The sequence below is a fragment of the Bradyrhizobium liaoningense genome (genome assembly GCF_018130785.1).
GTDB lineage: Bacteria > Pseudomonadota > Alphaproteobacteria > Rhizobiales > Xanthobacteraceae > Bradyrhizobium > Bradyrhizobium liaoningense_A.
Window position 1 is genome coordinate 513,639 of the sequence record NZ_JAFCJT010000001.1, and the last position, 57,671, is coordinate 571,309.

At 61.0% G+C, this 57,671-nt stretch carries 45 protein-coding genes and 1 pseudogene (2 of these 46 cut by a window edge); 30 read left to right on the forward strand and 16 right to left on the reverse strand.

Going from position 1 to position 57,671, the window contains the following annotated elements; all coding sequences use genetic code 11:
* On the reverse strand, positions 1-2,046 hold the 5' portion of the coding sequence (locus tag JQ627_RS02345) for a winged helix-turn-helix domain-containing protein (protein WP_212482534.1). The gene continues 816 nt to the left of window position 1, outside the view; 2,046 of the gene's 2,862 nt are visible here — the first part of the coding sequence; it begins with the start codon at positions 2,044-2,046; the stop codon falls past the left edge of the window.
* 118 nt (positions 2,047-2,164) lie between these two features.
* On the reverse strand, positions 2,165-2,446 hold the full coding sequence (locus JQ627_RS02350; protein WP_212482535.1) for a hypothetical protein: 282 nt from the start codon (positions 2,444-2,446) through the stop codon (positions 2,165-2,167).
* Positions 2,447-2,766: 320 nt separating this feature from the next.
* Here JQ627_RS02350 and JQ627_RS02355 point away from each other — a divergent pair, with 320 nt between their 5' ends.
* The 3 genes from JQ627_RS02355 to JQ627_RS02365 all read left to right on the forward strand — a co-directional run bounded on the left by JQ627_RS02355 (position 2,767) and on the right by JQ627_RS02365 (position 5,023).
* Positions 2,767-3,006: a hypothetical protein gene (locus JQ627_RS02355; protein WP_212482536.1), complete on the forward strand. Its 240-nt coding sequence runs from the start codon at positions 2,767-2,769 to the stop codon at positions 3,004-3,006.
* 358 nt (positions 3,007-3,364) lie between these two features.
* Positions 3,365-4,636, forward strand: a complete 1,272-nt coding sequence (locus JQ627_RS02360; protein WP_212482537.1) for an ABC transporter substrate-binding protein — start codon at positions 3,365-3,367, stop codon at positions 4,634-4,636.
* Positions 4,637-4,789: 153 nt separating this feature from the next.
* Entirely contained in the window at positions 4,790-5,023 is a 234-nt protein-coding gene (locus JQ627_RS02365) for a hypothetical protein (RefSeq protein ID WP_212482538.1), read from the forward strand.
* A 122-nt stretch (positions 5,024-5,145) separates the two neighbouring features.
* On the opposite strand, the gene JQ627_RS02370 is transcribed toward JQ627_RS02365, so the two are convergent.
* A complete protein-coding gene (locus JQ627_RS02370; RefSeq protein ID WP_212482539.1) occupies positions 5,146-5,319 on the reverse strand; it encodes a hypothetical protein in 174 nt (57 codons plus the stop codon).
* A 494-nt stretch (positions 5,320-5,813) separates the two neighbouring features.
* On the opposite strand from JQ627_RS02370, the gene JQ627_RS02375 reads away from it, so the two are divergent.
* Both JQ627_RS02375 and JQ627_RS02380 read left to right on the forward strand, forming a co-directional pair.
* On the forward strand, positions 5,814-8,714 hold the full coding sequence (locus tag JQ627_RS02375; protein ID WP_212482540.1) for a winged helix-turn-helix domain-containing protein: 2,901 nt from the start codon (positions 5,814-5,816) through the stop codon (positions 8,712-8,714).
* 79 nt (positions 8,715-8,793) lie between these two features.
* A pseudogene (locus JQ627_RS02380) lies at positions 8,794-10,002 on the forward strand (ABC transporter substrate-binding protein).
* A gap of 87 nt (positions 10,003-10,089) precedes the next feature.
* Here JQ627_RS02380 and JQ627_RS02385 read toward each other — a convergent pair.
* The 7 genes from JQ627_RS02385 to JQ627_RS02415 all read right to left on the reverse strand — a co-directional run bounded on the left by JQ627_RS02385 (position 10,090) and on the right by JQ627_RS02415 (position 18,912).
* Positions 10,090-10,791 carry a hypothetical protein gene (locus JQ627_RS02385; protein WP_212482541.1) on the reverse strand — a complete coding sequence of 234 codons (702 nt, stop codon included), beginning with the start codon at positions 10,789-10,791 and terminating at the stop codon, positions 10,090-10,092.
* A 10-nt stretch (positions 10,792-10,801) separates the two neighbouring features.
* A complete protein-coding gene (locus JQ627_RS02390) occupies positions 10,802-12,073 on the reverse strand; it encodes an efflux RND transporter periplasmic adaptor subunit (RefSeq protein WP_212482542.1) in 1,272 nt (423 codons plus the stop codon).
* The gene (locus JQ627_RS02395; RefSeq protein ID WP_212482543.1) at positions 12,070-15,252 is read right to left on the reverse strand and encodes an efflux RND transporter permease subunit; all 3,183 of its coding nucleotides are present in this window, start codon (positions 15,250-15,252) and stop codon (positions 12,070-12,072) included. Before JQ627_RS02395 ends, JQ627_RS02390 begins: the two co-directional genes overlap by 4 nt.
* A 139-nt stretch (positions 15,253-15,391) precedes the next feature.
* On the reverse strand, positions 15,392-16,348 hold the full coding sequence (gene rpoH, locus JQ627_RS02400; protein WP_409363794.1) for an RNA polymerase sigma factor RpoH: 957 nt from the start codon (positions 16,346-16,348) through the stop codon (positions 15,392-15,394).
* Positions 16,349-16,494: 146 nt separating this feature from the next.
* Positions 16,495-17,916 carry an ATP-binding protein gene (locus JQ627_RS02405; RefSeq protein WP_212482545.1) on the reverse strand — a complete coding sequence of 474 codons (1,422 nt, stop codon included), beginning with the start codon at positions 17,914-17,916 and terminating at the stop codon, positions 16,495-16,497.
* A gap of 58 nt (positions 17,917-17,974) precedes the next feature.
* Positions 17,975-18,655: a response regulator transcription factor gene (locus JQ627_RS02410; protein WP_212482546.1), complete on the reverse strand. Its 681-nt coding sequence runs from the start codon at positions 18,653-18,655 to the stop codon at positions 17,975-17,977.
* Between the two features lie 77 nt (positions 18,656-18,732).
* Positions 18,733-18,912 carry a hypothetical protein gene (locus JQ627_RS02415; protein WP_212482547.1) on the reverse strand — a complete coding sequence of 60 codons (180 nt, stop codon included), beginning with the start codon at positions 18,910-18,912 and terminating at the stop codon, positions 18,733-18,735.
* 231 nt (positions 18,913-19,143) lie between these two features.
* On the opposite strand from JQ627_RS02415, the gene JQ627_RS02420 reads away from it, so the two are divergent.
* Both JQ627_RS02420 and JQ627_RS02425 read left to right on the forward strand, forming a co-directional pair.
* Positions 19,144-19,392 (forward strand): hypothetical protein, encoded by a 249-nt coding sequence (locus JQ627_RS02420; protein ID WP_212482548.1) that lies wholly within the window; start codon positions 19,144-19,146, stop codon positions 19,390-19,392.
* A 289-nt stretch (positions 19,393-19,681) separates the two neighbouring features.
* Positions 19,682-20,071 (forward strand): hypothetical protein, encoded by a 390-nt coding sequence (locus JQ627_RS02425; RefSeq protein WP_212482549.1) that lies wholly within the window; start codon positions 19,682-19,684, stop codon positions 20,069-20,071.
* Between the two features lie 56 nt (positions 20,072-20,127).
* Here the strand turns inward: JQ627_RS02425 and JQ627_RS02430 are convergent, their stop codons facing one another.
* The 3 genes from JQ627_RS02430 to JQ627_RS02440 form a co-directional block, all read right to left on the reverse strand.
* Positions 20,128-20,328, reverse strand: coding sequence for a hypothetical protein (locus JQ627_RS02430; RefSeq protein ID WP_212482550.1), 201 nt, complete (start codon positions 20,326-20,328; stop codon positions 20,128-20,130).
* 429 nt (positions 20,329-20,757) lie between these two features.
* Positions 20,758-22,581 (reverse strand): glutamine--fructose-6-phosphate transaminase (isomerizing), encoded by a 1,824-nt coding sequence (gene glmS, locus JQ627_RS02435; RefSeq protein ID WP_212482551.1) that lies wholly within the window; start codon positions 22,579-22,581, stop codon positions 20,758-20,760.
* A gap of 345 nt (positions 22,582-22,926) precedes the next feature.
* On the reverse strand, positions 22,927-23,931 hold the full coding sequence (locus JQ627_RS02440) for an aldo/keto reductase (protein WP_212482552.1): 1,005 nt from the start codon (positions 23,929-23,931) through the stop codon (positions 22,927-22,929).
* A gap of 378 nt (positions 23,932-24,309) precedes the next feature.
* On the opposite strand from JQ627_RS02440, the gene JQ627_RS02445 reads away from it, so the two are divergent.
* Both JQ627_RS02445 and JQ627_RS02450 read left to right on the forward strand, forming a co-directional pair.
* Positions 24,310-25,317: an NAD-dependent epimerase gene (locus JQ627_RS02445; RefSeq protein ID WP_212482553.1), complete on the forward strand. Its 1,008-nt coding sequence runs from the start codon at positions 24,310-24,312 to the stop codon at positions 25,315-25,317.
* A gap of 403 nt (positions 25,318-25,720) precedes the next feature.
* Positions 25,721-25,957: a DUF6894 family protein gene (locus tag JQ627_RS02450; RefSeq protein ID WP_212482554.1), complete on the forward strand. Its 237-nt coding sequence runs from the start codon at positions 25,721-25,723 to the stop codon at positions 25,955-25,957.
* 105 nt (positions 25,958-26,062) lie between these two features.
* Here JQ627_RS02450 and JQ627_RS02455 read toward each other — a convergent pair whose 3' ends face one another.
* Positions 26,063-26,755 (reverse strand): response regulator transcription factor, encoded by a 693-nt coding sequence (locus tag JQ627_RS02455; protein WP_212482555.1) that lies wholly within the window; start codon positions 26,753-26,755, stop codon positions 26,063-26,065.
* Between the two features lie 579 nt (positions 26,756-27,334).
* On the opposite strand from JQ627_RS02455, the gene JQ627_RS02460 reads away from it, so the two are divergent.
* Together JQ627_RS02460 and JQ627_RS02465 are read left to right on the forward strand one after the other, a co-directional pair.
* Entirely contained in the window at positions 27,335-28,141 is an 807-nt protein-coding gene (locus JQ627_RS02460) for a response regulator transcription factor (protein ID WP_212482556.1), read from the forward strand.
* 307 nt (positions 28,142-28,448) lie between these two features.
* Positions 28,449-29,696, forward strand: a complete 1,248-nt coding sequence (locus tag JQ627_RS02465) for a hypothetical protein (RefSeq protein ID WP_212482557.1) — start codon at positions 28,449-28,451, stop codon at positions 29,694-29,696.
* Positions 29,697-29,714: 18 nt separating this feature from the next.
* Here the strand turns inward: JQ627_RS02465 and JQ627_RS02470 are convergent, their stop codons facing one another.
* Complete coding sequence (locus tag JQ627_RS02470; RefSeq protein ID WP_212482558.1) at positions 29,715-30,713, reverse strand: glycosyltransferase family 2 protein; 999 nt, start codon at positions 30,711-30,713, stop codon at positions 29,715-29,717.
* A 531-nt stretch (positions 30,714-31,244) separates the two neighbouring features.
* Between JQ627_RS02470 and JQ627_RS02475 the strand changes: the two genes are divergently transcribed.
* The 18 genes from JQ627_RS02475 (at position 31,245) to JQ627_RS02560 (ending at position 55,337) form a co-directional block, all read left to right on the forward strand.
* Positions 31,245-31,997, forward strand: a complete 753-nt coding sequence (locus JQ627_RS02475) for an FkbM family methyltransferase (protein ID WP_249142885.1) — start codon at positions 31,245-31,247, stop codon at positions 31,995-31,997.
* A 258-nt stretch (positions 31,998-32,255) separates the two neighbouring features.
* Positions 32,256-33,560, forward strand: a complete 1,305-nt coding sequence (locus tag JQ627_RS02480) for a lipopolysaccharide biosynthesis protein (RefSeq protein ID WP_212482560.1) — start codon at positions 32,256-32,258, stop codon at positions 33,558-33,560.
* Between the two features lie 192 nt (positions 33,561-33,752).
* A complete protein-coding gene (locus JQ627_RS02485; protein ID WP_283817067.1) occupies positions 33,753-34,670 on the forward strand; it encodes a thioesterase domain-containing protein in 918 nt (305 codons plus the stop codon).
* On the forward strand, positions 34,630-35,634 hold the full coding sequence (gene nadE / locus JQ627_RS02490; RefSeq protein WP_212483145.1) for an NAD(+) synthase: 1,005 nt from the start codon (positions 34,630-34,632) through the stop codon (positions 35,632-35,634). Before JQ627_RS02485 ends, nadE begins: the two co-directional genes overlap by 41 nt.
* A 5-nt stretch (positions 35,635-35,639) precedes the next feature.
* The gene (gene asnB, locus JQ627_RS02495; protein ID WP_212482562.1) at positions 35,640-37,667 is read left to right on the forward strand and encodes an asparagine synthase (glutamine-hydrolyzing); all 2,028 of its coding nucleotides are present in this window, start codon (positions 35,640-35,642) and stop codon (positions 37,665-37,667) included.
* On the forward strand, positions 37,664-39,226 hold the full coding sequence (locus JQ627_RS02500; protein WP_212482563.1) for a class I adenylate-forming enzyme family protein: 1,563 nt from the start codon (positions 37,664-37,666) through the stop codon (positions 39,224-39,226). The genes asnB (JQ627_RS02495) and JQ627_RS02500 overlap by 4 nt, the downstream gene beginning before the upstream one ends.
* 50 nt (positions 39,227-39,276) lie before the next feature.
* Complete coding sequence (locus tag JQ627_RS02505; RefSeq protein WP_212482564.1) at positions 39,277-39,555, forward strand: acyl carrier protein; 279 nt, start codon at positions 39,277-39,279, stop codon at positions 39,553-39,555.
* A 330-nt stretch (positions 39,556-39,885) separates the two neighbouring features.
* Positions 39,886-40,602 (forward strand): sugar phosphate nucleotidyltransferase, encoded by a 717-nt coding sequence (locus JQ627_RS02510; protein WP_212483146.1) that lies wholly within the window; start codon positions 39,886-39,888, stop codon positions 40,600-40,602.
* 45 nt (positions 40,603-40,647) lie between these two features.
* Positions 40,648-41,787 carry a DegT/DnrJ/EryC1/StrS aminotransferase family protein gene (locus JQ627_RS02515; protein ID WP_212482565.1) on the forward strand — a complete coding sequence of 380 codons (1,140 nt, stop codon included), beginning with the start codon at positions 40,648-40,650 and terminating at the stop codon, positions 41,785-41,787.
* Complete coding sequence (locus tag JQ627_RS02520; RefSeq protein WP_212482566.1) at positions 41,784-42,521, forward strand: sugar transferase; 738 nt, start codon at positions 41,784-41,786, stop codon at positions 42,519-42,521. The genes JQ627_RS02515 and JQ627_RS02520 overlap by 4 nt, the downstream gene beginning before the upstream one ends.
* Positions 42,522-42,533: 12 nt before the next feature.
* Positions 42,534-43,574 carry an NAD(P)-dependent oxidoreductase gene (locus tag JQ627_RS02525; RefSeq protein WP_212482567.1) on the forward strand — a complete coding sequence of 347 codons (1,041 nt, stop codon included), beginning with the start codon at positions 42,534-42,536 and terminating at the stop codon, positions 43,572-43,574.
* A gap of 67 nt (positions 43,575-43,641) precedes the next feature.
* Positions 43,642-44,913, forward strand: a complete 1,272-nt coding sequence (locus JQ627_RS02530) for a polysaccharide biosynthesis/export family protein (protein WP_212482568.1) — start codon at positions 43,642-43,644, stop codon at positions 44,911-44,913.
* A 289-nt stretch (positions 44,914-45,202) separates the two neighbouring features.
* A complete protein-coding gene (locus JQ627_RS02535) occupies positions 45,203-45,865 on the forward strand; it encodes a helix-turn-helix transcriptional regulator (RefSeq protein ID WP_212482569.1) in 663 nt (220 codons plus the stop codon).
* A 239-nt stretch (positions 45,866-46,104) separates the two neighbouring features.
* Positions 46,105-47,328, forward strand: a complete 1,224-nt coding sequence (locus JQ627_RS02540) for a glycosyltransferase (protein ID WP_249142836.1) — start codon at positions 46,105-46,107, stop codon at positions 47,326-47,328.
* Positions 47,325-48,581, forward strand: coding sequence for an O-antigen ligase (locus JQ627_RS02545; protein WP_212482570.1), 1,257 nt, complete (start codon positions 47,325-47,327; stop codon positions 48,579-48,581). The genes JQ627_RS02540 and JQ627_RS02545 overlap by 4 nt, the downstream gene beginning before the upstream one ends.
* A gap of 3 nt (positions 48,582-48,584) precedes the next feature.
* Entirely contained in the window at positions 48,585-50,573 is a 1,989-nt protein-coding gene (gene asnB, locus JQ627_RS02550; RefSeq protein WP_212482571.1) for an asparagine synthase (glutamine-hydrolyzing), read from the forward strand.
* A gap of 11 nt (positions 50,574-50,584) precedes the next feature.
* Positions 50,585-52,465 carry a hypothetical protein gene (locus tag JQ627_RS02555; RefSeq protein WP_212482572.1) on the forward strand — a complete coding sequence of 627 codons (1,881 nt, stop codon included), beginning with the start codon at positions 50,585-50,587 and terminating at the stop codon, positions 52,463-52,465.
* 139 nt (positions 52,466-52,604) lie between these two features.
* Positions 52,605-55,337: a non-ribosomal peptide synthetase gene (locus tag JQ627_RS02560; RefSeq protein ID WP_212482573.1), complete on the forward strand. Its 2,733-nt coding sequence runs from the start codon at positions 52,605-52,607 to the stop codon at positions 55,335-55,337.
* 128 nt (positions 55,338-55,465) lie between these two features.
* Here the strand turns inward: JQ627_RS02560 and JQ627_RS02565 are convergent, their stop codons facing one another.
* Positions 55,466-56,002 (reverse strand): DsrE family protein, encoded by a 537-nt coding sequence (locus JQ627_RS02565; protein ID WP_212482574.1) that lies wholly within the window; start codon positions 56,000-56,002, stop codon positions 55,466-55,468.
* 400 nt (positions 56,003-56,402) lie between these two features.
* Between JQ627_RS02565 and JQ627_RS02570 the strand changes: the two genes are divergently transcribed.
* Positions 56,403-57,671 carry the 5' portion of a hypothetical protein gene (locus JQ627_RS02570; protein ID WP_212482575.1) on the forward strand. Its footprint extends 495 nt past the window's final position, so 1,269 of the gene's 1,764 nt are visible here — the first part of the coding sequence; its start codon is at positions 56,403-56,405; its stop codon lies beyond the right edge, outside the window.

Genomic DNA, 57,671 nt, shown 5'->3' on the forward strand with positions numbered 1-57,671 from the left:
CAGATCGGAAAGGCGGGACAAGGTCCGCCCAATGTGATGATGCGCCAGCCGCTGGTCACCGAGGTAGTGCAGCGTGGTGGCGAGCAGCCGATCGCCCATCATCCGGTCGACCGAATTGTGGGAATCGGCCACGATATCCGCGAAGCGGTGCGCGAATTCCAACGCCTTGCGGAATTCGCCGTTGTTGAATTGATCGATGCACAGCCCCCACAGCGCGCGCAGGAGATAGTCGCTGTCGCCGAGCTGCTCGGCCAGCTGCAGGGTCGCAGCCCAGGCCGGACCGGCCTCCCGAGCCCTGCCGACGCCGTACATCAGCGACCAGCCAAGCGCCGCCGACAATTGCATGCGGAGCCGCAATGCGCCCGCGGCGCTGTCTTCGAGGCTGGCCAACGCCAGTTCGGTCCGCTCGCGGCACTCGGCGAGGAGCGACAATTGTACCCATAACGGAACGGCCCCGGCGGTCAGCGCCACTCCGATCTGCGCGTCTCCGCCGGGCGAGAAAGCCCAATCGAGGCTGGATCGTACGTTGTCGATGTGCTGGCCATAGAAGCCGAGCCACTCCGCCTGCGGCGTCACTTCGCTGTCAGCTTCCGCATTCGCAAAGAACCCGCAATAGTATCCGGCGTGGCGGCGCGCTACGCCCGGAAATTCGCCGCTGGCGTGAAGCTTTTCCAGCGCATAGGCGCGTGTGGTGTCCAGCAGGCGATAGTACGGGCGTTCGCCGCGAATATCCGCAAGGACGAGCGACTTTGCCACCAGATTGGCAAGCTCCGCGGTGACATCGCCCATCCCTTCGCTCGCGACCGCGATCACGGCATCGAGTAGAAACTCTCCGGCAAACACGCCGAGCCGCTGCAGGACTCGCGCCTCGGCGTCCGGCAATAGATCGTAACTCCAGTCGAGCGTCGCACGAAGCGTTTGCTGCCTGGGCAACGCGGTGCGCCGACCGGTCGTCAGAAATTTGAACCTGTCGTCGAGAAGTGCCGCGATCTTCGGCGGACTGAGCATCACAGCACGTGCCGCCGCGAACTCGATCGCGAGCGGGATGCCATCCAGCCGGCGGCAGATGGCTGCGACGGCATCGAGGTTCTCTTCGTCGAGCGCGAAGCTGGAGCCCAGCGCTTTCGCTCTGGTCGTGAACAATTCCACCGCCGTGTAGGCCGATGCGGCGTCAGACTCGAGCCGGGCTTCAGGCGGCACACCCAGGGGCGGAACGCGATAGACGTGTTCGCCATCAATGCGCAGCGCTTCGCGACTTGTCGCCAGGACGGTCGTTCCAGGACAGTGGCTGCCAATCGTCTCGGCCAGTTGGGCCACGGTATCAACGACGTGCTCGCAATTGTCGAGAATGAGCAACAACTGCCTGGCTCCAATCGCGCGCGCTATGGAATCCGGGGTGATCTCCTCCCCTTCGAGCTTGATGCCGAGCATGCTGGCGACGGCCGAGCACACGAGCTTGGGATCCGGCAGCGAGGCCAATTCGACCAGCAACCGGTCGGCCGCAAAACCGGCTGGCGGCGTCCTGGCGGCCTGTAGTGCAAGCGCCGTCTTGCCGATCCCGCCAGGCCCGACGAGGCTCACGACGCGATGAGCCGACAGAAGCTCCCACAAACGCGCGAGCGCGGTGGTGCGGCCGATGAGAACGAATGATGCATTCGGAATGTTGGTCGACGGCGGAGGCTGGGGTGCGGCAGATTGTAGCGGGGCATCCACCTGGCGGGTCCGCCATGAACCCAGCAGGCGATAGCCCCGGCCGATCGTGGTCGCCAGCATGTCGCGATCCGAACCAAAGGCCTTCCGGATCGCCGCGATATGGACTCGAAGTGCACTCTCCTCGACGAAGACGCCGCGCCAGACCCGCTCCGTCAGGTCATTCTTGGTGACCAGCCCGCCTTCGGCCTGAGCCAATTCCGCAAGAATCTCAAAGGCACGACCACCCAGAGGAACGGGTTCTCCCATCGAGCGCAGTTCGCGTCTGGCAAGATCGATCTCCCATTCCTCGCAGGCGTAGACAGGACGCTGGCTTGGCTCGGCCATCATCGGCATAGCCCCAGGCGGTTGCTCGATCCTGCGCCCAGCGTACCACCTACGCTATCAAAAGACACAGCTGGTCCGGCGACCAAGGTCGCCAGACACTCGCCGCAAGTATCGCAATGCTCGCGCGTCAGCAGCCGCGACAGATGGATCCTTCCAGCATCTTCTCGAGCCGTGCGTCCTCCTTGTCGATGGTCGCATCCGTGCCGAGCAGCGGTCCCTTCGTCGCATGACCACCCCCCTCCGATGACGGGAGCGCGGTGCCGAGCGAGTTCGTTCCCGGCGCAGCAGCGCTCGTACCGAGCGAGCCACCGCTCTCCATCGACATGTGGGATCCCATGCCGCCGCGGGCAGATGCGACGCCCGAGAGCGCAAGGCAGGCGACGACGCAGAGAAACGAGAGCAGTCTCATGGCTCACACTCCACATGTTTTATGACCTGCACCTAGAACTGGGCGTCGCACGCGGTTCGACCATGCACGATCGCGCGAGCGACTATGACAACCGTGACAGAATTCGGCTTTGAAGACGCATCAGACCTTCGTCGATAACCGCTGCACCCTGCCCGATATTCCCGTCATCTGCTCGCAAGAGTGATGCGCAGCAAGCGGGGTTTTCTGGCTAGGACTGCCTATATAGCGTTGGTATAGAAAACAACTCCGGAAACGCCAGCAGCCGAGCAGCGATCATCGCCAAGCGACTCTCCGCCCATCACGAGCAATGGAGAATCGCTATGAGTGCATTCAAAACCCTGATCGCTGCAGCGCTGCTCTCAACGGCAACGATATCGTCCGCCTTCGCGGCCTGGTCCTTTGCCGATCAGGAGCCCGCCACATTTGCATCAATGTATCCCGATCGCGACGTGCTGAATGGCGGCGCATTGACGCCGGCAGGACGAATGGGCCTCGAGCGGCCCGGTGGCGCCGCTCCGGTGTTCGGAACAAACCACGTCTACCACCACGGGCATCAGTGAGCGAGTGCAACACGCAAGGCAATTTGCCGCGTGACCATGCCTGTCTGTGACTCCGCACGGAGGTGCGACCGCGCCATGCGGCACACCTCCGCGGGTCCGAAGCCTCGATCAATATCGTCGGCTCCGAACGTTTGTTCGCGACGACGGGACGGCGTCAAGGTAGCGCAGATCGGGCGCTGGTGACGAGCCAATCCTACGCACGCGATTGCAAAACTTCACAGTTCTTCAGCATCTGTAACCCGGCTCGCGGCGAGTCCCGCGCTACACTCCGGATGTCACTGTTGGCGAGCGGGCCCTTCTTTGGCGCGATGCCGCCGCTCAGCATGCACGATAACCAGCAGCGCTATGGAGACATCACTTGATCACCGGTGGAAGTGGCCATCTGAGCCCGGGCCTTACGAGGCGCCTGCAAGAACTCGCGGTCGTCACCGTCATACTTGCGGCCGGCGCAGCCAGCGCCTCTGCGCAACAGCGATACGATCCCGGTGCAAGCGACACCGAGATCAGGATCGGCAACATCATGCCCTATAGCGGCCCGGCATCGGCTTACGGCATCATCGGCAGGACGATGAGTGCGTATTTTCGCATGGTCAACGACAATGGCGGCATCAACGGCCGGACAGTCGAGTTTATCTCCTACGACGATGGCTACAATCCGTCCCGAGCGGTCGAGCAGGCACGGCGGCTCGTCGAGGACGACGAAGTGCTCGCGATCTTCGCCCCCTTCGGTACCGCGAGCAACGCCGCCATTCAAAGGTACATGAACAATCGCCACGTGCCGCAATTGTTCGCAATATCGGGAGCATCTCGCTGGGCCGATCCCGTCCATTTTCCGTGGACGATCGGCTGGCTACCGAGCTACCGAACCGAGGCACGCATCTACGCGGACTATATCCTGACACATCACCCTGGCGCCAGGATCGGCGTCCTCTACCAGAACGACGACTTCGGACGCGATTATCTGGCTGGCCTGAAGGACGTGCTGCAAGACAGGTACCCGCAAATGGTGGTTGCGAGCCTGCCATATGAAATCAGCGAACCGACAATCGATTCGCAGATCGTGGCGATCAAGGCGGCCGCCCCCGACATTTTCATCAATGTCGCCACGCCAAAATTCGCGGCTCAGGCGACCAGGAAGCTCGCCGAGCTGGACTGGCATCCCGTCCACATCATGACGAACGTCTCGGTATCGGTCGGTTCTGTGCTGAAACTCGCAGGACTGGACAACGCGAAGGGAGTCCTAAGTGCCGGGTACCAGATGGACGTGACCGACCCGCAGTGGGACTCATACCCGGCCATGCAGCACTTTCACGCGTTCATGGCGAAATACTATCCGGACGCAGATCGATCCGAAAGCGGCCCGCTGGTGGCATTCAATATGTCGAGCGCGCTCGTTGAGGTGCTGAGGCGCTGTGGCGACGATCTCACGCGCGAGAGGATCATGCAGGTAGCGACGGACCTCGATATCGAGGGCGCAGCTTATATTCCCGGCGTCCGGGTCAAGACATCGCCGACGGACTTTCACCCGATCGAGCAACTCCAAATGATGCGCTTCACCGGCGAGAAGTGGGAATGGTTCGGTCCGCTCATGAATGGCCATGCGGACCAGATAACGCTTTCGCCCGACTAGCGAGCAATCGCTTTCGAGATGAAGCGCGGGCGACGACTTCGTGCAAAGGCGAAAATGATCGTTCAATTGATACTGCTCATCCGACACATGCGTACACATGTCTAGCAAGCGAGCCGAGGCGTTCCCGGCGTCGCTTTGTCAAGGAGACGTGCAATGACTACATTGAAGCTCTTGTCGGCCGGACTGATGGCCGCGGCCATGATTGCCTCCCCCGCGATGGCTCGCGAAGGCAGCAACCACGCGCGCCGGACCAATGCCGACGCCTATGCGTCGGTTCAGCGCGTTCCGGTGACGTCCAAGCGCAACTGTGTTCGCGCTCCCGACGTCGGTGCGTACGCGAGCGACCCGTGGCGTCGGCCTCCGTGCGAGCCCAATTCGGGCTATTGAGCACGCCAACCGGGACAAGCACCCTTGCCGCAGGGCAATCGTCAGCGCTGACCTGAAGAGCTTCATTTCAGTGTTTCAGGGGCTTCCGTCTCGCGGACGTGACTGGAGGAAGAATGGCGGCCCTATGAAGCCCCGTTCTTCCGACCGGTCACATCCGAGGAGCACTTTGCCAGCACCAACACCATGTCACCCGCGAAACGCCCGAACGTCGTCGCGAAGTGGGCCAGGTTCTGAAAGCACACTGTGAGCGCGATCTCAACAATCGGCATCTCGCAGTCCCGCAGCAGATGCTGCATCGTCAGACGCACCGGCGTGGAGACAAGCAGAGAAGTCTCTCAAATCCTCTTCCGCGATTTCCCATCCAGGCTCGGATAGAGTCGCCGGGCCCGAGCACGTCAGAGCAGCCGAGCAACTGTCAAAGCACCCTGCGGGGATCGGAATTGCGACGCTCCAAGACCCGTCGGCATTTCCGAGGCGGTTCGGACGAAATCATCAACCTGAATGTCATGAATGTCCTGCATCCCGGGAGGCATTGTCGTACGCGTATTGGACGCCAGACCTACATTCGTCCTCACGAGTTCGTGTAGCAAGCAACGAGCGTTTCGGACGCCTGCATCGCGCCATGGCGACCAGCCGGCTACTGAGAAGGTCTTCTTGACACTCCAACGGCCTCCCCTGTAGGACACCTGGGCACACTGACGCTTTCAGAATCTTGCCAGGGGCGGTGATCTTCGGGGGTCTCGTCACTCTCCCTAGATCGCGGCAGTGAAGCTGATCCACGGACCCCCTTATGTCGTCTTCGCCCGCTGCACGAACCTACTCTTTCGGTAACTGGCTCATCGATTGCCAGCGGAGAGAGCTGAGGTGCGACAACATCACAGTGCCGATCGGAAGCCGCGCATTCGAGATTCTCGAGAAACTGGCAAGTTGCGCCGGCCTCCTGGTCACCAAGGATGATTTGATCGGAAGTGTCTGGCCTGGCTTGGCCGTCGAGGACAACACGCTACAGGTCCATATCTCCGCCGTCCGCAAGGCGCTGGGCGAAGATCGCGATCTCCTCAAGACTATCTCGGGCCGTGGATATACGCTCGCCGGGACCTGGCGCAGCGGTCATTTGGATCAGCCTGCAGCGACATCGGTATCCGTCCCGGCCATCGAATCCTTTTCGAATAACCTGCCGAACACTCGCGCTCCTCTTATTGGGCGCGAGGATTGCCTGAGCGAAATGGCCGAATTGATGTCCGCATATCGGGCCGTGACTTTGGTCGGCCCGGGAGGTATCGGGAAAACAAAGCTGGCCATCGAACTTGCGCGCCGGGTCGCATCCTCATTCGATGGTTCTGTGGCGCTGGTCGAGCTCGCGACCTTGCAGGATCCGACACTTGCGACATCGACCACCGCCCGTGCGCTCAAGCTTGCCTTGAGTGACAAGGATGTTTCAGCCGCCAGCATCGCCCAGGCTATCGGGTCACGGCGTCTGCTTCTCGTCTTGGACAATTGCGAGCATGTCATCGACGTCGCTGCACAAATCGCGAGTGCTGCACTTCGCTATTGTCCGAATGTCACTATTCTTTCGACCAGTCGGGAAGGCCTCCGCATCGATGGCGAGTACATAGCGGCCATCCCGCCGCTGTCGGTTCCAGACTTTGAGTTGCGTGATCCCGATTTGCTGTTGCAGGCAAGCGCCGTGCAGCTCTTCGTCGCTCGCACCCAGGCGTTACGCGCGAACTTCGCTCCAGGCGCGGACGATCTGCTGAAAGTGGCTGCCATCTGTCGCCGGCTCGACGGAATTCCGCTCGCCTTGGAATTTGCCGCGGCTCAGGCCGCGAATCTTGGGGTGGACACCGTCTTGCTTCGCTTGGACAAGCGACTGGAGTTGCTGAGCGGCGGCCGTAGGGACCAACTGCCGCGGCACCAGACCCTGCGAGCGACACTGGACTGGAGCTACGATCTGTTGTCGCCGGACGAGCAAAGGCTGCTGTGCTGGCTCGCAGCGTTTCCGGCCGGCTTCACACTCGATGCGGCCATTGCAATGATGGACGACGCGTTGTCCCGGTCGGACGTCATCGAAACACTGTTCAATCTGGTCGGGAAATCGCTGGTCTCGCTCGACCCCTCCTTTGAAGGGCGGTGGCGCCTGCTGGAGACCACCCGCGCCTATGCCCTGCAGAAGCTGGCAGAAGCAGGGCTGTGCGAGCAGGCCAGCAGACGTCATGCGAGCTTTCTCAGGCAGCTCATCATGCCACTTGGCGATGCCTCCCCCGCCTCCGACGATCTCACCCGCCTTGCCCAGGAAATTGGAAACGTGCATGCGGCGCTCGATTGGGCCTTCGCACCCGGTGGCGAAGCCGCGATCGGCATAGAGCTTACGGCCGGCTTTGTGCCGGTATGGATGCAACTGCTGTCCTTCATGGAATGCTCGACCCGGATCGAGCATGCTCTCGCCCATCTCGACGGACAGCTGGCCTGCGACCCAAGGCTCAAGGCGCAGCTCTATGTCGCGCTAGGGTTCGCGCTTCTCAATACGACTGGCTCGGCGGACCGCATGAAAGCGGCCCTGAACATCGGCCTTGTGCTTGCCGAAGAACTGTCCGATCTCGAGCTTCAGCTCAAGGCTGTTTGGACGCTGTGGAGCTATAATCTCAACTCGGGCCAATACGACGCGGCCAGGAATGTCGGAGAGCGATATCTGGAGATCGCCCTCCGCACGGGAAATCCCGCCAACGAAACGGTAGGCCGCCGCCTGATCGGCGCCGCCACCCATTTTTACGGAGCGCAGGAGGAAGCTCGACGCGAACTGACCTTGTCCCTGGACCACTCGGCTCACGGATTGAAGGACGGCGCGAACCAGATGTGGTTCCTGCTCAACCAGAGTGTCCTGGCAAAGGCCATGTTAGCCCGCGTATTGCTGCTCCAGGGAAAGATCGCCCAGAGCAGATCCCTGGCCACGGAATGCCTCCAGGACGCGCAACGTGAGAAGGACAAGCTGGCGATCGCTTACGCGCTGCGGAACGCCGTGTGCCCCATTGCGCTGATGACGCATGATCTCGCCGCTGCCGATCAGGCGATATCGTCTCTCCTCGCGCTCGTCACGCGCGAGGGAATAGCTTTCTGGACGAGCTGGACGTCCTGCCTGAAGGGGCAGTTGCTCGTCCTGCAAGGCAGACATCACGATGGAATAGAGCTGCTGCGCAGCGGACTGAAAGCGCGGGCCGAGAACGGCTGGCTGATGCGCAATCCCGAATTTCTCGGATCGCTCGCCGAAGGACTGTTCGCGACCGGCGAGACTGCGCAGGCCCTGGCCGCCGTGGAAGATGCCTTAACTATCTCCCGGCAAGGCCAGCAATTGTGGTGCCTTGCTGATCTACTGCGGATAAAGGCCGAGATCCTGCTTGCCGATGGCTCGCCAGATCGGTCCCGCTCGGAAGTGCTGTTCTCCGAGGGCCTATCCGTTGCCAGAGAGCAGCAATGCCGCTTCTACGAGCTGAAGGTCGCGGCAGCCTGGGCAAGGATCATGGCGGGGTCGAACCGCCAGCAGACCGCGCTTGACCTCGTCGGTCCGGTCAGCGCCCTGTTCGATCGGGAGGTCGATCTTCCCGCGCTCGCCTTTGCGCGCGGTCTCGCTGCAAGTCCGGGCATCTCGATTTCGACATGTGCCGACGACCAGCCTGCATCCCGCACCTGCCACTAGGTTGCTGATCGCTCGACCGGGACGACATGTCCTACAGCGCTGGAGCAGCCCTCACACCCAATCCTCCGGACCGTACCAGATGAGCATCTCTCGACGACAGGTTTTAGGCGGTGTTGGCGCGTCGGTGTTTTCGCCCGGCATCATCCGCGCCCAGGGCACGAGACCGATCAGGATCGGCGAGATCAACTCCTATAGCAGCGCGCCTGCGTTTACCCTGCCCTATCGTCGCGGCTGGCAGTTGGCGGTCGAACAGCTGAATGCGAGCGGGGGCCTCCTTGGGCGAGAGCTGCAGGTCGTCAGCCGGGACGATGAAGGCAAGCCGAGCGTCGCGCTGCGTGCCGCCGAAGAACTCGTGCGCCGGAATGACGTCGATCTTCTGGCCGGCGCATATCTGTCGAATGTCGGACTGGCAATCAGCGACTTCGCCCGGCAAAATCGGATCCTCTTCGTGGCGAGCGAACCGCTCACCGACGCCCTCGTTTGGGAGCAAGGACATCGATATTGTTACCGGCTCCGCCCGTCGACATACATGCTGGCAGCCATGCTGGTGGAGGAGGCAGCTCAATTGAAGGCGACGCGGTGGGCGACGATTGCCCCGAACTACGAATACGGGTAGTCGGCCGTAAGATGGTTCACGCAGCTTCTAAGCCGCCGCCGTCCAGACGTCGAGTTCATCAACAGTCAGTGGCCGCCGCTGGGTGCCATTGATGCCGGCGTGGTCGTCAACGCCCTCACGCAGCAGCAGCCCGAAGCGATCCTCAACGTCACCTTCGGACCCGATCTCGCCAGATTTGTCCGGCAACGCAATGACCGCGGCCTGTTCGAAGGGCGACACGTCGTGTCGTTCACGACCGGCGAACCCGAATACCTTCTTCCCCTCGGGAAGGACGCACCGGAAGGATGGATCGTGACCGGCTATCCGGTGACCGAGGTCTTGGATCACGCCAACAACGCCTTCGTCTCGGCCTATTCCGCACGATATGGCGAGGCTCCCACGATGGGATCCGTGGTCGGTCACGCCTTGATCAGCTCCATCGTGGCGCCGATCGCGAAGCTCGGGAGATTCGATACCGAGGCGATGGCCGACGGCTTTGGCAACGTCGGCTTCGAAACGCCGTTTGGCCCGGCGATTTGGCGTTCCATCGACCATCAGAGCACCATGGGGACCTTCGTCGGCCGCACCACTGTACGGGGCAACAAGGGTGTGATGGTGGACTGGAAATACCGGGACGATGGAACAATGCTGCCGCCCGACGCCGAAGTCTTGAAGCTACGCCCGGCAACGTGAAGCGCTGGTACGGCCAAGGCTACGCGAGCCGACGTGTCATCCCCCGATCCGCACGCGGTGCGACGAGAGTCCTGTCGCTGCGTCGCCTCAGCATCCCGGCGGCAAGATCGGCGACACTCCCGGCGTTGGCGCCGCGCCTGAGGCGTTGGCCGGCAACACGGTCGCAGGCGCGGCGAGGTTCATCGAGACTCCTTCCGCGCAGGCCGTGCTGTTCGGGCTCGGCATGACGGCGGCATTTGGATCGATGCCGGTGCCGCCAGCGGCGCTGGTGTCCGCCAGGATCGTGCCGGGCGCGAGGCTGGACGGCACTTGCGGGATCGAGAGCGGCAGGGACGCAGCACTTGTCGCGAGCCCTCCCGGCGTCGAGCTGCATGCGACCGTCGTCCCCGTTCCCGCCGGTGCCGCTGCGGGAATCGTTCCGGTGGAGCTGCCGGTTTGCCCTGTGACCGGCAATAGCGGAGCGCCGATGCCTGATGCTGACGAGCCGATGCTCGATACGATCGGGGTCGCCGGCACCGGCATCGGGGACGTCGATGGCGTGGCGCAGACGACGACCGTACCCGGCGTCGTCGGATCCGAGGCGAGCGGAACAGGCGCCAGCGTCGTGTCGGGAACGCCAGGCTCGGTTGTTGCGGAAAACGGACCCGGACTGTTGAGCGGCGACGTCACGATCGCACCCGGTACGGTTGGAAGACCCATCGCCGTGGTGCCCATCGTTGAGACCTGCGCCTCACTCGAAGGACAGCCCAACAGCAGAACGATCGTTGTTGCGAGCACGATCCGGATCATCTCTATGCTCCTAACTGACCTCGACCTTGCGAATGGTGACCTTGCTGCCCTCCGCCAGGTTCACCGCCGGATTGAGCACGACCTGGTCGCCGGGCTGGAGGCCCTCGCGCACTTCCACCGTGGTGCCGAAATCCCGAGCGATCGAGACGTGCTGCAGATGAACGGTGCCGTTCCGCACGACCGCGACATGAAGACCGTTTTGATCGAAGACGAGCGCATCGGACGAGACTGTCACCGACGGCGTCTTTCGCGGGATCGACAGCTCGACCGTGCAGTAGATACCGGGACTTAAGGCACCGTCCGGATTGGGCACGTCGATCTCGGTCAGCAGAGTCCGGCTTCCCGGCTGCAATGCGCTTGCGATGCGTGTGACTTTCCCCGGAAACGTCCGCCCCGGAATCTCGGGGACGCGAATATCCGCGTCGACGCCCGGCGCGACTCCGAAGGCTTCGTCCTGCGGTACGAAGACCTGGGTTCGGATCACGTTGGAATGCATCAGCGTGAACATGAAGGTCGACCCGGCCTGCACCAGGCTGCCATTGTCCACGTTGCGCTGTGTGATCACGCCGTCGAACGGCGCCACCACCCGCTGATAGGCCTTCTCCTGCTGGAGGACTCGAATCTGGGCCTGCTGCGCCGTGATGTTCGACTGGGCGACACCCACGGCTGCTTGCTGTGCACGCAGCGTGAGACGATCGTTGTCCCCCTGCTGTGCCGTCAGCCAGCCTTGCTTGACCAGATTGCTGTCTCGCGCATTGGTGACGTCAGCAAGCTCCCGGCTCGCTTGCGCCTGCTGCAAGGCGGCTTGGTTTTGCGCCAGCGTCGCCTGGGCCTGGGCGATCTGCTGGTCGAGCTCCGGAGCCGTGATTTCCGCGAGAAGATCGCCTTTCTTGACCCGATCGCCGATATCCACATAGCGCTTTTCGATATAGCCGCTGGTCCGCGCGAAGATATTGGCTGCCTCGAACGCGGTCGTCGTCGCCGGCAAGGTAACCTTCATCAGGTCCCCGCTGGGCCGGACCGCCGCCACCCGCACCTCCGGAACGGCGGTTCGCACCTGCTCCGCCACTGCAGCGACCTCACGCGCCGCCTGATAGTGCCGCCAGCCGCCAATGCCGAGACCGCCCGCTAGCAGCAGAAGCATCCCTCCTCCGAGCAGTGCGCCGCCGTAACGGCGTCCGGACGGCGCGGCCTTGCCGGGGAGCTCGACGATGCGGCGGCTCTCCGCATCGGGCGGGTCCCGCGCCTCCTCGTCATTGGTCCGCACACGAACGTCGCTCATTCCGGTTGCTCCTCGAATACGCCGTGGTGAGGCTTGCCATCGTTACCTTTGCGCAGCATGGCAAAGAGGTACGGCACGATCAGCAATGTCGTCGGGGTCGCGAACAGCAGTCCGCCGATCACCGCCCGCGCGAGCGCGGCGTTCTGCTCCTCGCCCGGACCTCCGAGCGCCATCGGGATCATGCCCACGATCATCGCGGCAGCAGTCATCAGGACCGGCCGGATCCTGGTACGGCCCGCGCTCAGCGCCGCCTGGAATGCGGAATGTCCCTTCAATTGCTCATCACGCGCGAACGTTACAAGCAGGATCGAATTCGCGGAGGCGACACCGACCGCCATGATCGCCCCCATCAGCGAAGGCACGTTCAGTGTCGTTCCGGTAATGAACAGCATCGTCAGGATCCCGCACAAGGTCGCCGGCAGCGCCATGATGACGACGAAGGGATCGCCGAAGTTCTGGTAGTTCACGACCATCAGCAGGTAGACCAGGATGGCGGCAAACAGCAGGCCGATTCCGAGATTGCGGAACGACTGGTTCATGCTCTGGATCTGTCCCAGGACCTGGATCGAATTACCCGGCTGGAGCTGCTTCTGGAGTATGGAGGTGACCTTGTTGATATCGGCCGCGACGCCGCCGAGATCGCGACCCTGGACGCTCGCATAGACGTCAAACACCGGCTGGACGTTGGCCTGGTTCGAGTTGGTGGGGACACTACCCCGCTTGAACGTCGCGACATTGCTGAGGAGGCCGGGCACCGTCTGCCCGCTCGCGGCAAGCGAGGCCGACACCGGGGTGTTTCCCAGTGCGTTCAGCGAATTAGCCCTGTATTCGGGCGTCTGCACGGCCAGATAATACGGGATGCCCGACGTCGGATCGGTCCAGAAGTTCGGCGAGACCTGAGCCGACGAGCTGAGGCTGACATTGATATCGGTCGCCACCGTGCTGGCGTTGAGCCCCAGCTGCGCGGCCCGCGTGCGGTCAATGTCGGCATAGAACGCCGGAGCATCGACTTCCTGCTGCAGATGCGCATCGACGACACCGGGGATCGCCGCGAGGCTCTTCTGCAGCTCCTTGGCCACGGCCAGATTGTTGGCGCCATAGCCAACCGTGCGGACATCGATCTGCGCCGGAAGACCGAAGTTCAGGATCTGCGTCACGATGTCGGCCGCCTGGAAATAGAACGTATCCTCCGGGAATGTCGCCGGCAGCACCTGGCGCAGTTTCCTGACGTAGTCCGCAGTCGGTTTGTGTCCGTCCTTGAGCGACACGAGAATGGTGCCGTCGTTCACACCGATCGTCGAGCCGTCGGTGAATGCGAGATTGTAGGGACGCGCCGGAAGCCCGATATTGTCGACGATCAGCGCCCGGTCCCGCTCCGGAATGACCTCGCGGATCTTGTCTTCGACCGCCTGGAAGATCGCTTCCGTCTTCTCGATGCGGGTGCCCGCGGGCGCGCGAACGTGGAGCTGGATCTGGCCGCCGTCGATCAGGGGATAGAAATCCCTACCGACATAGACGAACATGGTGGCCCCGAGCGCCAGCACCAGGACCGCGACGACCGGCACGACAACGCGATGCCGAAGCAGCGTCGTCAGCAAATCGGAATATCCGTTGCGCAGGCGCTCGAACCCACGCTCGAACATCTCAGAGGCGCGGCCGAAGATGCCCGATGGGCCTCTGCCCTCGCCATGGCGCCGTTCGCCTTTCAGCAACAGGCCGATGGTGATCGGCGTCAGCGTTCGCGACAACGCATATGACGCCAGCATCGCGAATACCACCGCCAGACCCAGCGGCGTGAAGAGGTATTTGGCCGGCCCTTCCAGAAATACGACCGACGTAAACACACAACTGATCGCGAGCGTGGACACGAGCGTCGGCACCGCGATTTCGGCCGCCCCGTGGAGCGTCGCATCAGCCAACGGCATACCTTCCTCGGTCCAGAGCCGGTGCGTGTTCTCGATCGTCACCGTCGAATCGTCGACCAGGATGCCGACCGCGAGTGCAAGCCCACCGAGCGTCATCGTGTTCAAGGTCTCGCCGAGACAATACAGCACGACCAGAGAAGACAGCATCGCCAGCGGGATCGAGATCAAGACGACCAGTGTCGATCGCCACGATCCGAGAAACAGCAGAATCATCAGCGCCGTGAGGCCGGCCGCGATCGCGCCTTCGCGCAGCACGCCATCGACCGAGTGGGTGACGAAGACCGACTGGTCGAACAGCTCATTGATCTTCATCCCTGCAGGAGCAGCCGCACGAATCGACGTCAAGGCCTTCTTCACGCCGTTAACGACAGCGAGCGTCGATGCATTTCCGTTCTTGATCACGCTGAGCAAGACGGCGCGATGACCGTCCTCGCGCACGATGTTCTGCTGGACCTGGGAGCCGTCCCGGACCTGGGCCACATCCTTCAGGAAGATCGTGGCCCCGTTCACGAACTTGACCGGGATCATGTTGAGATCCTTGATCGAGGCCGGCGTGGCGTTGGTTCGAACGGTGTACTGGGTGTCGCCGATTTTCGCGGTGCCGGTGGGCAGCGTCAGATTTTGGGTGTTCACCGCATTGACGATGTCGAGCGGCGTCAATCCACGCGACAGGAGCTTGTTCGGATCGATGTCGACCATGATCTGGCGGTACTTGCCGCCGGCAGGCGTGGGCAGCGTCACGCCCGGAACAGGCGCCAATTGCTGCCGGATACGGTAGATGCCGAAATCGTACAATTGCTGCTCGTTCAGACTATTGGACTCGAGGCTGAGCTGCAGCACCGGTACGCTCGATGCATTGAACTGCACGATGATCGGCGGCTGAATGCCCGGCGGCATCAGGGCGCGGATCGCGTTGGTTGCCGAGACGATCTGCGAGATCGCGAGGTCGAGATTGACGTCCGGCTGGAAGTAGATCTTCTGAACCGACAGGCCGTTGAGGGTTTGCGCCTCGATGTTCTTGATGCCGCTGACATTGGCGCTGATCGAATACTGGCTGTAAGTGCTGACGCGCTGCTCCATCTCAGGCGTCGACAGGCCGGTGTAGCTCCACACCACCGTGACGACGGGAATGCGGATCTCCGGAAAAATATCCGTCGGCATCGACCAGATCGCGATGCCGCCGAGGAACAGAATCAGCGCCGCAAGCACATAGAACGTGTGCGGAAACCGCAGCGCGAAGCGAACAATTCCCATGGTAATTCTGCCTGAAGCAAGTTGCGCGGGATCATTGAGCAGATGAGGACGGGAGGGCATCCGTTCAAATGAAAACGAATTCAGATGCTCCGCGGCGGGACAGACATCATTCGTACCGGCATCACCGCTTCTCGATCGCTCATGGAGCGGTGAGTTCCCGTGGCCGTGAGCCCGAGGCGCCGTCGGGGCGCTTGCGTGCCGCATCCTGCACGGCAAGAATTGCGGCTCGCCTGACCTTGGCAAAAGCGCGGATCTCGATCTGCCGAACCCGCTCGCTGGAGATCGAAAGCTCGAATCCGAGCTGGTCCAGCGTCACCGGGCATTCCGCCAGCCGCCTCGCCTCCAGAACATGACGCTCGCGCGCCGTCAGCATGCCCAGCGCAGCGCGCAAGGCGTTGGTACGGCGCTCCGTCTGCTCATGATCGGCGAGCACCGTCTCTGCGTCGATCGCCTGATCGACCAGCAACGCTTCCCACTCGGTTCCTTGGTCGTCGTCGCCAACGCGCGCGTTCAGCGACATGTCACCGTTCAGGCGGGAATCCATCTCAATCACGTCTCGCGCCGTGACGTCGAGCCTTTCCGCGATCGTCTCGGCGACATCGGGCGTGAGCGCTGCCATCGCGCCGCCGGTGGCTTTCCTCATCTCGCTGCGAAGCCTGAAGAACAGCTTCTTCTGCGCTGCCGTCGTACCGATCCTGACCAGAGACCAGGAACGCAGGATGTATTCGTGAACCGAGGCCTTGATCCACCAAACTGCATAGGTGGAGAACCGCGCACCGCGGCCAGGTTCGAAGCGCGACGCCGCGATCACGAGGCCGAGATTTGCCTCCGCAATCACATCGGCCAGGGGAAGACCATATCCCTTGTAGCCGCGCGCCACCTTGGCTGCGAGCCGGAGGTGGCTCGTGACGAGCGCGTTCGCGGCACTGCGGTCCCGCGTCTCCTGCCAGCGGCGTGCAAGCTGCTGTTCGTGACCGGGTTCAAGCAGTTCATAGCGCCTGATGGCCGCGGAATAGGCGCTGAGGAAAGGGAGCGACGGGGCTCCAGCCGCTACAGTCATGGCATTATTCCTCGCGACTTCGTGGCGGATCTCCATCTATCACTCCCACATACGAAACCGGCGAGCGGACTCTAGGAGGCCTTCGAAGGTGGAGGCCACTGAATTGAACGTAACAAACCTGAATTCGCCTTCAGACATTCGGCATGTCCTGGCATCGAGAGCATCACGCATCATGAGGGGCATCACATCTGGTTGACGGTTGCGAGAGGTGAGGTCCGGGACCGGCATGCGGCGGCCTTGCTCGCCCTCCCGGTCCAGGCAAGGATCTCGACCTGCCCGCCGGGAGCCGGACCGATGATCAATCGAAAGCCGTGCAGCTTGACGATGGCAGCCACCAGGCTCAATCCCAGCCCTACCCCCGGCGTGTTGCGCATCTTGTCGGAACGATAGAATCGCCGCAGCACCGCTTCGCGCTCCTGCGTGCTGATGCCGGGTCCGGTGTCACTTACGCGCACGAGCGCGGTGTCGTCTTCCGACACCAGTTCGAGCCTCACCTGGCCGCCGGGCGGCGTAAACTTGACGGCATTGTCCACGAGATTGGCCATCGCTTCGAACAACAGGTCCCGATCGCCCCACACCTGCACATTGCGATCGATGACGACGCCAAGCCCGATGCCCTTGTCTTCGGCGATGGGCTCATAGACGTCGCACACCTCACGCAGGATCTCGTCGAGCGCAACATTACCGAAACCGGCGGTGCGGCGGCTGTTCTCGATCTCGGTGAGGCGCAGCAAGGCGGTGACGATCGCGAGCGACTGATCGATTCCGGCCATTGCCTTGTCCGTGACCTCCTGGAGCTGCTCCAGGGTGGTCGCATGCGTTCGGCCGCGCTCCAGCGCCAGGCGTGCGCGCGTGAGTGGTGTCCTGAGATCATGGGCGATATCGTTGCCCACACCAGCAAGCGCGTTGATCATGGTCTCCATCTCGGCGAGCATGCCGTTGACGATCCTGGCCAGTCGCGCGAACGGATCGTCGGAATTGTCCTCCGGAAGCCGCTCGCGCAACTCCCCGGCCACGATCCGCTGCACCCGCTGGTTCACCTCTTCCACGCGTCTCTGGGCGCGAACACTCAGCCACGCCCCGGCCAGCAGACAGAGACAGAACGCCGGCAACAGGCCGAGCGCGAGCGCCTGCCCCACCACACTCGAGATTTCGCGCGTCTCATCGACGTTCCGTCCCATCACCAGGACATCGCCGTTCTCGAGACGCCTGCCCACGACTCTGATGACCGGTCCGTGGACCGCCGATTTCTCAATGAGGTCGAGCCGCACACCCTGCGCCGCTCCGCCGAGATCGAGCGCGCGCGGCAAGCTGTCGATGTTGCCGGCAAGCCGGGTGCCTGCACTTTTGAAAAGTCCCGCGTACTGCACGCCTCTGGAATCCTGCTCGAGATGATCGGAGATCGCTCCGATGCGGCGCGCCGATGGCAAATCGGCGATGAAGTTGATCCGGGTCGTGATCATGCGGTCGGATCGTGCGATCAGATAGTCGTCGAGCTTCCAATAGGTGAACGCGAACAGCCCGACCACGAACAGCGCAAATGCGGCCGCCACCGCCAGGGCCCAGAGGAACGTGTTCGAACGGATGAACTGAATCTGGCGCATCGAACCGGCACTTGATATTCGTACGAGATGGCTCCGCGAGCCCCTGGGTTCCGCGTCTTTATTGGCGCGAACGCAGAATGAAGCCGGAGCCGCGAACATTGTGGATTAGCTGCGTATCGCCGGGACCATCGACCTTATGGCGCAGCCGGCCCATATGTACGTCGATCAGATTCGTCGTTGCCGGAACGAATTTGTAGTTCCAGACCTCTTCGAGCAGCATCGCGCGCGTAAGCAACTGGTCGCTCCGGCGCATCATGTATTCGAGCAGGCGGAACTCACGCGGCAATAGATCGATCTCGCGCTCGCCCCGTCTCGCGGTCCGCTCGATCAGGTCGAGCTCCAGCGGTCCGACATGCAGCGTGGTCTCGCGGCTGTCCATCGGACGACGCAGCAATGCCTCTATGCGCGCGACGAGTTCGATGATTGCGAACGGCTTGGTGAGATAGTCGTCTCCCCCCATACGCAATCCGCGTACCCGATCGTCCACCGCGCCTAGCGCACTGAGAACTAGCACCGGCGTCCCGACCCGGTCCTTGCGCAACGCCTCGATGACTGTCAGTCCGTCCATTCCGGGCAGCATGCGATCGACAATCATGGCATCAGGACACGCGGCGCGCGCCTGGTCGAGACCGTCGACGCCGTCAGGGGCCCATTGAACGTCGAACCCGCGATCGGCGAGTTCGGCGACGATCACCTCGGCGGTTTCGGCATCATCTTCGATCAGAAGAATCCGCGTCATGATCCTGCTCCCACGTTCTGCGAGGCGTTTCGGCCTGCGGCGGAGGAGCACGGGCTCAGCGGTCGGGGGCGTCATGTTCAATGTCCGCCCGCTCTGAACGCGCGACGCCGCGCCAGCCTGCCACAAGCCACGCGTTGTCTGACGACATAGTCCTGCGGAGCATGGGGCACCACTAAATAGCGATTCAGGAAGCGCGCCATGCCCGTCGTCAACAGGGCCAGCGCGATGGCCATACGTCTCGCTGTCGTCGTGATCATCTTCCGCCTCCATTTGAACTGCGCTTTCATCAACATATGCCTGCGATGCGCTCCCCGTTACTCTCAAGGCAACGGATGTTGCGCATTCGCACGATCGTGCTTGCAGCGCCGCGCCGGCTCACAGGCCGTTGAGATCCGGTGAGCAATTCGTGCATTTGGACGACGCCCGGCCGTCCATACGTTGATGGTGAGCCGCTTGGTCGGCCTGATGTCATCAAAGGAGAAGCCGAAATGACCACTCTCAAACTCTTGTCGACGGGATTGATTGCAGCCGCCGTGCTCGGGGGACCCGTCATGGCGCGCGAGCACCATGCCGCCATGCGACACCCCGCGATGACAACCGATACGGCCGCATCGGGTGCGCCCTTCTATCAGCAGGACGGCCGCGTCTGCGTTCCTGCGCCGCGCGTCGGCGCTTTCGCGACGGCGCCGTGGACCGGCAACAACGTGCCTTGCGAGCCCGGCACGGGCAGCTTCTGATCGCGGCATTACCTTGGCCGGCCGGGCGCCTCGGTCGGCCGCTGTCCATCGAACGCCGGGGGCGGGCTGGAACCTTCAGCCTGCCCCTTCCAGGGGCCGCCGCGCCCGCGGCAGGATCAACTTCCCTACCGGTGCGCCTTGTTCCTGAAGTCGAATTTAGTGGGATTGCCGCGCATCGCTCCTACCTCTCCTTTCATCACGAGCCTTGGCATCCTGGGCTTCGGCGACGGCACGACGCGGGAGCTGACTGCATGGATGGCCAGGCAGATCGACACGAAAGGAGTGTCCCATGAAGCGAGCAATCATGATTTTGGCAACAGCGGCCCTTGCCTCGACCCTGGCCATCGGCGCGGCCGAGGCGCACGGCGGTGGCGGTGGCCACGGTGGTGGCTTTGGCGGCGGCGGCCACGCTGGTTTTGGCGGTGGAGGTTTTGGCGGCGGACATATGGGCTTCGGCGGCGGCGCGCATTTCGGCGGCATGGCGCATGAGGGAGGCTTTGGGGGCGAACATCTCGGATTCGGCGGTCATGCCGGCTCCGGCGGCATCGGCCTGCGCCAGCATGCGTTTCACCGCTTTGGTCGCTATCGACCCGGATACGGATTCTATGGCGCCTACCCAGATTGCTACGATTGGTATGAGTTTCACCCCGACCAGCCGTTGCCGCTGAGCTGCAGCTAGTCCGCACGCACGGCGCTCCAGCGCCTGCTGGCGTCAAATGAGACCCTCAATCGGCTCTAGGAGGGGCGGAAGCCCGGAGGCATCGTTCGCCAGACTTTGTCCTTGAGGCAATAGGCACGGGCGCCTTCGGGAATATCTTCGGCGGCGCCGCCTTCATATTGCTCGTAAAGGAGCGCCGGAAACAGCCTTCCTCTGATGACTTTAACCATATCACCACGTCGAATGTCCGCGCCGGCCGTTCCCGTCAAAACCGACATGATCCCTCGCGAAGCGAACGTAGGATGCCAAACGAACTCGTCGACCGGACGGGCTTGTCTGAGGCTATATTGAAGCGGAACAGTCTTCCAATAACCCGAAAGGACTACTCCCTGATCGGGCCGCCTTTGCGGACTGACGCCGAAGACTCTCCGAGGATCCGGCTGCGGAGCGGGCGCAAGGTGCTAGCTCGTTTCTGAGCAACAGCGGCCCCGCCAACGCGCGTACAATATAGCGAGGCCGCCTGCCCTACGGACTTCGGTGCTTATCCTGGGCCCGAAGGCCGCCAGATTCTACGCCAGGCCGCTGAGAACGACGAATGGTCGAAAGGGGCACCCATTTCGGAGCGTCCTGAGCTGTCGGACCGGAATCCTGGTTCGGACGGCAGCTCTCTTTGAATCGGAGGCCCAGCGGAAGTGGCGCGACACCGACTATTCGACGGTCACCGACTTCGCGAGATTCCGCGGCTGGTCTACGTCGGTCCCCATAATCGCGGCAGTGTGATAGGCAAGGAGCTGGAGCGGCACTGCGAGAGCCAGCGGCGCCAAGATCTGGGGCATATCGGGCAAGGCCAGGATCGAGCAACCACTGGATGCGGCGAGCGAAGCACCTCTCTGGTCGGTCAAGAGGATGATGCGGCCCCCGCGGGCGATCACCTCCTGCATGTTCGACATGGTCTTTTCGAACGTCGCGTCGCACGGCGCAATGACAACGACCGGCAGGCCCTTGTCGATCAGCGCGATCGGTCCATGCTTGAGCTCACCGGCCGCATAGCCCTCGGCGTGAATGTAGGTGACTTCCTTGAGCTTGAGGGCTCCCTCCAGTGCCAGCGGATAGTTGGTGCCCCGGCCGATGAACAGAGCGTCTCTGGCCCTGGCGATCTCACGCGCGAGCTCATGGACTTTCGGCTCCAGTTCGAGTGCGCGGGCCATATAGTTTGGAATCTCGGCAAGGGCTCGGACGAGTGAGCGCTCGTCTTCGACCGAGAGCACCCCGCGACTGCGACCGGCCGCGATCGCAATGCAGAGCAAGGTTGCCAGCTGACAGGTGAACGCCTTAGTGGATGCAACCCCTATTTCCGGACCGGCCAATGTGGGCAATACGATGTGGCTCGAACGAGCCATCGTCGAGGTTTGCACGTTGACGACGGAAAGAACACGCTGACCGTGGGTCTTGGCGAATTCCAACGAAGCAAGCGTGTCGGCCGTTTCGCCGGATTGCGACACGAAAATCGCCAGATTGCCCGCGCCGAACGGAACGTCGCGGTAGCGGAACTCCGATGCAATATCGATTTCGACCGGCAGCTTGGCGTAGCGCTCAAACCAGTACCTCGCGATCAGACCGGCGTAGAAGGCGGTGCCACAAGCTACAATCGAGACGCGATCGACCGTTCCGAAGTCCACATCTACGCCTGCCGGCAGCCTGATCGTCCCGTTGCGGTCGATATATTGTGCAAGCGTCTGCCCGACCACGTCCGGCTGTTCGTGAATCTCCTTTGCCATGAAGTGGCGATGCTCGCCCTTGTGAACAATCACAGCCGCACCAGCGATTCTGGCCGACGCACGGCGGAGACGCGCGCCGTTCACGTCGATAAACTCGATCTGCTCCCGGGTCACGACCGCGAGATCGCCGTCCTCAAGGTAGGCGACCATGTCAGTCAGAGGTGCGAGCGCCATCGCATCCGAACCCAGAAACATTTCGCCGCACCCGTAGCCCACTGCAAGCGGGGAGCCCTTTCGGGCACCGATCAGAAGATTGTCGTGCCCTTCGAACAGGAAGGCGAGCGCGAACGTTCCGTTCAAGCGCGGAAGCACCTTACGCACCGCTGCAATCGGATCGCATCCGTTCTTCCGCTCGCGACTAACGAGATGCGCAACCACTTCGGAGTCGGTTTCGGTCGCAAAATGTGCACCGGTCGCTTTGAGGTCGTTGCGCAATTCTCGATGGTTTTCGATGATTCCATTGTGCACAATCGCCACACCGTCAACCATGTGAGGATGCGCATTCGTCTCATCGGGACGGCCATGCGTCGCCCAGCGCGTGTGACCAATTCCAATCCGCCCAGAAAGCGGCTCCGAGTCGAGCCGACTCTTGAGGTTCGCGAGCTTTCCGACCGCACGACGTCGCGTCAGAGACCCTTCCTCGAGAGTGGCAATGCCCGCGGAATCATACCCGCGATATTCAAGCCGCTTCAGCGCATCCAAAAGGAGAGCAGAGGCTGGCCCCCGCCCGACGACACCAACAATTCCGCACATGGCCTGTCTCCGAGCAACTACCAACGGCCCCACGAAGCGCAACCGCGATTGCGGTCAACCTCTTTAATGCGACGGCAGCGGCGTGATGCCTTGGCCTTTGGCCTGCCCTGATGCGCATGCTTCAGCGTGACGCTCAAGCCATCTTCCTCTCGGCCGCCCGCGCGCCTATCGAATGTCATCGACAACTGACGGGTACTATTGTGGGACGCGAATTCTAGCACACGCAGCCGCCGATTGTATGATGATGACGGAGTAGACCTCATGCCCATATTCGAGCCCTGCAGTTGATCGCTACACCGGCACCAGCATGACCAATCGCGACAACAGACACTGCCCGAGCCGCGATCAGCATCTCTCGGCGCGCCGATCATTCGAGGCGCCGCACATTCGTTCAGTTTGCCGCGGCTCGTTCGAGAGCTCGGCGGCTATGCGATTCAGCTGATGAAGCGCTGGAGTTTGCGCTAACCGGAGCAAATTGAATGCGAGATGCTCTTTCCGAAACATCGAAAACAGAGTGACTCCTGCCGAGTTCGTTGCCAGCGCATAGTCCACGACAAATGCAGCAGCGATTTCGGTGAGGTCGCCGCGATATCCAATCTCGTACAGGCCGTTCAGTATTTCTTTCTCCGATCCCATCCTTGCGACAAGCGGATCGAGGCTCGAAAACGATCCATACGTGACAAACGTCCTCCGCCGCGCAGACGCCGTTGATTTCTGAAGATTTGGCTCGAGCGGATTATTGGCGATCTGTATCAGCCGGTACGGTAAAGATTCATGGAGTTCGTCAATTCCGACCTCATTATTGCCTGCAATCGAAACTGCGCGGGCCTTCCCGTCCTGAACGATGCGCTCGACCGCCCGAATGATGTCTTCGCGAATAACCTCCTCACGGGTGGGACGGTGGAGAGCAAGCACATCTACATAATCCGTGCGAAGACGTCTCAAGCTGTCCTCGACGCTCGTCCTGATCAGCTCGGCCGATAACGGCACTTTGAAGGGCTTTGGCTTCACTGCAGAGAGGCGCGGGCCAATTCCGGGAAACACCGCAAGAGACGCGCGCGCTATCGGCTTCAGGATTCGCATGACGCCGGAGGGACCACGTGGACGCATCCCGACCTTTGTGCAGATATGGACGCTGCCGCGCTTCGTGGATGCGAATTGGCCCCAAATCGACTCGGCCATGCCATCGCCATACGAAGGCGCCACGTCGTACCAGGTTATTCCGGCGTCGTATGCGCGCTCGAGCGCCTCGATCCCCCGGCGAGCCCCAACGCGCCCTCCGAGCGACGCGCAGCCGAAGCCGATGCTCGATACATTGGCGCCGAGAGCATCAACCCAGACCATCTTCATCGCAAACACCCTTGACTGCGTCGTTTGCGCTCAACTCACTGACGTCAATCGTTCGAGGGCGCGCACTTCCAATGCCGGCGACCGCCTTCCGGCAAGCCCCCGCTGAAGCAACTCTGCAGGTTTGTCCGGCTTCATCTTCATGCAAATGGATGATGACGGGGTTGGCTTGGACATTATCTCCGCTGCGCCCCTGGATTTTGAGACAGCGGCGAGCCTCCACGGAGTAATCCGTTCGAGCGGCTGTTGGCAGTTCGGCTCCGCCGCCATCGTCAGGTGCGCTCATTTGCGCAATAGAGATGCGTCGCGGCTGAGAGTTAACTTGATGTGACCGATGGCGTCTTCTCCGCCGCTCGAAGCTCCACCTAACCTGGACAGCGAATGTCATCGCACTCAGAACAAGTTGCCGACGACGTTCTGCTGACCGGAGCAGCTGGCTTCATCGGTTTTCACGTTGCACGTCGGCTGCTCGATGAGGGGCGCCGGGTCGTCGGATTGGACAACATCAACAGCTACTACGATCCCGCCCTGAAGCGCGCCCGTCTCGACATTCTGCGCCGCGATCCGCGTTTCTCCTTCGTGCAGATCGATCTTGGACATCGGTCGACGATGGCCGAGTTGTTCGCAAAGCATCGCTTTGCGAGAGTGATCCATTTAGCTGCTCAGGCCGGCGTTCGGCATTCGATCGATCAGCCGCACGCCTATGTTGACGCCAATCTCGAAGGATTCCTGAACATCCTCGAGGGCTGCAGGCATAACGCCTGTGGTCATTTGATCTACGCATCATCATCGTCCGTCTATGGCGCCAATACCGAGTTGCCATTTTCGACCCAGCATAAAGCCGACCACCCCGTCAGCTTCTATGCCGCGACCAAGAGAGCCAATGAGCTGATGGCCCACTCCTACAGCCATTTGTACCGGCTCCCGGTCACCGGCTTGCGCTTTTTCACGATCTACGGCCCGTGGGGCCGGCCCGACATGGCGATATTCCTGTTCGCTGATGCGATCGTCAAAGGCAAGCCGATCAAGCTCTTCAACCACGGCAGGATGCGGCGCGACTTTACCTATATCGACGACGTCACTCGCGTCGTCTCGCGCCTGATCGAGCGTGCTCCGGAGGATAACGCCGATGCGGCGGGCGCACCGGCCAAACTCTATAATGTGGGCAATAACCGCCCAGAAGCGCTGATGCACGTCCTCGATTTGCTCGAGAAAGAGCTCGGACGAACCACAGCGAAGGAGATGCTGCCGATGCAGCCTGGAGATGTTCCGGAAACGTTTGCCGACGTTGGCGATCTCATGCGCGATACCGGTTTTTCGCCCTCTACATCTATCGAGACCGGCATAAGCAAGTTCGTCCGCTGGTATCGCGAGTACTATGAGATATGACCCTCCTGGAGATGATGGCCTCCAAAAGCCATGCGGTCCGCAGCTTCCCGCCTTCACCCAACCGACTGAGTATCGGTTGCACCTTCGCGGCGGTCTGTGATGGACAAGGCGGGGGGCTTGCGAAAAGATCGCGGCCCCGGCGGGGGCATTGGGATTCGCAAGGCCGGGGCCGCAACGCTGCGCCGAAGTGGGCTCCGTCGACGCAGCATAATCGTAGTCCTCAAGAAGCAACTGTTCATTCTGAATTTGTGATCATGCAGATCAACGTCGGAGTACCCATCAATGATGATGATGCCCTCCTAGAATAGCAGCTTGCGATGCCCCCTCTGCGGTGCGAAGTCTCAATCGTGATGCGGGGGGCTCGCTGCAGTCATCGGAATATTCGCGCTGTCCGGAGACACCCATGCCGCGGTATTTCTTTCATATTCACGACGGCCATTCAGTACTCGATGATGTCGGGCTGGAGCTCCCCGACATTTCCGCGGCACGAACTACAGCGATCGAACTGAGCGGCGAGATCCTCAAGCACGACGTGATGGACCCACTCCTGCATGCCATTTCCTGGCAGGTGGAAGTCAGCGACAGCCCCGAACTTGGCGGCCGGTCGCTCTTCGTCCTTCAGTTCTCCGTCGAGGGATAAGCGACCGAATACGCGGCTTTGCCGGCGCTTGTGGCGCTGTAGCTGTTCGGCTGCGCGTCGGCGAAATGCCCGCATATCGCGCTGCAGACCGCGCGAGATGATGTTTTAGCGCTCCCCGGCCACCGGATCCGATCCAGCATGCGCCGGCTTGTCCTGTGCTGAATTGGCGCGGTCATCCTGCGAGATGGCGAGGGCAGCCAGCGCCGTGCGATTGCCGATTTCAAGCTTCTGGAAAATGTTGTGGAGGTGCACCTTGATGGTGCCGTCTGCAATGTTCAGCCGGCGGCCAATTTCCTTGTTGGACAGACCACGAGAGACCAGGCGCATGATCTGCCGCTCGCGCTCGGTGAGCACCGCAAGCGAACTTTCCGGACTCGTACTGTGCTCGCGAGGCGCGGCCTGATCCGTGGGCGACAACGGAACAACGGTCTGGCCGTTGGCAATGTCTCGCAAGCATTGCACCACGGCCTGGCCTGTCATCTCCTTCAGGAGGACACTGTGCCCGGCGGGGGCGCCCGCCAAAACGAGATCGGAATCCTCGCTGGCAGCGAAGAACACAAAACGCGTTGGTCGGTTGTTCGAATGGCCGAATGAATTGTTCATCAGCGCGGTCAGCTCCGGCATTGCCGCATCCATGATCGCAATGTCGGGCGCAAGCTTCAAAATTGCCTGGATGCAGCTCGCGGCATTGCCGCAGGATGCGACGATCTCGAAATCGGATTCTGAACCGAGGACAGTTGCGAGACCTTGCAGAACCATCGGATGTCGGTCTGCAATCACCACAGTCGCACGACGCATTGGGCGCTCCTTAGCCTGCCGCCCCCAAATTCCGGCGATTGAAGCTACAGGCCCGCCCTCGCCGCTCCAATATGATTTACCACCAACAAATAGACTTCCAGCAATTCCCTAAAAGTGCCATTTGGCGAAACGAAACCTATGAGGCAAATAATCGCACGAGTCTGTGATCGCAATATACATCAAGTTCGCCGGATCAAAGGGCCGTATGAATCCGGTGATCAAGACTCGCAACTGCCGGCGCACGGTCTATCGATCTGGCAAGCTCGAAAGCATCGCGACGGAACAAGGCTTTCGCGAACGGTCCCACCCGTTCAGGGCGAACATTCAAAGGTTGAATCAATATTCTCATTCGCCCCCAAGTCAATCTCCAATAGCCGTTCACCACCAGCTTAGGGACCAATCGGCCTATAACGAAAGGTATATAGGCAAGATCGAAAGATCGAATCTAACCTTCAGCAATTGTTAACTAAACGGCGCCCGGCTTCTGTAAATCAGAAAAAACGGGCCAAGTGACGCTTTGTTCTTTTCCTGCGTGTTGTTCATTCAAGTTGTATCATTGCGTTGGTTGCGGAGGGTAAGATGAGGAGGCGGCAATCCAGCAAAGTCGTTTTGATTGGGCGAAATATTTTGCTGCGAGAAGGAATTTCACAAATACTGCATGCGGCAGATTTTCAAATTGCAATATCGGCCTTGAGCACCGATGAAGTAGCAAGCACACTCCAGGCACATCAGCAGCTCCTGTTTGTGATTATCCACAGCACAGGCGAATTTGATACAGCCCTGAAGCACATCGGATTTGTAAGAGAGCACTATCCAGACGGGCGCGTAGCGATTGTTTCGGACCACTACCGGCCGGACGAGCTGATCTCGGCATACAAGGCCGGCGCCAGCGGCTATTTCGTCGACGTCAATTCATGCGACGCTTTCATCAAGTCCATCGAGCTGGTGACGATGGGCGAGACGGTGTTTCCACCGGCTTTCCTGTCATTCGTGCTCGATAGCGGTCTCGATCGCGAGCCTCAGCTTCAGCCAGCGATCGAAGAGCGATCAAATCTCCTCGTTGCGGCCGAGGAGCGGATAGCGCCTCATCTGTCGCCGCGAGAGCGGGCGATCCTCTCCTATCTGATCGAGGGCAATTCCAACAAATGCATTGCGCGAAAGATCGATATTGCCGAGGCGACAGTGAAGGTTCACGTCAAGGCGATCCTGCGCAAGATACGGGTCCAGAACAGGACGCAGGCCGCAATTTGGGGAATGAACAACGGATCGCTGGTGCGGGTCTCGAATGGTCACCCGCTGGCGTTGTCTATCGATCGGGAACCTACACTCAGCCTCGTGCCTGGCGGCCGCGGACGTCACGAAGTCGGGGCCTCCGAATCGGACTAGGCCAGCCGATCGGTCTGGCGTCCGTCAAACCCTCAAGAAATGCCGGGCGGCGCCTGGACGCGCCGCCCAACTAACTGCACCGGACTGATCGATCGAGAGGATCAGAATGCCCGTGGATCGGCAACGTTCGCGAGGCGTCTCCTGCATTCAAATGATGCGCGTTGGGGCTCAGCAGCTAGAAAGCATCGTCGAACCAGTATTCCTGGTCGCCGCAGGAGCCTGGTGACCGGCAAGCATCGAACCCTATATCGGTCGCTTGCCCACCTGGATGATCCGAGCCCCCTGCTTGCCATGGAGCAAGATACGGATGTCTCCGTCCCTCTACACGCGAATTAGGCTGGCCGGCGCCGTGGTCGTCGTGCTTGCATTGGCGGGCATCGCCGCCGCACAGACGCTTGCAAAGACCAGGCTCACTGTTGCCAGCAGCATGAACTTGCCCGACTATCTCGTTCCGGTCACCGACCCCGACACCGGCGCCACGATCGTCCGGATAACGACCCCGGGGCCCCTGGGCGCTGGCTTGGCGTGTCAACGAGCCTATTGCACCCACCGATATTCGAGCGCGCAGGCCTGGAATGCCGACCAGACCCTGCTTCTGATCGCCAACGGCTGTAACGGGCTCTGCTTTCTTGACGGACGGACATACGTTCCATTGTTCCGTCGGCAACGCGAAGACGAGTGCGAATGGCACCCGCGCGATCCCGAGCGCATGATCTGCGTGATCGGGCGCAAGATCTCGCTCTGGACGCCGCGAACCAACGCCGAAGAGATCATGCTGATGGCCGAAGGCTATCGCGGCCTTCAGTTCGGACCAGGCAAGGGCAATCCTTCTCAGGACGGCCGGCGCATTGCCGTCCGGGGCACGCGCGCCGACGGGGTCGTCGTCGCATTCGCGTTTGACCTCGTGAGCCGACAGAAGTTTCCGGATATCGAGGTGGGAAAACTGCCCGGGCGGGACGGCGTTTGCGAGATATCTGCCCTAGGCAGCTATGTCAGATGCAGCCGATGGGTCGACGGAAAGGATGAGGCATTCATCTTTACCGTCGCAGGCGATCTGGTGCAAAGCTGGACCGAACATCATCGTCCGAGTCATGGCGACATGGCCGTGGACGCTGACGGACGCGAGGTATACGTCGGAATCAGCAAATCTGATCCCGACATATACCAGGTGATCAAGCGCCGGCTGGATGACGGCGTGGTTACCGCCCTTGCTCCGCGTGGAGAGGCCTCGCATGCGTCCACGCGCGCGATCCACTGGCCCGGCTGGGTGATTCTAAGCTACGGTGGCGATCCAGCCGAGATCGCCCAGCTACCGAAGTTTGCGCCCTTCGCTCGGGAAATCATTGCTCTGCGAATTGACGGCAGTGGCGAATTCCGACGCATTGCGTACACACGCAACGTCCCGCACGACTACTGGAGCGAGACTCACGGTTCGCCGTCGCCCGACGGTTCCCAAGTGATCTGGTCAAGCAATTGGGGGGTAGCGGGCGGCCCCGTGTTTGACTTCGTAACACGTCTCGATGCCCCTGATCGGACCAGCGCCTTGTCCCGTTAATGATCAGCGGCGGCCCCGTCAGGCGTGACCCACGCGAGCTAGTGAGCCCGCCGCCGATGTACGCGCTCGCGCCCGGATCGCCTTGTTGGCTGCCTTGATAACCGAGGGGCGCAGGATCTGGAGCGCGTCCCGGATGGTCGCCCCCCAGGACTGGTGACGAAATCTTCCGCGCAATCTTGCAACCCGCAGCGCACGCACGACCGTTTCGGGATCAGGAAGCCCTTGCTTGTCCTCGACCAGGCTCCAGGTCAGATTCTTGAGATCAAGGGTCTCCTCATCGATCTGAGAGTACGATTTGGAAGCGGTGACGTTCTCGTGGTCCGTCATATCGTAAAAGATCAACCCGTCGTCGATCGCCACCATGTCGCCATGACAGGCGAGGTCGACGAAGAACAGCTGGTCCACCCCCCACCTGATCGACTTGTAGTTTCGCATCAGACAACCCGCCTGGACGACCTCGCTGTTGATCAGCAGGGTCGACGGCACAATTCCCAGCACCCGGGTCTTGCCGACCAAATAGAGATCCGTCAGGCACTGCTGGCCTGAATACAGCGTGACCTGCCCTCCCCGGCGATATTTTATGCCTTCATCCTGAACGAGATGAGATGTGGAAGTCATGAACGCAGCCGTGGGGTACGCCCTCGCCAGTTCCGCAAAAGTCTCGAGCGATCCCGGCACGAGCCAGTCGTCGTCATGCAGCACTTTGATCCAGTGGCCGCGACATGCGAGCATCGCACTGTTCGTATTCTCAACCTGCCCCCGTCCCCGGCGGTTCTCGACAATCCGGATACGGGAATCGCTCCGCGCGTATTCAGACAGAATGCTCCAACTGACGCCCTTTGGGCCTTCGTCGTCGCTGATCACCATTTCCCAGTCGGAGTAGTTCTGCTGCAGCACGCTTTCAATCGCACGGCGTATCATATCCGGTCGACGGAAGGTTGGTATGGCCACCGAAATCATGGGGCGTGCGTCCAGATCTCTACTGCTCTCCGCCCCGTCGAGCTGCAACAGGTTCATCGCTTTTCCCTCAAGCTCAGTTCATTTCATTCAAGCAGTCGACCCTGATGAACCCGCGATCGGCTCCGCAAAACACCGACCTCATCGCGTTGCACCGCGTCCTTCTTGATAAGCAGTGAACGTCAAGACCGACCGAATTACACACGACGAACGCTAGGTAGCGGCATGGGCCTGGTCATCCTTCATTCGCATGACGATGATTATCCTCAGACCCGACGTCTCGAAGCGGCCAGCTTGGTCGGCAGGATCACGGCGGAGCCGGGAGATCCAGAATTCGACCGATCGATACCATCATGCAAACGAAGGATGGCCAGGCGCTCCGGTCGGCCTAGACTCTGCCGAGCAGCTAACCGCTAGACGCTAGAGATGGGTGGCCCCTTGCACAAATTGCATCAACTGCTCGCTCGAGTTCGAGAGGAGCCCGACAAGGCTCGGTTCCTGCTATCGCGCGGACTGTGGGTGAGCGGACTGTGCCGCTTTATCACCTTCGGCTTTCCCGCCGGATACAGAATGCGTTTCTATCCCAGCTCGATGTCCGCAGGACTCTGGCGCAACCGGAATCTTCGCGCCGAAGATGCCGACTTCGTCGGATCTTACCTGCAACCCGGAGAAACCTTCGTCGATGTCGGCGCAAATGTAGGACAGCTGAGCCTCGCGGCCGCCATGCGCGTTGCCCGGTCCGGACGAGTCATCGCTATCGAAGCACATCCGCGCATCTGCAAATACCTGCTGGGCAACATTCGCCTGAACGGATTGACCGTCGAGGTCCACAACACGGCGGTCGGCAGCACGGATGGCGAACTCGTCTTCACGGACTTTCGGAGTGATGACATGAACTTCGCATGCGCTACTCCTCCGCCTGGCAGCGCGGCGCTCCGAGTTCCAGTACGAACCCTCGATTCGATCGTCGAAAATCGGGCAGTCGACCTTCTGAAAGTCGATGTCGAAGGGTTCGAAGTCGATCTTCTCAAGGGCGCCGCCCAGACCATTTCCAATTGCCGATGTCTGTACATAGAGGATTCTGAGCTCAACCTTCGGCGGGCCGGCACCTCGCGTGCGGAGCTGTATGACCGACTGACCGATCACGCGTTTGAGCTCTTCCATCTCAGGGCGGGACGACTCGAGCCAGCGTCTCCTCACATACCGGGGCCGGACGACGATAACCTGATCGCCGTCAGACCATCCGCCTTGTCGGACCTGCTCGCGCGGACTGGCCTTCGGCTTGCACAGATCACGTCCCCATCGCCCGTAGATCAGCGTCTCCCGTCGGCGCGGCTTGCGTGAGCATCCATCATCCGCCCACGGGCCACGCGCATCACAGCCGGGTTCCGGCCCCACGATCGGGCTCCATGCGTCACCTATTCCGCAAGCGCGAGCTGTTCATGCAAACCCTCTTTCGATTCCGCGACACTTCATTCAACGTCGTGCGAACGAATGATGGCGCGAACCCCGCTCCATCCTACGATCGAACCGAAATAGATCGCACATTCGTCGCGACGATCTTGCTTTTTTGAAATGAATTCTGGACCGAGGAAGTTCATCATGGCCGCGAAACCGGCGACCGGTCCGACGCGGACAGGAGCCCTTGTTCGTGCAGCGGCGGGCGTCTCCGCCCTTGCACTCACCGGCCAGCTCATGCTCGTAGCGGCCATTCCCATCCTCACCCGGCTCTATTCGCCGGAGGATTTTGGAATCTTCACGATCTATCTCTCAATCGTAAACATCCTCGGTGCGATGGCCGGGCTTCGCTTCAGCACGTCTCTATATGTGGTTGAGGACAGACCTCACGCGCTGGTCGCGCTCAAGCTCACACTCGTGGCGGTCTGCTTTACGACCTCTGTCGTTCTCATCGCAGGGTACCTGCTGTCCGACATGGCGCCGGGACGACTGCAACATCTTACCTACCTCGTACCCATCGGGATGGCTGCGGTCGGCGTTGCCGACGCAATGAACTGCTGGTGCCTACGCTTCAATCATATGCGTGATTTCGGCATGGGCCGCCTCATCCTGCCGGCGACGATGGCATTGCTCCAGGTGAGCTTCGGCCTCGCGCACCTCGGGGACGATGCAATGATCCGAGCCCACATCCTGAGCCAGGCTGTGCTGATCGCATTTCTCTGCGTCCGGCTCCTGAAATGGGAGGACATCCGCCGCGTCGCGCAAGCCTCGTGGGGTTCGGTCGCGGCGACGGCGCGGCGAGAGTACAAGTTTCCCCTGTTCGAGCTTCCGTCGGCCCTTGCGGGATTCGCGATCATCAATCTCCCCGCAATCTTCATAGGCTCGCTGTTCGGTACCGCATTCGCCGGGCATTTTGGCGTCGCGGCCCGTCTCGTGACCGGTCCGGTCACCCTGATCGCCTTGCCGCTCAGCAATGTCTTCGTCGCCGAGGCCAGCAAAGACTTCGATCGTCAGCATCTGCTCGGCACCGCATGCGGCCTGTTGGTCGTTGCGGCCGGCCTGATCGTTCTGCCGGTGCTCGGCCTTGGATTCGTCTCCCCCTACGTCGTCGTTCCGCTGCTCGGCGCATCCTGGATACCTACGGGTCAGATCATGGGCGCCCTGGCGCTCATGTGCGCCGCACAGGCCTTGTCGACGCCCATTCAAGAAGTTCCGACTCTTTTCCGTCGTCAGGAACTGCGTCTGCTGGTCGACCTTGTGCGAGCCGTGTTCGTATTTGCCCCGCTTCTCATCGGTGCTCACCTCGGCCTCGACCCGTTGCAGGTGATCTACATGATGGCCGCCGGAGGAGCTACCGGCTACGCCTTGGGAATTATCGTGGCGCTGTTTCTCTTGAATGGGCCTGGTGGCGCGCGGACGTCGGGCGCACCGGTCAATGGGCCCGTGTGACCCAGAGGGTCGAAAGAGTACGCCCCGAACTTCGCGTCCGCTTGAGGAGGCGGGACATGGACGACAGATGCGCTGGGGCGAAAATAACCAATTTCTTGGGCGCGACCATATGCTTCATGCAAATGAATGATGAGAGGATTTTCAACGTCTTCATACTCCAATTTCGGAGTTAGGTCGGTCGGTTGCATTCCAATGAAACTACGGCCATTGATTGATACAGGCGAGGATTTGGCTTCTCCGCCCTCGTCCATTGCGGCGGCGGCCCCGCCCGTGCTTTTCCTACTACCCGGCTCACTAGGTTATGGAGCCAGCCTCGCCGCTCTGACAGCCTCGATGCGCGAAATTGCACATGTCGTTCCGATCCGCTACCCGGATCTCGGCAAGATATTGCAGGGTCAGGACAGCGTTTGCGATATGGCTGCTGCTGCCGTGGAGCAGATCAATCGCGTCCAGCCGCGGGGCCACGTCAGACTTCTTGGTCATTCGCTCGGTGGGGCCGTCGCTTTCGAAGTCGCGACGCGAATGTATGCATCCGGCCGGTCGGTCAAGTTCTTCGGAATTCTTGACACCAGCCTGATGGGCGAGCGCAGTTCCGCATGGGAGACGTTGAGCCGCACGATCCGTCGAATCCGCAACAACCGGGTAACCGCGTCTCGGATGGTCTGCCGGGCCCTCGCCAAAGTAACCGTCGCGATCGGCCGTGAAGCTAAACTGGCTCGGATGATCGACCGCCGTGCGAAGGGGCAGTTCGACCTTACGTCTTTCAGGCTCAAGCAGGAATTGCAGGAAGTCTTGCGCGCGAAAGCCTACTTCCGCTGGTTGGCGGAGCCGAAATCGATGCTGCCGATTTCTGCCGTTCTGTTCCGATGCAAGCGAAACAAAATGCCGCAAACCCTGGGGTGGGACCGTGCGTTCGCCCAGATCGATGTCGTCCCAAGCGCAGGTACTCACACCGATCTGGTAATGCCACCTTACCTCGCAATGAATTTGCACCTCGTCCAGACGGCGCTGTCACAGACTTACTCACCAACCGAGTTTCCTGAGAGAGAGGCGGATTGTTCACGTGACCATGCAAGCAGCTCACAGCCAAACCGAACCCGCGTTCAGTAAAGACGCCCTGGTCTTGGACGCGCCATTGGAGGTCGCTCGCATCGTCGCGTTCTTGCGCGACCGTGTCCTTGGCGTGCTTGGACGACGCGGAGCCATCGTGGGACTTTCCGGCGGCATCGACAGCTCCGTGGTCGCAGCGCTTTGTGCGCGCGCATTTGGGAATACTAAGGTCCTCGGGCTGCTCATGCCCGAGCGCGATTCGTCTTCCGACTCGCTGAGGCTCGGCCGGACCGTGGCTACGCAGCTGCGCCTTACGACGGTTGTCGAAGACATCGCACCGGCTCTCGAAGCATTGGGCGCATACCGCCGGCAGCGAGAGGCGATCCAAGCCGTCGTACCCGAATACGGAATAGACTGGAAATGCAAGCTGGTACTCGGCTCGGGTATCGAGCGCGCCGGCATCAACATTACTCGTCTGACCGTACAAGCCCCGAACGGCGAAACCTCCACCGTGCGTCTTCCGCCGGAGGTCTACCTGCAGATCGTTGCCGCAACCAACTATAAGCAGCGGGTCCGCAAGATGACCGAGTACTATCACGCGGACCGTCTCAAGTATGCTGTCATAGGTACGCCAAACCGGCTCGAGCACGATCAAGGCTTCTTCGTGAAGCAGGGCGATGGGGATGCGGACGTCATGCCGATTGCGCATCTCTACAAAAGCCAAGTCTACCAACTGGCTGAATACCTTGGCATCGACGAGGAGATCAGGCAACGACCGCCGACATCCGACACATTCTCGATGCCGCAGAGCCAGGAAGAGTTTTATTTCGCTGCCCCCTATCGATTGACTGACGTTTGCATGTACGCGGTCAACCACGGCATTTCCGCTGACAACGTGGCCGAGGCCGTCGGTATAGCCGCAGCGCAGGTGCAGATGGTCTTCAAGGACATCACGTCCAAGCGTCGGGCAACGCGCTATCTTCACACGCCGCCTCTGCTCGTTGATGCGGTGATCGAGGACTAGGCGGCATGTGCGGCATCGCGGGCATCGTGGCGCTCAGTGAAAACGCTCCGAGTCCTTCGCGGAGAGCGCTCTTGCGGATGGTCGGGGCGCTTGCACATCGCGGACCCGACGAGCAGGGCCTCTACCGGGACCAACGCGCGGGCCTGGCGCACGCCCGGCTCTCGATCATCGACATAGCGGGCGGACAACAACCTCTCTCCGATCCTGGCGGGCCCGCCTGGATCGTGTTCAATGGCGAGATCTTCAACTATGTCGAACTGCGCGAGCAGCTGATCTCGCTCGGCCATCGCTTCCGCACCCGCAGCGACACGGAGGTCGTCATTCAGGCCTATCGCGCCTGGGGCGAGGCAGCATTCGAAAGGATGAACGGGCAATGGGCCCTTGCCATCTGGGATGCCGCGGCCAGCCGCCTCGTCTTGTCCCGCGACCGGACCGGAATCTGTCCGCTCTATATCTGCGACCATCAAGGCCACCTTTACTTTGCCAGTGAGATCAAGGCTATCTTCGCAGCAAATCCGGCAATCCATCGGGCGCTCGATCCAGCAGGCATCGACCAGACCTTTACTTTCTGGAGTAGCGTGCCGCCACAAAGCGTGTTTCAGGGGATCATGGAAGTCGAACCTGGTCACGTCCGCAGCTACGTGCGCGGCGCGGTTCGGGACCGCGCATTCTGGACTCCGTGCTATGCTACCCGATCCGACGAGCATTGCATGTCGTCCGCCAGCTGCGATGACGATGTGATCAATCTTGTGCGTAACGCGCTTGAAGCGGCTACGGCGTTACGAATGGTCCGGTCCGACGTCCCTGTGGGAAGCTATCTCTCCGGTGGCCTCGACAGTTCGCTTGTCGCGGCATTGGGGAGCCGGTTTGCAGGCAGGCGCTTCCAGACGTTTTCCGTGCGCTTCACCGACGCTGAGTATGACGAGACCTCCTATCAACGCCTAATGGCCCGCACGATTGCGAGCGAGCACCACGAGCTCATGGTCTCGCGGCAGGATATCGCCGAGGTATTTCCCAAGGTCATCTATCACACCGAGCGTCCAATTCTGAGGACCGCCCCTGCCCCGCTGTTCCTGCTCTCAAAACTCGTACGCGAGCGCGGCATCAAGGTCGTCCTGACCGGCGAAGGCGCAGATGAAATGTTCGCCGGCTATGATGTGTTTCGGGAAGGCAAGATCCGCCGCTTCTGGGGCCGCCAGCCGGCCTCAACACGGCGAGCCGCCCTCCTGAGCCGGCTCTATCCCTACATCTCGCGATCGCCGGTTCACACGCAGGCCATCGCGCTGAAGTTCTTCGGACACGGCATTTCGGCCCCAGATACCCCCGGCTTTGCTCATTCTCCGCGTTGGCGCAGCACGAGCGCGATCAAGCGGCTGTTCTCCAAGGATATGCGCGCGGCGACTTCGCGCGCGGATCCGGTGACCGAATTGCTCGATCGTCTGCCGCCGGATTTTTCCCGCTGGACGCCGCTTGCACAAGATCAGTACCTCGAGACCAAAACGCTCCTGGCCGGATACCTGCTCTCCTCTCAGGGAGACAGGATGCTGATGGCGCACTCGGTCGAGGGACGCTTTCCATTCCTTGACGACGACGTGGTCGAACTCGCGAATTCCCTTCCCGACGCCTGTAAACTTCGCATCCTTGACGAGAAGCACGTCCTTAAGCGTGTCGCGCAGTCGCAGATTCCACCCGAGATCGTCACACGGAAGAAGCAGCCCTACCGGACCCCCAATGCGCTCTGCTTCTTCGACAGGAATGCCCCCCCTTATGTGGACGAAGCGCTCTCGGGCGCAAGCGTCCGCGCCGCGAACATCTTCGACCCGATGGCGGTCGAGCGGCTGCGCGCCAAGTGCCACGCTCATGCGCAAGCCGGCGATGGTGACTTGTCCAATTTCGACAACATGGCGCTCGTCGGCGTCTTGTCCACCCAGCTCCTGTACCAGCAGTTCGTCGCGGACCGGCCGGAAGAATCGCACCGCCTCGAGTTCCGCGTTGACGTCGACCACCAAGACGTATCGGGAGCTTACGCATGATGAACGATCCTGTGCCGCTCCTGCACGACTACCTGATCCACTCGGCTCTTCAAAACCGCGCGAAGGTCGCGCTGGTATGCGACGGTCATCGGGTCACCTACGACCAGCTCGAGGCGTGGTCGAATGTGGTCGCGCATCACCTGGTTGAGGCCGGCGTCGAGCGCGGCGACCGTGTGATGATCTTTGCCGACAACACCGTCGAGGCAGCCGTCAGTTTCTGGGCCGTCCTCAAGGCCAATGCGGTCGTATGCCTTATCAATCCTCTCACGAAGCCGGACAAGCTTGGCTATCTCCTCAATGACTGCCAACCGACTGCGCTCATTACACAAACGCGCCTTTACGCAACGTTCGGCGGACCTGCACGACAATGCCCTTCCTTGCGCCGCGTGATCGTGTCCGGCCCTATCGGCGACGCCGATTTGAACGCACTGCCCCATGCCGTGCGATGGAATACTGTAACAGCCGCCGAGTACGACGCGGCACCCGCGCGCCGCTGCATCGATATCGATCTCGCCGCTATTGTCTACACCTCGGGCTCGACCGGTGAGCCCAAAGGGGTGATGCTGACGCACCGGAACATGATGACGGCGTGTACGTCGGTTGCCTCATATCTGGATGTGCGTGACGATGAGGTTATCCTCAACGCTCTGCCACTCGCCTTCGACTACGGCCTGTATCAGATGATCATGGCCGTACGCGCTGGAGCGCGTCTTGTTCTCGAGCGCTCGTTTGCTTTCCCCGCCGAGACGCTCCGGCGTGTTGCGGAAGAGAAGGTTACGGGCTTTCCCGGCGTGCCGACGATGTTCTCGACTCTGCTGCAGCTCGAGTCGTTGAAGAATTACGATCTATCCAGCATTCGCTACGTGACAAGCACAGGTGCCGCACTACCGGTCCGGCACCTGCTCCAGCTGAGACACACCTTCTCCGGCGCACGCATCTACTCCATGTACGGTCTTACCGAATGCAAACGCTGCACCTATCTGCCGCCGGAAGATCTCGATCGGAAGCCGTCGAGTGTAGGAATTGCCATTCCAAATACTGAAATGTGGATCGTCGACGAGCGTGATCAACGGGTCGGCGCCGGCATCGCCGGACAGCTCGTGATCCGCGGCGCGACAGTCATGAAGGGCTATTGGCGAAAGCCCGAAGCTACTGCGAAGAAGCTCAAGCCCGGACCGCTTCCTGGCGAGCAAGTGCTGTACACTGGCGACTACTGCCAGATGGACGCCGACGGATATCTGTATTTCGTCAGCCGGAGCGACGAGGTCATCAAATCACGCGGTGAGAAGGTCGCGCCCAAGGAAGTGGAGAGCGCTTTGCTGGACATTCCCGGCATTAGAGAAGCGGCAGTCGTTGGCGTTCCCGACGACTTGCTCGGCCACGCGATCAAGGCGTTCGTTGTCATCGACCTGGGGCGGCCGATCGACGCTAAGCAGATCCAACGAGAGTGTCAGAAGCGCCTCGAGAGTTTCATGGTCCCCAAGTACGTCGTTATCGTGCCGGAACTGGCGCGCACGGATACGGGCAAGATCAACAAGAGGGAGCTCATCACCGGCTAGCTTGTGGACGGCAAAATCGACGCATCGCTATCATATGGAGCACCAATGCAATGACACTGGTCTTGGCACCCGACCGCTACAAGGAGCAAATCCGCGCGTTTCTGACCTCGAATTTCTACATCAGCGACATCGCGGCGTTGAACGACGATGCTTCCCTGCTCGACCAGGGGATCATCGATTCGACCGGAGTTCTCGAGGTGGTCGGGTTCATCGAGACGACCTTCGGCATCGCCGTCGACGACAACGAGATCCTGCCTGAGAATCTCGATTCCATTCAGGGCATGGCACATTACATCGCGAGCAAGGTTGACTTGGCCGCCGACACCTGACCTACCGGCTGGCTCGGCAAGGCGGAAACGAGCTGTCCGACTCGATCGCGGTTTGGCGCCCCGGGATTCACTCGGTCGCCGAGCGCGGCGCTTTTCGCTCTTCGCGAACTTCCGCATTAGTCCCTTAGTCAAGTGAAACCCGCGTCTTCCCGAGAGGTACGCCTCGACTGCACGACCGCGTGCACAACCCGCCGGCATTCTTCTGCCGTCCGATTCCAACGCTCTCATGCAAACGAACGAAGACGCAGGCGTGGTTTGCCCCTACTTTTTTCCTGCAAAGCATTTCTCGTTTTTTTTGAAGCGTATTTTTTTGAGTACAGGGAGGTTCAGATGAAAGCGGTAGTTCAATGCGGCGGCAGAGGAACTCGACTTCGTCCACATACGTCGATTTTGCCAAAACCTCTCATGCCAATCGGCGCCCGTCCCGTCCTCGAACTCGTTCTCAAATGGTTAAGACGGAACGGGATCGGAGAGGTCTTCGTCACCACCGGCTATCTGGGCCATCTGATCCGTAGTGTCTGCGGTGACGGCAGCCAGTGGAACATGCAGATCACCTATACGCAGGAGCTCGAGCCGCTCGGCACGATCGGACCATTGTCATTGCTGCGAGAACAGCTCAACGAGCCGTTCCTGGTCCTCAACGGCGACGTCCTGACAGACCTGAACCTGAACCAGCTGATCCACAATCACCGAAAATCCGATGCCAACATCACCATCGGAACTTCCGTTCGAAGCACGAAGATGGACTTCGGTGTGATTGATGAAACCGATGGACGCGTGACCGGATTTCGCGAGAAGCCGGAGCTGATGAACCTCGTCAGCATGGGAATCTACTGCATGAATCCGGTCGTCCTCGAGCGCATTCCGTCGGGCGTCCCGTTCGGATTCGACGACCTGATGTTCCAGATGCTCGAGGAAGACGCCCGCGTTAACGTCTTCAAGCACACCGGCCTGTGGCTCGACATTGGCCGGGTCGAGGACTTCCTGAAAGCCCAGGACATTGCGTGGGACGAGCAATCGCCTGCATTCGCAACTGCGGCTGCGTGATGCAGCGTCGCCCTTCGCACAGGGAATGTACGGGAAGAGGAACACATGCTGTTGGTATCAGAACCGGCCCTGGGAATTGACGAAAAGGAAGCTCTTGCTGCCGCGATCGACAGCGGCTGGATCACCATGGGGGATCGCGTGCGGGAGTTCGAGCAAACGTTTGCTCGCATGCATGACGCTGATGACTCGATTGCCGTCGGATCATGCACGGCCGCACTTCACCTCATCCTGCATGCCCTCGGGGTCGGCCCCGGCGATGAAGTCCTCGTTCCATCTCTCACGTTCGTTGCCACGGCTAATGCCGTGCTCTACGTCGGAGCACGGCCCGTGTTCGTCGATGTCCAATCCGGGGCAGTTCCCCTGATGTCCACGGCCGACGCGCTCCGCAAGTGCACTTCGCGGACGAAAGCGGTGATCCTCATGCATTTTGGGGGCTACCTCGCAGATCGAGAGGAGTGGCAGGCCTTCGCTCGCAGCAAGGGTCTGCTCCTGATCGAAGACGCCGCGCATGCGCCCGGCGTCAAGGGGGTCGGCACGTTTGGCGATGCGGCCGCGTTTTCCTTCTACGGCAACAAGAACATGACGACTGCTGAAGGCGGCGCAATCATAACGCGTCACCGGATCTTGAACGACATGATCAAGCGCGCCAGGTCGCATGGCATGACTACCAACACGCGCCAGCGGCTCGTCAGCCGCAGCCCCGAATACGACGTGACGCTTCTTGGATTCAACTACCGCATGGACGAGTTGCGCGCCGCAGTCGGCCTGGTGCAGCTGCGTAAGTTGGCAGGTTGGAACGACACCAGGCGGCATCTGTCGCTGCACTATCGGCGGCGCCTCGCCGAGCGTTGCCCTTCGGTCCTGGTGCCATTCAACGCGTCGTGGGTATCGGCCCACCATCTAATGCCGGTCGTCCTCCCTGCGGCAAGCGCTCGGCAGCCCCTGATCGAGCAGCTCAGCAAGCGCGGCGTTCAGACGACCATTCACTATCCTCCGGTGCATCGGTTGACGTTCTACCAGGATCAGTATCCGGGCATCAGCCTACCCAACACCGAGGATTTTTGCGGACGTGAGCTCACCTTGCCGCTCCATCCCGCGATGACTCTCGCCGACGTTGATCACGTGGCAGACAGCCTCGCAGATGGACTTCAGGCAACCTGTCCCGCGGAGGTCGAACAGGCATGAGCGAAACGGTCAATGCAGGATGTGCTGGGCCGGCAGCTCCGGCCGTGCGTTTGCGGCGCGTCATCGATGTCCTCGGTGCCGGGACGGCCATATTCGTCTCGCTGCCGATCCTGCTGGTTATTGCGCTTGCAGTTTGGATCGAAGGCGGGCGACCGATACTGTATTCGCAACTTCGTCTCGGGCTGAACGGGTCGCCGTTCCGCATGTACAAGTTCCGGAAGTTCAGAGCCGATTGCGACGATCGCGGAAGTCCGCTCACGATGGTGAATGACAACCGCATGACGACGATCGGCGGGCTGCTGGCTGCATTCAAGCTGGATGAGCTACCGCAGCTCTGGAACATCCTGCGGGGTGACATGTCTTTCGTCGGCCCGCGACCCGAGACCCTCGTATTTGCCGACTGTTTCAGGAACGGGTTCGAAAAGATTCTTGAGCACCGGCCAGGCCTCGTCGGGCCGTGCCAGGTTCTCTTCCGGCATGAAAATACGATGTTCCCGCCGGACGGCAATGTGGCGGATTTCTATCGGGAGGTTCTGTTTCCCGCCAAGGCGAAGATCGACCTGGCATACTATTCCAATCGAACCGTCACGTCCGATCTCCGGTGGATCGTTCAGGCCGCCTGGATCGCCGTGGGGGAGCCGCTTCTCAACCGCATGCGAAGACCCCGACCGGACAGCCAGAGCGGCATAGCGCCAAATGGCGGATCTCTCGGTGCGAACTCATTTCAAAAATAGACGGGTGCTCAAATGGCGACTGAAAAGCGAACTGTTCTTCTCGTAGGTGGTGCTGGTTACGTGGGCTCAGTGATCACGGGCCATCTCCTGAGAAAGGGTTGGCACGTTCGCTGCCTGGATCAGCTGATCTACAAGAACGAGAGTTGTGCCTGGCCTTATCTGAGCGTTCCGCAATACGAGTTCATGCAAGGCGATATTCGCGATGCTCGTTTCGCTGCTCAAGCATTGAAGGGCGTGGATGACGTCGTCATCCTGGCTGGGCTCGTCGGCGATCCGATCACGAGCAAGTACCCCGACGAAAGTCACGCCATCAACCGGAATGGCGTCGCGTCCTTCATCGACGCGATGCAACACCATCCGGTCGACCGACTCATTTTTGTGTCCACCTGCTCGAACTATGGGCTGGTGGAAGAAGACAAGGCCGTCGACGAGAATTACCCGCTCGCGCCACTTTCCCTTTACGCCAAGCACAAGGTGGAGATCGAGCAGAAGATCCTGGGACTCAAGGGAAAGGTTGGATTCCATCCAACGGTTCTCCGATTTGCGACGGCGTTTGGTCTTTCCTCGCGAATGCGCTTCGATCTCACGGTGAACGAATTTGTGCGTGAACTCCATCTGGGAAAAGAACTTCTGGTATTCGATCCCAAGACCTGGCGTCCTTACTGCCATGTTCGTGATTTTGCCCGCGCGATCGAGGAAGTGCTCCGCGCGCCCACCAACAAGGTCGCATTCGAGGTCTTCAATGTGGGCTGCGAGGAGAACAACTTCACCAAGCTGATGGTGGTTGAGGAGATCCTGAGGCACATTCCGCGATCGAAGGTGACCTATCAGGAGCGCGGCGCCGATCCCCGGAATTACCGCGTGAATTTCGACAAGATCCGACGGGTATTGAATTTCACGCCTGAAATCAGCGTTCAGCAAGGGATCGGCGAAATCCTCGCCGCCTTGAGCCAGGGCCTGTTCGACCACGTCGAAGAACAGAGGCACTTCTTCGGAAACTACGAGATCTTTCTTCCGACCGCCCGCATCCCGGATTTGAAGAGGGCCGTTTGAGAAGTATCCGCGATCGTTATCCCCAAATTGCGAGCGGCGAAGGCTCGGTTGCATCGGGAGTTCGTCCATGAAATGCAAGAAGCAAGGCAAGCCCTCTTCCACCCTCCTGCTGGGTTCATGCGCAGCGGTTCTGTTTTTCGCGACAAGTGGGCTATCCTTTGCCGCTCCATACAAGCTCGGACCGGGTGATACCATCGAGATTTCGATCGGCGGCCTCCCTGATCAACGCAATCGCACGCAGATCCAGATCGACGGCACCATCCCGCTTCCGGGAGGTGGGACGGTAGAAGTTGCGGGCCTGACCCCGGCGCAGATGCAGAGCCGCATCGAGACGCTGCTGCAAGCACGGATACTGCGTCAACGCCTGACCGACGGACGCGACCAGGCATTTGTGGTCAAGCCCGGCGACGTCATGGCAAGCGTCGTGGAATATCGGCCGGTCTATGTTTCCGGAGATGTGCTCACGCCCGGACAGCAGACGTATCGGGCTTCAATGACCGTGCGCCAGGCCGTGGCAGTCGCCGGCGGTTTCAGCCTGCTGCGATCGCGGGGCATGCAACCCGGCGCCACCGATCCTGCAGATCTTGTACGGGACTACCAATCTCTCGCCACCGAATACACCAAGGAATATTTCCATATCGTCCGAACCGGCGCGGAGCTTGATGGTCGCGACACGTTCGACGCCACGCCTCCAAGCGACATTTCGCTGCCCGCGAGTGTGATCGCTTCGGTCGTTCAAGCCGAGAAGGACTCTCTGAAGACCTCGCAAAGCGACTACCGCACGGAACAACGCTTCCTGGACGACGCCGTAAAGCAGACGGACGCGCAGTTCGCTACGCTCAAGAAGCAACAGGAAGGTGAAGAGAAGGGCGTGCAGGCCGACGAAGAGGAACTCGAACGGGTCATGAAGGCGTTCGGCTCCGGCCTGCTGGCAAGTCCTCGTGTCAGCGAAAGCCGGCGCGCCCTGTTGCTGTCCTCGACCCGGCGCCTGCAGACGAGCGTCGAGCTCATGCGGCTACAGCGTCAGCGTGAGGACTTCGTGCGGCAAACGGGGCGTGTCACCAGTCAGCGCACGATCAATCTGCTCAGAGAGCAGAAAGACTCGAATGTTCGTTTGGCGGACCTGCGCGTGAGAATGCAGGCGCTCAGTCAAAAATTGCAGCCTATCGGCGGCTCGGGTGCCATCCCCGTCAATTCAGGCGAGCTCAATCCCGACGTGGTCGTCGTGCGGCGGCTCGGTCAACAGTGGGACAGGATACCCGCATCCGTCGACTTCGACGTGGAGCCAGGCGACGTGATCGAAGTCACACTGCGCCCTCAGGCGGCCTTCTCGAACTGAGCACGAACAGAGGTACTCCCTTCAGAGTAAACAGGGCGCTGCTTCCGGAGTAGCTTCCGCATACCCCCATGGCTACTCCCGCGAGGCTTAAACCCGCCTTGCTACCCCTTCAACCCGCCTTGCTACCTCTTCGTTGATCACGACCGGGGCGATGCCCGAAAGATCGGCGACTTTCACCCCCTCCGACGGTTGCGGGGTTACCCCCCATTCAACGTTTACAGGCTTGGCAGAAGTTGGGAATCTTTGTGGCACGTTCACTCCATCGGGTCAGCGCGGCCGGGGGAATAAAATGTTGAACTTAAGCCAAGCATTGCCAAGGTCTACCATTGCTCTACAGCGTCATTCTTCTGAATCGATATTCAATATTTCCGGTCCCGTTTCATCTGCTCACTCTGAAGCCCAGAACCCCAAGCAGGACGGCTTGCGCGGGGTGCTCGCGCGGATCGGCTGCGGACAAGTCTTGCTCAGGCGCGGCAAGGTCATCGAACTCAGTCCGGCCGGCCGCGCAATATTGGAGCGCGAAGCGCGCGTGGATGCGAGCCACGAAACGCTCTATGGCGCCGTCAAGCAACTGGTCCACCGCGCCGGCGCACAGTTTCCGGCCGGCTCGACTTCCTGGTTGGCAACATCCACCAAGGAAGGATTTACCGCGCTGATCAACCAGGTCGCGAATGCGTGGTCCGACGAGACCATCGCATTGATCCTGCTGGATCTCGACGCGCATCCGGAGCCCTCACCGCGGACGCTTCAGCGGTTGTTTGGATTCACCGCTGCCGAAACTCAGCTGGCTCTCGAGTTGGCGCGAGGCAACAACCTGATCGACATTGCTCGTTCGCGACGATTGAGTCGAACGACAGTACGCTCCCAGTTGGCTTCCCTGTTTGTCAAAACACAGACACGCCGGCAGGCAGACCTGATCGCGTTGCTGGGCCGCCTCGCCGTCCTGCCCTAGCGTGGACGCGGAATACGGTGTCGCGTTGTCTCGACTGGTTGAACATCGACGTGCTTCGCGGCGCGTTCAGCAAACATGCACTCGCGCCGCGTCGTCATTTCAGCCCTGTTCGAGCACGTCCGCCAACCGCTCACTTCCGCTGTCATGCGAATGAATGAAGACAGCCCGCGGCCACGTCCTAACCTGATCCTGTCAAACTTTCGCCGGGAAAACCGGGGGTCTCCGCAAAGATCAACATCTTGGCGGGATTGCTCAAAGGGCTGGAAGGAACCAACATGGCGCTGCACTTGCTTTGCGTAGGAGGCGAGGATCACGCTCTGCGTATCCCGTTCCTGGCGGCTCTGCAGAACCGCGGCCTGCGCGTGAGCGCGGCCGGCACTGGTGCAGTATCTGCATTCGCGAAGACCGGAATCCCCTATCATCAATATCAGTTCGACAGATTTGGCGTGGGCTTTGCCGATCGCGCGGCCATGGGTCAGCTGGCGCGGCTCGTGAAGAGCGCTCGGCCCGACGTGATCCAGACGTTTGATACCAAGCCCAACCTGTTTGCGCCGCTGGCGCTACGCGGCTCCGTACCGGTTGTGCGCACGATCAACGGAATGGGATGGGTATTCTCGTCGACAGAACTGAGAGCCTTGGCCTTCCGCCCCGTCTATCTCGCGATGCAACGCCTGGCTGCCTGCTGGACCGCGGCGACGGTTTTCCAGAACAAGGCCGACAGCAGCTTCTTTCAACGACACCGCCTGCTTGGCAAGAGCTCATCTGTCATCATCGGAAGCTCGGGGATCGATGTCGGCGCTTTCGAAGCGGCGCAAGCGCGAACGTCCTCGCCTGCCGAGCTGCGCGCCGAACTCGGGGTGGGCGATGCCGAGATTGTCCTGACAGTAAGCCGATTAACTATCCAAAAAGGAATCACGACGCTCCTCGAAGCGGCGAAGCTCGTGCATGAGGTCCGTCCGAATGTCCGCTTTCTGCTCGTCGGTCCGCGCGAAAGCGAGGGTCCGTTTGCCGTAGGTCAGGCGTTGATCGAGGCGCACGCACCATATGTGATTGCGACCGGCGCCAGATCGGATATTCCCGCACTTCTGGGTATCGCCGACCTCTTCGCCTTTCCGACCGAATATCGTGAAGGCATTCCCCGTGTTCTTTTGGAAGCCGGATTGGCTGGCGTGCCAATCGTCGCCTCCCGCATGCCGGGGTGCGATGACGTGGTCCGCGAGGACTGGAACGGCAAACTTGTAGCGCCGCGCGACCCGCGCGCGCTCGCCGCCTCAATTCTCGACCTCCTTCAGGATTCCGCGCGTGCAAAGACGATGGGTCAACGCTCGATCAACGTGGTGCGCAAGGAGTTCGACCTAAACGTCGTCGCCGATCGCTATGCAGAGCTATACACGCAGCTGCTTTCCCGCAGCCATTCCAGTGGCTCGCGGGCTGCGGCGCACAGCATCAGTGAAGTACAATGATCGGAAGTGCCATTCTTGCGCTTGGCCTCGTGCTTGGCACAGCCTCGCAGCTGCGTCTTCCCGGCTTCCCCCTGGGCATCGGGGAAGCCTGCCTCGTCCTCTGGCTCGGTCTCGCATCCCTGCATCTCCTGGTGAGTTCAAGAATTTGCAACCCGCAAGCTCTGCTCTGGCTCGTTACATTCTGGGGCTGCTTTGTCTTGATTCAGAGTTTCGGGGGCTTCCTTGCATTGCTGCGCCCGGAGATCGTTGACCCAGAGCTCGTCGTGCACGACATCTTCGCATATCTCCTCGTGGCGGCCCTCACTTGCCTGGTGGCTGCAACGTTGAGACCTGAGGGTGCCCTGCGCCAATCGCTGTGGTTCCTGATCGGCTTCTGGATCGTCGCCGTGGCGGCGCAACTTGCATTGGGCTGGGGCTACCTCAGCATCTCGTCGGTCGACCCATGGTATTGGGACCGGTTTCGCGGGTGGTCGGAGAATCCAAACCAGCTTGCAATCTACTGCGCGGTTTTGACACCACTCTCGCTTCACATGGCTCTGACCGCCAAGGGATTTGGCCGGCTCGTTGCAGTGTTGAGCTGCATCGCAACGTTCGTCGTGGGCCGGCTGACGAAGAGCGATACCTTTCTTATCTCGATGTCGCTGTCGATACCGCTGCTCATTGCGCTGCGCTTGCGAAGCTGGCTCACGTCACCCGAACATCGGTGGAGTCTGCGTTTCGCAGCTGCAACGATCGTCGTTATAGCTATCGTTCCCCTTTCGCTCTCACTCCTTCCCTACGGGATGGCAACCGCGAATGATGTCGAGGGGCTGGCCGCCGGTATGATGAAGGATCGTGGCGGTGAGGCAACGAAGGCAACCGCCAATCTGCGGCTAAGCCTTTGGCAAGACGCTTTGCATGCTGGACTGGAGTCCGGATCGCTCGGCCTTGGGCCCGGGCCGCATCTGGAGAAACCGACCGGAATCACAGACAAGGGCGTAGCACTCCCGGTGGAAGCTCACAGCACCCTCCTTGACGTGTTTACCCAAGGCGGACTGCCTGGCGTGATCGCCATTGTCAGCCTGCTTGCTGGCGCGTTTGCGCTCCTGCTCCGCGCACGGCTCGACGCCTTGGCCGTCTTAATCTTTGCGCTCGCCATCTTCAGCATCAGCCATTTCATTCTGCGGCACCCGACCGTGTGGTTTGCCGTCACGCTGGGCCTCATCCTAGGCTCGGATCGGCGCTCATTGGCGCATGCGCGAGTTGGAAGTTAAGCCATGTGTGGAATTACAGGGATACTTCAGACGCAGCATGCTTCTCGATCCGCTGACCTGGCGGCGATCGGGCCGATGACGGCTCGCCTGCGCCACCGCGGTCCCGATGCGGACGGGTTCTGGAGCGATCGCGACGCCGGCGTTGCGTTCGGACATCGCAGGCTGTCCATCATCGATCTTTCCGATGCGGGCCGGCAGCCAATGCTTTCGAGCGACGGCCGCTTCGTCATTACGTTCAACGGCGAGATCTACAACTACAAGTCATTGCGGCAAGAGCTCGAGTGCGCGGGCAAGCGCTTCACCGGCAATAGCGATACTGAGGTCTTGCTGGGCTTGATCGAGAGATGGGGCCTCGAGAAGGCCCTCCAGCGCTGCAATGGCATGTTCGCAATCGGCCTGTGGGACCGCAGGAATCGGACGCTGCATCTGGCCCGCGATCGAATGGGGAAAAAGCCGCTCTACGTCGCGCGGACATCGAGCGCGGTCGTGTTCGCGTCGGAGTTGAAGGCCATCGCGGCATTCCCCGACTTTTACCAGGAGATCGACCCAGGCGCGGTTGCGGAGTTTTTAACTCGCGGATGGTTGCCGGAAAACCAGTGCATATGGCGCGGCGTCTTCAAGATTCCACCCGGGGGCGCCCTATCGATCCGTGCCGAGGACCTCTCGGTCTGCCGGGATGCCGCAGCGCTACAAGAGCGCGCGCGCTCCTGGTGGTCGTTGGCCGATGCCGCGCAAACGGGCCGCGCAGCGCTGGCCACTGCGGATGACCAGCAGCTCGTCTCCCAGGCTTGCGATCTGCTCAAGGCCGCGGTCGCCGACCGAATGGTTGCCGACGTTCCGGTCGGGCTGTTCCTGTCCGGCGGAATAGACAGTTCGACCGTCGTGGCCCTGATGCAGGCCCAATCGGCGCGCCCGGTACGGACCTTTACGATCGGATTCGGTGAGCGCGCCTTTGATGAAACGGCTAACGCTGCGGCCGTGGCGCGGCACCTCGGCACCAGCCATACCGAGCTACGTCTCACCTCCGCGGACGCCAGAGCGGTCATCCCCGAACTTCCAACCATCTGGGACGAGCCGTTTGCCGATGAGTCGCAGATCCCGACACTGCTTCTATCACGACTTGCACGGCAGGACGTCACCGTTGCGCTTTCCGGCGACGGGGGTGACGAGTGCTTCGGAGGGTATTCCAGGCACGTGCTCTCCGCCCGTTTAGCGCCTCTGCTGAACTCCAACCGATCGATACGGACGATGGCCGCAAGCGGTGTGGCGCTGCTCGGGCGCGGCATGCGCGAAAGCGTCGTCGAGACACTTCGTCTTCCGGGTTGGTTGCAGCGGATGACACACGGCGACCGGATCAACCGCCTGGCAGACCTTATTGGCAGCAACGACGTCGGCGAGATGTACGGTCGGTCGACGCGGCTCTCCGAACTCCAGTTGACGGGAACGCAAGCAGGCGCCGAGCCTGACTCGATCCCGCCGCTCAACGATCTGCTGTCTGATTTCATCGTTCGGGATATGCTTGGATATCTCCCGAGTGATATTCTCGTGAAACTCGATCGCGCGAGCATGGCCACGAGCCTCGAGGCCCGCTGCCCGCTTCTGGATCACCGCGTCGTTGAGTTCAGCTGGGCGCTACCGAACTCCGCGAAGGTGCGTCATGGTCAGGGAAAATGGCTCCTGCGCCAGGTCCTTGGCCGTTACGTGCCGCGCCACCTCTTCGAGCGACCAAAGCAGGGCTTTGACGTACCGATCGGCTCCTGGCTGAAGGGACCTCTTCGTTCGTGGGCGTCAGACCTCATTTCCGAGTCGCGTCTTCGTAACCAGCATCTTCTGGACGCTTCCCGCGTGCAGGACTGCTGGCACCAACATCTTAGCGGTCGCCGCGATTTCTCACGACCGCTGTGGGCTGTCTTGATGCTGCAGTCCTGGCTCGACTCAGCAATTGCCGCCGGGCCTTCCCGAACAGCGGGCGTGATGGAACCGGCGCAGTAAAGGAGTACGCGATGGAAGCGTTCACAAGTAAACGGATTCTCCCGGTGACTGTTCTGTCCCAGGGGCGGTCAAAAGCAGACGAGTCTGCTCCCGATGACGCCATCGCGGCATTCAAGCATGTCTTCGAGAGCATCAGGCGATACAAGCTCTTCATTTTCAAAATGATCAGCGCGGGTGCGCTGCTCGCAGTGCTCGGTAGTCTTTTTATGTCCCCCTCCTATCTCGCGACGGCACAGCTTGTCGTGAGCGCTCGAGGCGGCGGAGCAGCCGACAATGCCGGCGCGCCCGGCAATTCCACGCCGACTGGCGGTTCGGACGACCCGACGATCGATACACACGTAACGGTCATGTCATCCGATGCCTATCTGCGGCGGCTCCTACCTGCATTGAGGATGCTCGACAACCCGGCCAACGAGAACGGTTCGGTGCTCCGCACTGCCTTGTCAAAGATAAAGGGGTTCCTCTCCTTCCGGAAGGACCCGAGCGACGGCACGGCGGTGACGGCATTAAAGGCGCGTTTGAAGGTCAGTCAGGAGCGCCGGTCCAGAGTTATCAGCGTAATTGCCAGCGACGCCAATCCGCAACGGGCCGCAGACGTCGCAAACCTGGTCGCCCGGTCCTACGCTGACGAGTTGGTCCGGCAAAAGCGGGCTGTGGAGCTCCAGGCTCTGGACGCCATCGCAGCACAATCGGCGAATGTTCAGCGCGAATTGGCGACGGCGAAAGCGGAATGGGACGCCAGTCACTCCGGTCAGACCTCGTCATCACCGGCAGCCGCACAGGCCGCCGCCGCGTTGGAGTGGAAAATCACCACTCTGGCCCAGCAATATGAAACACTGATACGAAAGCGGCAGGATCTCACCACGAAGGGCGTGGTCGCCGAGCCAGACGTGACCGTCATCGCGGACGCCTCGCCACCCGACTTTCCCAGCTCGTTGAACCCGTTCCTCCTCGTCCCGCCAATTACGATTATCTTCGCTCTGCTGGCGTGTCTCATCGCGATCATCCTGAGGCACTTCGATCGAAGTCTGCACACCGAGGCAGAAGCTGCAGAGGCACTGGACATCCCATGCGTCGGGTTGATCCCTTCGATCCCGCCGGAGCTGAGCATCTCGCCGCAGCGGTTCGTAGAGCAATCGGCTGTATCGCATAACAGGGCCGTTCGCTCGACCGTGGTATCTCTCATGGCCGCCGATCCAGTCTCGCCACAGCCGCCGCATGTCGTCCTGGTGACATCCAGCTTGCACGGTGAAGGCAAGAGCGCGATCGCGTGGAGTTTCAGCTTTTGCGCCGCGCAGCTCGGACAGCGCGTTCTGCTCCTTGATTTTTCCCAAGTCCCCCGGCGCGTCGGTGGCGAGGCTGCAGATCTCTTCAAGCTGCTGGCGCAGGACGGAGCGGCGGCCAAGGCCATCCAGCACATCCCGGAGCTCGGAATCGATTACATATCGTCAAGATTGTCCGAGGGCAGTCGCCTGGGGCCGTTAGCGGGTCCGAAAGTCGCCTCGCTGTTCGAGCACTTCAGAAACACCTACGATCTCGTCGTCATCAACGCACCATCGCTGGATGATGCGCCGGAAGTGCGACTTCTCGCTTCCTGGGCAGATCACGTTCTACTTGCAATCCGCGCCGGAAGCACGAGCCGCGACGTCGTACGGAGCACTCTGAACCGGTTTGCCGGGACATCGGATCTCGACGCTCGTGTCAAGCTCTGGTGTGTCCTGACGCACGGACTACCGTCCGAGCTCACGCCCTCGGATCTGGAGCCGTCATCAACATCGACTTTGATGCATTACTATCGCCGCCTCAAAACAGCGGCGGTACGGTGGACAAGCATCGAACCTGTAATCAATGTTTCCGAGCACGCTGAACCTGGCCTGAGACCACGGCAATGACCACCGGACGGCTTGGGTTAATCACCCGGGCCTTTCGATACGGTCGGAAGCCGATCGACCATACGGTGGCTGCGAACCCAGCATCCTTCATTTGAAGTATGCGTGCCCAAGCCTGATTAACATATGTTGGGGCAAGAAAATGACGGGGACGGTGATGCGGCTTCAGAAACTTGGCGATCCGTCTGGTGGTCCTTGCGACGCCCTTGACACGCACCTGCCCTCGATCGTTCAGCAACTTCCCGCGACGCTGAGCTGGTTGAGCCCTGTGGAAGTGCCTCTCGATCTGAATGGCCCGGTCGATCGACCATTCGATCCTCTGGAAGCCGGCTTTGCCGGCGTCTCCGCCATCGAACACCTGATTGCGGTGACGGCGAAGTATGCCAACAGGGTCGCAATCAGCGACGGCACTCACAGCTTCACGTACTCACAGCTGTTGTCTCGAGTCTTGAGCTTGGCCCAGGTGATCAGCGCTCTGATCCCGGAGCAGGAGGCCGTCGGGTGGCTATTGCGCAGCTCGGCCTGGCAGCCGATCGCCATGCTGGCATGCATGGCAGCCGGACGAGTCCTCGTCCCACTCAATCCCCGCGATCCAGTTCAACGGCTCACGGCCATCGCCGCTGCCGCTCGGATTTCCGTGCTGATCGGGCAAGACGGCGACAATTCTACCGCTTGGGTCAAGCAGCACGGCCTATTCTGGCTTGACGTTGCCAGCAGCAGCGACTCTTCCGCGGCAACTTCAACAATTGCCAAGGTTTCGGTCGATGCACCCGCCGTCGTGCTCTATACCTCCGGCAGCACCGGAGCGCCGAAGGGAGTCGTGAACAGCCAACGCAACCTGCTCCAGCGCGTCCAGCAATATGTGGACGCGTGTCACATAGGTGCGGCAGACGTCTTCATGCCTCTGAGCGGCCCCACAACGATCGCCGGTTGCCGGGAGATGTTGTCGGCTTTGTTGACGGGGGCGAAACTGCACATCGTCGACGTCGAGGCGCTCGGATTGCGCGGCGTTCTTCGCCAGATCACCGCGCAACAGGTGACGATTACATACGTTGTGCCAGCCCTGGTGCGTGCATTGATCAACGCAAGCCGGCAAGGCGATCTCGATTCGCTCCGCATGATTCGCATCGGCGGGGAGAAGGTCCTGTGGACCGATATCGCGCTCGTCCGACGAGCCGTAAAACCGGCTTGCTTCATCCAGGTCAGCTATTTGTCGACGGAAACCACTGGCACCCAGTGGTTTCTCCCCAAGCAATGGCAAGAGGACGACGTCAGCGTCCCTGTTGGCTACCTGCTTCCCGGCATATCGTACGCCGTTGTCGACGACAGTGGGAAACCCGTCCCACACGGTGAAGTCGGCGAACTGGTGATCAAGAGCAGGTACGTCATGCTCGGATACTGGGAAGGCGGACGGCTTGCTCCCGCATTGCCCGCCCCGGATGACCCGAAGTCTCGCATCTATCAGACCGGCGACCTCGTCATCGTGGATACGCACGGACTGATGCGGATCGTTGGACGGAAAGGACGCCAGCTCAAGATCAATGGTCAGCGTGTCGAGCCGGCCGAACTCGAGAGTGCGCTGCGCAAGCTCACCTATGTGAGGGACGCTGTCGCCGTCGTGTCGGACTCCAACGAGTTGGTCCTGTTTGCATCGCCGGCCGATCCGCCAAGAGCGCACTTCCAGACCGACGTTCGCAACAGCATCCGACAGTCTGTTCCTGCGGCTTTGCATCCGACCAGGCTGCACGAGATACCGGAGATTCCGCGCCTTCCAGGGGGTAAGATCGATCACGCCAAGCTGAAACTGCTGGATCTCGAGAGCAAAACGACCTCCCCCGCGCCTGTGCCGACGATGCAAGGAATGGCTGAGGCCAACAGGATCGTGCAGCAGGTGTGGAGCAGCATCCTCGGCGTGCCGGAAGCTGCCGGCCGCTGGGATGAGGCCGGCGGTGATTCCCTAAAGCTCCTGCGCTGCGTAATGGATCTCGAAGACCTCATCGGCCGCGAAGTCCGCATGGAAGCGTTCACGGTCGATATGAGCGCGGAAGACATGGTCCGGGCTATCGCGACGGTGGATTCACCGGTGCGACAGTGCCTGAACGACCAGATTCTTCCATGTCTTGTAATACTGCCCGGCTCCATGGGGTATGGCCCGAGCATGGCAGCATTTGGCGCTCAACTCGGCAAGGTGGCGCGGGTGATACCAATTCGCTATCCAGACCTGAGCTGGAGCCTAGCGGGACGCGATTCCGTCCAGGAGATGGCTGCGATGGCCGTCGAACAGATCAATGCAGCCCAACCGCGCGGCGATGTCCGAATGATCGGCTATTCCCTGGGTGGCGGCGTCGCCTTCGAAGTCGCAAGCCGATTGATCGAACAAGGTCGCGAAGTCAAATTCCTGGGCATCCTCGACACTAATGTCGGCCCTCGCAGGGCAAATCACCGAGAAGCCCTTTCTCGCACGCTACAGCGGATTCGATCCCATCGGGTGACGATCTACCGCATGCTTTGTCGTTCCGTGGCGAAGTTCGCCGCTCGCTTGGGCCAAGAGGTACGATTCTGCAGGCTCCTCGACACCATCACATGGCCTCGCCTGGCAAACACGCGCTTCATGCTCAGGCTCGAGCTCGAGGAAATTCTCCGGATGCGCGCGTTCGGACGCTGGGTTGAGGATACCAAGCCTCGTCTAGCCATCAAGGGTACTGTCTTCGCCTGCCATCGGCCTGGCGTGACGCCGCGCCTCGGATGGGACTCCCTGTTTGAGGAACTGGACGTGATTCCGATAGCCGGTGGCCATCTTGATCTGGTGGTCGAGCCCCACCTCTCGGTCAATAGACCCGTCATCGAGCGCGCGATCGGAGCGTCCTGCTCCTGATCCACAACACAATGCTTTTTGAGGTGGCGGTCCTGCCCGCCACAGGACAGCACAGAGAGATCACACGGATTCCACCCAAACCTGGCTCGGAGGCGCCGTCTCGCGCTTGGGAGTGCCGAGCACGACTGTCAGGGCCGCAGGTAGCTCCAGCCTTGCTCCTGAAGCTCCATCAGGCGGACAACCCCGGATTTGGTGACCTTCGCTTGCGAGATAAGCGGAACTTCCTTGCCCTCGTTCTTGGTCATGTTCTCTCGCGTATTTCCACACGCCGAGAACGTAAGCTCAGGTGTCGTTTCACTCATCGCCTTGATGCGCCCCTTCACAGGCGAGGTATCGTCTCGCAGCATGTGCAGTCCCGGCCCATATGCGACGACTTCTATTTCGACTTTTTGACTGAGCTCGCCGTAGTGCTGAACGACGTTGCTGGCGTTGTTGAGAGCGAGATTCATGACGGCCGGATCGTTGACGTCGACGTGGATGACAAGTCGATGTGGCGGCTGCTTTCGAGATGTTGCAACAGCCATCTTGGCATTTGCGTTCCTGGCGACAGCGCCGGGATTTTTGGTCGAGAGGCTGGACTGCGCAGAGCCGTAGGTTTCGACGCCGCTTATGAGGACCAGTCCGACAGCCGCCACGCCGGCAAAAATGGCAAGTGATCTGCTCATGGCTGTGCTTCCTGCGTGAGTGACGAAGCGTGCACGTCCCAAGCTATTTAAGCGCAACCGCCGGGGTCAAGAATCTTTGGGCAAAGGCCCGTCCGATCTACTTAATTCCCATTGTCGGCGCACTACTCCGTTTTGGCTACCACGACTGCGACATCGACATCGCGTCGACGAAAGCGGTGTCATAAATGACATGCCATGATCCCTACCAGGCATCATGATCCCTACCAAGCATTTGGGCGTCGCAATGGGGGTACAAGGATTCGATTTGTCAAAAGGAAGGGCTGTCGCGCTGAGCACAACTGCGCACCGGCCCGGGCACCGACAATTTGCGTTCCGGGGCCTCGGATTGTTCGCCGTCGCTGACAGCTCGCGCGCTTGCGAAAGGACCGGTCGGCTCGCAGTGGTTCTGATCACCTGCTTTCTGTCGGTTCTGATTGAAACTGCCGATGCGAAATCCCGGGACGACGGCGACCGTGGCGCCTCCTACGTCACTCCGGCGACGCTCGATCAGTGCAGATGCACGCGCGGGCGAGAGCAGGTCGACGAGGTCAAACAGAGGCTGAAGCTAGCCCAACGCGCGGACGAGGCTCAGCCTGTCGCGACACAGCCCGCCGGAAGCGGGCCCGCGGCGGCCGGATCACGCGGAGCGAGGACCGCGACAGAGCAGCGCCGCGCCGCCGATGCCCCTGCGCACGAAACGACGTCTACGCCGCTCCCGGTGACAAATGCGGTTCAAGCCGTTTCCGAGGCGGAACGGCTCAACCAGAACCTGTTGCTGGATCAGGAGCGGCAACGAGCGAACAAGCTTGCGCGCGAATTGGCTGCAGCTCGAGTGGAACTCGACGCGGCGCGACAGACCCAGACGCACACTGTCCGCGCCATCGAGATTGGTATTCAGCAAACGCAGGCGCTCGAACAGGAGCGGGAAAAGACCGACAAGCTGTCACGTGAGCTCTCCTTCCTCAAGGCGGAGCTCGACGTCTCACGGGTCGCGGCTTCGAAGGCCATGCAGGCACCCGAACCCGAGCCGAAGCAGGAGCGTCCGGTTGACCGACGTAATGGGGCCAAACGCTTTGCTCTCGAGCTTGCTTCGCTTCGCTCGGAGCTGGAGGCCTCGCGCAGCGCAGCATCCGAAGCCACCAAGTCCGCTGCGGTGGAGACCGCACAAAGGCAGGCGCTCGAGCGCGAACTAAAGCAGGAGCAAGACAAGACAGAAGCCCTGATCAGCGAAGTCGGCACCCTTCGGATCGCGGCCTCCGAGACCGCGAAGGCCAGCGCTGCAGACGTCGGTCAAAGGTCGGCGCTGACACGCGAGCTCGAGAAGCAGCGAGGCAGAGCTGAAAGCGGGGACCGCCTGCTGCATTCCCTCCAGGCTGAACTCCGTGCAGCGCGAACCGCGAGCTCCGAGTTGGCTGCGGGCCGAGCTGCAGACGCCGAGCAAAAACTGGCACTGAAACGAGAGGCCGAAGAGCAGCGCGGCCGCGCGGACGCTCTCGCGCGCGAGGCCGCGTCGCTAAAGGATCAACGCGACCTGGCGCGGGCTGAAAAGTCAGAGGCTATACGGGCCGTCGAGGCCGCCGCAAAGGCCGAAGCCAAGCGCGAAAAGGAGCAACCGGGCAACGGCGCGGCGCTGCTTCCCACGTTCGCATCCGTCCGGGATCATCTGGCC

Bases quoted from the DNA above. Each gene is read 5' to 3' on its own strand.
- JQ627_RS02350 (WP_212482535.1), bottom strand. From the start codon at position 2,446: ATGAGACTGCTCTCGTTTCTCTGCGTCGTCGCCTGCCTTGCGCTCTCG.
- JQ627_RS02355 (WP_212482536.1), top strand. From the start codon at position 2,767: ATGAGTGCATTCAAAACCCTGATCGCTGCAGCGCTGCTCTCAACGGCA.
- JQ627_RS02365 (WP_212482538.1), top strand. From the start codon at position 4,790: ATGACTACATTGAAGCTCTTGTCGGCCGGACTGATGGCCGCGGCCATG.
- JQ627_RS02370 (WP_212482539.1), bottom strand. From the start codon at position 5,319: ATGCAGCATCTGCTGCGGGACTGCGAGATGCCGATTGTTGAGATCGCG.
- JQ627_RS02375 (WP_212482540.1), top strand. From the start codon at position 5,814: ATGTCGTCTTCGCCCGCTGCACGAACCTACTCTTTCGGTAACTGGCTC.
- JQ627_RS02385 (WP_212482541.1), bottom strand. From the start codon at position 10,791: ATGATCCGGATCGTGCTCGCAACAACGATCGTTCTGCTGTTGGGCTGT.
- JQ627_RS02390 (WP_212482542.1), bottom strand. From the start codon at position 12,073: ATGAGCGACGTTCGTGTGCGGACCAATGACGAGGAGGCGCGGGACCCG.
- JQ627_RS02395 (WP_212482543.1), bottom strand. From the start codon at position 15,252: ATGGGAATTGTTCGCTTCGCGCTGCGGTTTCCGCACACGTTCTATGTG.
- rpoH (WP_409363794.1), bottom strand. From the start codon at position 16,348: ATGGAGATCCGCCACGAAGTCGCGAGGAATAATGCCATGACTGTAGCG.
- JQ627_RS02405 (WP_212482545.1), bottom strand. From the start codon at position 17,916: ATGCGCCAGATTCAGTTCATCCGTTCGAACACGTTCCTCTGGGCCCTG.
- JQ627_RS02410 (WP_212482546.1), bottom strand. From the start codon at position 18,655: ATGACGCGGATTCTTCTGATCGAAGATGATGCCGAAACCGCCGAGGTG.
- JQ627_RS02415 (WP_212482547.1), bottom strand. From the start codon at position 18,912: ATGATCACGACGACAGCGAGACGTATGGCCATCGCGCTGGCCCTGTTG.
- JQ627_RS02420 (WP_212482548.1), top strand. From the start codon at position 19,144: ATGACCACTCTCAAACTCTTGTCGACGGGATTGATTGCAGCCGCCGTG.
- JQ627_RS02425 (WP_212482549.1), top strand. From the start codon at position 19,682: ATGAAGCGAGCAATCATGATTTTGGCAACAGCGGCCCTTGCCTCGACC.
- JQ627_RS02430 (WP_212482550.1), bottom strand. From the start codon at position 20,328: ATGTCGGTTTTGACGGGAACGGCCGGCGCGGACATTCGACGTGGTGAT.
- glmS (WP_212482551.1), bottom strand. From the start codon at position 22,581: ATGTGCGGAATTGTTGGTGTCGTCGGGCGGGGGCCAGCCTCTGCTCTC.
- JQ627_RS02440 (WP_212482552.1), bottom strand. From the start codon at position 23,931: ATGAAGATGGTCTGGGTTGATGCTCTCGGCGCCAATGTATCGAGCATC.
- JQ627_RS02445 (WP_212482553.1), top strand. From the start codon at position 24,310: ATGTCATCGCACTCAGAACAAGTTGCCGACGACGTTCTGCTGACCGGA.
- JQ627_RS02450 (WP_212482554.1), top strand. From the start codon at position 25,721: ATGCCGCGGTATTTCTTTCATATTCACGACGGCCATTCAGTACTCGAT.
- JQ627_RS02455 (WP_212482555.1), bottom strand. From the start codon at position 26,755: ATGCGTCGTGCGACTGTGGTGATTGCAGACCGACATCCGATGGTTCTG.
- JQ627_RS02460 (WP_212482556.1), top strand. From the start codon at position 27,335: ATGAGGAGGCGGCAATCCAGCAAAGTCGTTTTGATTGGGCGAAATATT.
- JQ627_RS02465 (WP_212482557.1), top strand. From the start codon at position 28,449: ATGTCTCCGTCCCTCTACACGCGAATTAGGCTGGCCGGCGCCGTGGTC.
- JQ627_RS02470 (WP_212482558.1), bottom strand. From the start codon at position 30,713: ATGAACCTGTTGCAGCTCGACGGGGCGGAGAGCAGTAGAGATCTGGAC.
- JQ627_RS02475 (WP_249142885.1), top strand. From the start codon at position 31,245: ATGTCCGCAGGACTCTGGCGCAACCGGAATCTTCGCGCCGAAGATGCC.
- JQ627_RS02480 (WP_212482560.1), top strand. From the start codon at position 32,256: ATGGCCGCGAAACCGGCGACCGGTCCGACGCGGACAGGAGCCCTTGTT.
- JQ627_RS02485 (WP_283817067.1), top strand. From the start codon at position 33,753: ATGAAACTACGGCCATTGATTGATACAGGCGAGGATTTGGCTTCTCCG.
- nadE (WP_212483145.1), top strand. From the start codon at position 34,630: ATGCAAGCAGCTCACAGCCAAACCGAACCCGCGTTCAGTAAAGACGCC.
- asnB (WP_212482562.1), top strand. From the start codon at position 35,640: ATGTGCGGCATCGCGGGCATCGTGGCGCTCAGTGAAAACGCTCCGAGT.
- JQ627_RS02500 (WP_212482563.1), top strand. From the start codon at position 37,664: ATGATGAACGATCCTGTGCCGCTCCTGCACGACTACCTGATCCACTCG.
- JQ627_RS02505 (WP_212482564.1), top strand. From the start codon at position 39,277: ATGACACTGGTCTTGGCACCCGACCGCTACAAGGAGCAAATCCGCGCG.
- JQ627_RS02510 (WP_212483146.1), top strand. From the start codon at position 39,886: ATGAAAGCGGTAGTTCAATGCGGCGGCAGAGGAACTCGACTTCGTCCA.
- JQ627_RS02515 (WP_212482565.1), top strand. From the start codon at position 40,648: ATGCTGTTGGTATCAGAACCGGCCCTGGGAATTGACGAAAAGGAAGCT.
- JQ627_RS02520 (WP_212482566.1), top strand. From the start codon at position 41,784: ATGAGCGAAACGGTCAATGCAGGATGTGCTGGGCCGGCAGCTCCGGCC.
- JQ627_RS02525 (WP_212482567.1), top strand. From the start codon at position 42,534: ATGGCGACTGAAAAGCGAACTGTTCTTCTCGTAGGTGGTGCTGGTTAC.
- JQ627_RS02530 (WP_212482568.1), top strand. From the start codon at position 43,642: ATGAAATGCAAGAAGCAAGGCAAGCCCTCTTCCACCCTCCTGCTGGGT.
- JQ627_RS02535 (WP_212482569.1), top strand. From the start codon at position 45,203: ATGTTGAACTTAAGCCAAGCATTGCCAAGGTCTACCATTGCTCTACAG.
- JQ627_RS02545 (WP_212482570.1), top strand. From the start codon at position 47,325: ATGATCGGAAGTGCCATTCTTGCGCTTGGCCTCGTGCTTGGCACAGCC.
- asnB (WP_212482571.1), top strand. From the start codon at position 48,585: ATGTGTGGAATTACAGGGATACTTCAGACGCAGCATGCTTCTCGATCC.
- JQ627_RS02555 (WP_212482572.1), top strand. From the start codon at position 50,585: ATGGAAGCGTTCACAAGTAAACGGATTCTCCCGGTGACTGTTCTGTCC.
- JQ627_RS02560 (WP_212482573.1), top strand. From the start codon at position 52,605: ATGACGGGGACGGTGATGCGGCTTCAGAAACTTGGCGATCCGTCTGGT.
- JQ627_RS02565 (WP_212482574.1), bottom strand. From the start codon at position 56,002: ATGAGCAGATCACTTGCCATTTTTGCCGGCGTGGCGGCTGTCGGACTG.